Below are 56,530 nucleotides of genomic sequence, written 5' to 3'. Positions count from 1 at the left end.
CGCAACGGCGAACAACCGCCACGGCGGGAAAGCCGAAAACGTACGGCGACGCAAAGCGCAGCGGAGCCGCAACGGCGAACAACCCCCACGGCGGGAAAGCCGACAACGTGGGAAGCCCAGCCAAGCGCAGCGGACAGGCCGACAACGTGGGAGGCGGCCACGCCTCAGGCGCACAGCAGTCGGCCGCGCAGCAGGCCGTGGGCGGTGCGGGTGCCTGCCACGGCCACCGCGGTCACCAGGACCGCGTACAGGCCCACCGCCAGCCAGTCGAAGGCGGCCAGTCCGGTGTGCCGGGCCAGTCCCGCGGCGCCGGTGACGCAGGTGCCGATGGGGAAGGTGAAGCCCCACCAGGTCATCGCGAAGCCCATGCCGTTGCGGACGGCGCGGATGACCATTGCCACCGCGATCGCCAGCCACAGCAGCGCGAAGCCGAACACCGGCACGCCGTAGAGCACCGCGAACGCGCCCATGGCGTGCACGTACGAGGGGATGACGACTCCGGGGGCTGCGTCGCCGAGGTTGCTGACGGCGGTGGTGGACTGGCCCAGCGGGCCGAGGACGAGGAAGAGGGTGGGGGTGAGCGCGAGCGGCAGCGGGCCGTGGTGGAACAGCCGGCTCAGGACGAGCGGCAGCACCAGCACCGTCGCCAGCAGCGACATCCCGAACATCGCGTAGCAGGCCAGCAGCATCGCTTCCCGCCACTGCCCGGCCGGCAGATGCGGCACCAGCGCGGGGCCGAGCGCCGCCGAGACCATCGGGGCGACCAGCGGCAGCAGCCACACCGGTGAGGCGCTGCCCTCGGCGATCCGGTGCCGGACCACCATCAGGTACGGGATGCCCGCCGCGGCGGCCAGCCCGACCAGGGTGCCGGCGGTCCACAGCACCGCGTCCGCGGCCAGCGCCGCGGGCGTGCCGATGACGTCCTTGCCGACCGCGAGGGTGCCGCCGCCGACCGCCAGCAGCGCCATCGACAGGCACCCGTAGAACGGCGCGACGGCCGGATCCAGCAGCTGGCGGCGGGCCTGGTCGCCGTGCCTGGCCCAGTGGGCGGTGCGCGCGGCCAGCAGGGTGACCAGCAGCAGCGCCGACAGCGCCCAGACGGCGCGGTAGGCGAGGCGCAGGCCGGGGGCGGTGAGCGGCAGGGCCGCGCCGGCGTTGGCGACGATCGCGGTGCCCATGACGGCGGCGTACCAGTTCGGCCCGAGGTGGCGGACCGAGGGCGCCGTGCCGGGGGTGTCCGGGCAGGTGGTGGTGGGGTTGCGGGAAGGTGCGTGCGTGAGCGGTGCCATGCAAGAAGCGTCGCCGGTGCGGGCGGCCCTCACCAGGGGTGTTGTCTCTATGAGGGCATAAGCTGGGTTTATGGCTAGTGAGCGTGACGATCAGACCGCGGTGGCGGACGAGGGCGCGGCCCCGCTGTCGCACCGGGTGCCGGACCTCGGGGCGCTGGAGCTGCTGCTCGCCGTCGCCCGGCTCGGCAGCCTGGGCCGGGCGGCCCGTGCGCAGGGCATCACCCAGCCCGCGGCCAGCAGCCGGATCCGGTCCATGGAACGGCAGTTGGGGGTGGCGCTGGTCGAGCGCTCGCCGCGCGGCTCGCGGCTGACGGACGCCGGGGTGCTGGTCACGGACTGGGCGCGCCGGGTGGTGGAGGCGGCCGAGGCGTTCGACGCGGGCACCCAGGCGCTGCGCGGGCGCCGGGACTCCCGGCTGCGGGTCGCGGCCAGCATGACGATCGCCGAGTATCTGCTGCCCGGCTGGCTGATCGCCCTGCGCGGGCGGCGCCCCGGGACCGCGGTCTCGCTGCTCGCCGGGAACTCGCGTGCGGTGGCCGAGCGGCTGCTGGCCGGCGAGGCGGACCTCGGGTTCGTCGAGGGGCTGGACGTGCCCGCGGGCCTGGACGGGGCGGTGATCGGGCACGACCGGCTGATCGTGGTGGCCGCACCGTCCCACCCCTGGGCCCGGCGGCGTACGGGGCTGACCGGCGCGGAACTCGCCGCGACCCCGCTGATCCTGCGCGAACGCGGCTCCGGCACCCGCCAGGTCCTGGACGCCGCGCTGGCCGGGCTCGGCGGGCTGGCCGATCCGCTGCTGGAGCTGTCCTCGACCACCGCTGTGAAGTCCGCGGTGGTCAGCGAGGCCGCCCCGTCCGTGCTGAGCGAACTCGCCGTCGGGGAGGAGCTGACCGCCCGCCGGCTGGTGGAGATCCCGGTGCGCGATCTGCGGCTCGGCCGGGACCTGCGGGCCGTGTGGCCGGCCGGCCAGCGCCCGGCGGGCCCGGCCCGCGAGCTGCTGGGGCTGACCCGCGGGGCGCCGTAGGGGCGAGGCCGGCGCGCCGGGGTGCTCAGGCCGCGCCGGCCGCCGTCCGCCGCCCCGCCCCGAGCCGGCCGCACGCCGCCGACAGCACGGTCGCGGTCAGCGCGGCGGCCGGTACGCCGCTGCCGAGGAGGGTGTGCGCCCAGCCCGGCAGCGGTGCGTAGAGCCGCGGGGCCAGCAGGGGCAGCAGCCCCGCGAGGAGGGTGAGCGCGACGACGGCCGAGGAGGTGCGGTCGCCGAGGTCGGCGCGGTGGAGCAGGGCGATGCCCATGGCGGCGATCACCGCGTAGACCACCAGCGCGGCACCGCCGACGACCGGTGCGGGCAGCGCCGCCAGCAGCCGGGTGCCCGGGGCCAGCAGCCCGCCGAGGACCAGCAGGACGCCGGCCGCGGCGGTCACGAACCGGCTGCGGACGCCGGTGAGTTGGACGATGCCGATGTTCTCCGCACTGGTCACCATCACCGTTCCGCCGAGCAGCCCGGCGCCCAGCGAGGCCACCGCGTCCGCCCGCGCGGTCCGCGGCACATCGCGCGCCGGATCCGGAGTACGGCCCACCGCCTCGCTGTTGAGCACCGTCTGGCCGGTCGCCTCGGCCAGCGAGGCGAGGGCGAAGACCATCAGCGGCAGCGCGGCGAGCAGGTCGAAGTGCGGGACGCCGTACGGGAAGAGGCGGGGCAGGGCGAGCACCGTGCCGCCCGGTACGGTCCGGAAGGCGGTGCCGGTGAGCGCGGCGGCGGCGGTGCCCACCGCGATGCCGAGCAGCACCGACAGCTGCCGCCAGACCCCGCGCAGCAGCAGGAATCCCAGGGTGGTGGCGGCGACGGTGACCAGCGCGAGCCCGCTGCCGCCGAGTGCCATCGGGGCCGCGACCCCGACCATGTTGATGCCGATGACCAGCACCGTCGTGCCCATCACCAGTGGCGGGAAGAACCGTACGATCCGCCCGTACAGCGGCAGTACGGCCAGCAGCAGCGCCGCCGCGAGGAGCACCGCGCCGGAGGCGGTGGCCGCGCCGTGCTCCCGGGCGATCTGGAGGAAGAGCGCCGCCGCCGCGCCCCCGGGCAGCATCATGAACGGCAGCCGGGCCCCGATCCGCAGCACGCCGAAGGACTGGAGCAGCGCACCGGCCCCGCACAGGACGAGGGTGGCGCTCAGCAGTGCGGCGGTGCGGCCGGGCGGCAGCCGCAGGCCGTTCGCCAGCAGGAAGACGGTGGAGACCGGGGAGGCGATCATCGCCAGGACGTGCTGGGCGGCGAGCGGCAGCAGCCGGGGCAGCGGCAGCCGCTCGTCGGACGGGGACACGGCCGCGGTGCCGGGCGGAGCGGTGCCGGGCGGCGTGGTGTCGGAGGGCGCCATCGTCACACCCGCCGCTTCAGCCAGGGCAGTTCGGCGGCGGCGTAGCGGTAGGCGCGAAAGACCGCGTTGTTCTGGGTGGGGAAGAGGGCGCCGACCTCCGGTTCGCGGTAGCTGCCGAACTCCGGGACGACGTACTCCCAGCACAGCAGGCCCGCCGCGGTGACCTCGAAGATCCGCCCGGCGGGGGAGTCGGTGATCAGGGTGTTGCCGTTGGGCAGCCGCTGGGCGCTGCCCATGAAGGGCGCGAAGAACGCCTCCCGCGCCGGATCGTGGTACTCCCAGACCACCTTCCCGGTCGCCCGGTCCACCTCGATGACGCGGGAGTAGGGGACGTCGTGGCCGGGCCGGAAGACGCCGTTGTCGAAGATCAGGATGTTGCCGTCGGGCAGCTCGGTGGGGTGGTGCTGCTGGGAGACCAGCCCCGGCTCGGTGCGCCACAGGATCTCGCCGGTCGCCCGGCTGACGACGATCACCGCGGAGGCGCTCCGCAGGCTCGCGAGGACGTTCCCGTCGGCCAGCGGCAGAACGGAGTTGATCAGCGGCCAGTGCTCGCGGGAGTAGTCGGGGTGCAGGGCGTAGGCGTCCCGGTCGAGGTGATCGGCGGCGCGCCAGGACCACAGCGGCCGGCCGTCCGCGTCGACCTCGCGGACGGTGTCGGCGAAGACGGTGCCGCCGGCCGGCTCGGAGCCGGGGACGCCGCCGCGGACCGCCTGCGCCCGCTCGCCGGTGAGGGGTTCGAGCGCGGTGTAGAGGATCCGCCCGTCGCCGTGGTGGTGGGCGTCGTGGTGCTGGAGCGGGTCGGTGTACTCCCGCAGCACCGTGCCGTCGGGGGCGATCTCCTGCATCAGCCCGCCGCGGTACTTGTGCCACATCGGGAAGAGCGCGTCCTGGCCGGGGAGGGTGGCGTTGTAGGCGAGATTGCCGTTCGGCAGGATGCGCGCATGGCGGCCGGGGCGGTGCGGCAACTGCCAGCGGTGGGCGACGCGTCCGTGCAGATCGACGAGGAGGACCTGACCGCCGCCGGTGAGCGGGGCGTAGAGGGTGTAGCCGTCGCAGGCGGCGGATGCGTCGAGCGCGATCAGGCCGGTGCCGCGGCGGCGGCGTGTGTTTTGATCGACAGCGGTCATGCCGGGTTCCCCTCGTCGAACTGGTTCCCATCAAACTTTGTTTGATGGGATCAAGCAGCGTAGACGTTAGGGCCGGTGTGTGGCAGGGGTGTGAACGCACCGATAAGAAGGCGGAGATGACGCCGGTGAGGAGCGAGGGATGAGCGCAACCGGGGGTGCGGCGGACGCCCCGCGCGTCGGGGCGGCGGTGCGCAGACGCCGCCGCGCACGGGAGCTGACGCTGGCCGACCTCGCCCGTGCCACCGGTCTGTCCGCCCCGTTCCTCAGCCAGGTCGAGAACGACCGGGCCCGCCCGAGCATGCGCTCGCTCCAGCTGATCGCCGACGCCCTGGAGACCACCGCGGTCCGCCTGCTGGCCGCCGCCGACGGGCCGCGTACGGTCGACGTGGTGCGCGCCGGATCCGCGGCGGTGCCCGAGGACGGCGCCGGCGGCCGGGTCCGCCCGCTGGTCCGCGGCCGGCAGCAGCTGCACGCCCTGGAGTTCACCGGGCGGCACGACTGGCAGCGGGAATTCCGGCATCCGCACGATGAGTTGATGTACGTCGTCGAGGGCGCGGTGGAGGCCGAGGCGGACGGCAGCCGCTACGAACTCGGCCCCGGCGACACGCTCTACTGCTCCGGCGGGATCACCCACCGCTGGCGGTCGCTGGCACCGGAGAGCCGGGTGGTGCTGGTGGGGGTGGCGGACGACTTCCGGGGGTGAGGGGGCGAAACGGCAGCGGTGTGCGTAACCCCGCACGCCGCGCGGGCAGTTGGCGGTCCGTCATGGGTCGGCGCGGTGGCGGGCGCGGCCCCGCCGGCCGCGGCCACCAGCGCGTCCATCACCCGGGTGTCGTCCCCGGCCTCCGGGTGCCACTGCACCGCCAGCGTGAAGGCCCGGGCGTCCGGCAGCTCCACCGCCTCGACGGTGCCGTCCTCCGCATGGGCCGCGGCCAGCAGCCCGCGGCCGAGCCGGTCCACCGCCTGATGGTGGTACGTGGGGACCGCGACGGTCCCCGGCAGCGCGGAGCCCAGGACGGTGCCGGGCACCGACGTCACCTCGTGCCGGGCGAAGACCCCGGGCGGTCCGGCGTGTCCGTCCAGGTGCTGGACGAGGGTGCCGCCCAGCGCCACGTTCAGCAGCTGGAGGCCGCGGCAGATGCCCAGCAGCGGTACGCCGCCTGCCAACGCGGCCTCGATCAGGGCCAGTTCCCAGGCGTCCCGCTCCAGCGCGGGCGGGCCGGTCCGGGGGTCGGGCTCCGCGCCGTAACGGGCCGGCGCCACATCCGCGCCGCCGGCGATCACCAGCCCGTCCAGCCGCGCGACGGTCGCCGCGGCGGTCTCCGGATCGCCGGGCGGCAGCAGCGCCGGCAGCCCGCCGGAGCGCCGGACCAGGCGCGGATAGCCGGCCGGCACCAGCGCGGCGGGCAGCGTCCACACCCCCCACTGGGCCTCTTCCTGATAGGTGCTGATGCCGATGAGGGGCTGGGACACGGATCCTCCGGTGGGGTGCTGGTGCGTTCCGGCTCGGTCTTCAGAATTCCAGTTCGTGTTCGATGGCGGCCAGCTCCTCGGCCGTGCCCTGGACCTTCGGGCCGGTGAACCACTTGCGCGCCGACACCAGCCACCAGGTACCGGCGAAGCCGAGGACCAGGAGGACGGCGAGCGGGGTGTAGTTGAAGTTCTCCGCCGTGACCGGGCTGGTGGTCGGGAGCATGAAGAGGACGGAGATGACCAGCGTCCAGCCGACGGCGATGACGCCGACGGGCTTGCTCCAGCGGCCGAGGTGCCAGGGCCCGCGCTGGAAGCGGTCGCCCTGGAGCAGGCGGAGGATGACCGGCAGGACGTAGGCGATGTAGAGGCCGATCACGGCGATCGAGGTGACGGCCGCGTACGCCGTGGCGTTCCACAAGTACGGCAGGCCCAGCAGGAAGGCGCCGCCGGCGGCCAGCCACACCGCGTTGGTCGGGGTCTTGGTCCGCTTGTTGATGCGGTGCCACAGCTGCGAACCGGGCAGCGCGCCGTCCCGCGAGAAGGCGTAGATCATGCGCGAGTTGGCGGTGACCGAGGACATGCCGCAGAAGAACTGGGCACCGATGGCGATCAGGAGGAGCAGCTTGCCGCCGGTGGCGCCCAGCGCGTCGATGAAGATCTGCGCCGGGGGCACGCCGGTCTTGCTGGCCAGCTCGCCGTCGTAGTCCTGGATGGCGAAGGTGATGCCGACCAGCAGCACCCAGCCGGCGACCAGGGAGACCAGGATGGACATCACGATGCCGCGGGGGCCGGCCTTGGCCGCGTCGTGCGTCTCCTCGGTCATGTGCGCCGAGGCGTCGTAGCCGGTGAAGGTGTACTGCGCGAGCAGCAGCCCCAGCAGCCCGACGTAGAGGCCGGAGTGCCAGCCGGTGTTGTTGGTGAAGTGGGTGAGGACGAAGGAGGCGGACTGGTGCTTCGAGGGCACCACGACCAGGGCGCCCACGATGACCAGCACGCCGAGGACGTGCCACCACACGCTGACGTTGCTGAGGAGGGAGGCCAGCTTCACGCCGAAGGTGTTGAGCAGGCCGTGGGCCAGCAGCACGACGCCGAACAGCATGATCGTGTGCACCGGGGTGGCGGCGAAGCCGAACTGGAGGTCCAGCAGCGCGTTCATGAAGGACGCGGCGCCGAAGTCGACCCCCGCGGTCACCGCGACCTGGCCGAGGAAGTTGAACCAGCCGGTGAACCAGGACCACGCCGGGCCGTGCGAGGGGGCCAGCTTCGCCGCCCAGTAGTACAGGCCGCCCGCCGTCGGGTAGCTGGAACAGACCTCGGCCATCGCCATGCCCACGAACAGCGTCATGAGGCCGACCAGTGGCCAGCCCCAGGTGATCATGGCGGGTCCTCCGGTGTTCATGCCGAAGCCGTACAGCGTCAGACAGCCGGAGAGGACCGAGATGATCGTGAACGAGACGGCGAAATTCGAGAACGCCGACATCGAGCGGGCCAGCTCCTGCGCGTATCCGAGCTCGTGGAGGCGCTGTTCGTCGCTGGACAGCTGAGGGGATCGCTGTTCGTGATCTGGGTTCGTCGCGTGCTCGTTGATGGACACCACGCCTCCGAGGGACTCGATGATCCGCGGCGGGTACGGCCATCGGCGAACCGCTACCAGCCCCGCAATAAAGGTATGGGGCGATACCTTTGTCTCCGGGTCGGCTGAGCGCAAGACCCCGGCGGGAAAATCTCGTAACAGGCGGGTTTCGCGGGCCTCACGACAGGAAGCCGCGCAGCAGGGCGGCGGTCCCGCAGCAGTGCTCGCGCATCACCTCGCGCGCACTGTCCGCATCGCCCTCCAGCACCGCCTCCACCAGCACGGCGTGCTGGGTCTGGGAGTGCTCCAGGTTGCGCACCAGCAGCGGGATGCAGTCCAGGAGGTCGTTGACGCTCGCCCGTACGGCTGCGTACTGGGCGGCCAGCGACGGCGAGCCGGACAGCTCGGCGAGCGTGAGATGGAGCAGCGTGTCGCGCCGGCGGTAGTCCGCCAGCGGGGCGTCCTGGGTGGCCGCCAGGGCCTCGCGCAGCTGCTCGGCCTGGTCGTCGGACAGCCCGTGGGCGGCGCACAGCCCGGCCGCGCCGACCTCCAGCACCTCCCGGAAGCGCAGCGTGTCCTCGACGTCGACCTTGCCGATCCGGCGCCGCAGCTCCGCCTCGCCCGGGTTCTCCGTGCGCACCCGTACGAACGTGCCGCCGTAGCGCCCGCGCCGGCTCTCCACCAGGCCCTCGTCTTGGAGGACCTTCAGCACCTCGCGCAGGGTGACCCGGCTGATCTGCAACCGCTCGGCCAACTCCCGCTCGGCGGGCAGCCGTTCGCCCTGCGGAACCAGTCCGAGCCGGACGATCTGGAGTATCTGCTCCAGCGCCTCCTCGAATCCGTTGCCCGCCCGCACCGGCCGCAGCACAGGTGCCAGCCGATCAGCCGCACCGTCCATCGGAACCCCTTCCCAATCAATGGTTCGTGTGCATACCTTATGACCTCCGGATGCAGTGACAGGAGGCACCACCGTGGCAGACCGCACGCCCCCGCTCTCCGTCGAGGAGCTGAGGATCCTCGTCGACACCGGGGAGATCGACACTGTCGTCCTCGCCTTCACCGATATGCAAGGCAGACTCCAGGGCAAGCGGTTCGCCGCCCGATATTTCCTCGACACCGTCCTCGAACACGGTACGGAGGGCTGCAACTACCTCCTCGCCGTCGACGTCGACCTCAACACCGTCGACGGCTACGCCATGTCCTCCTGGGAACGCGGCTACGGCGACTTCGCGCTGCACGGCGACGCCACCACCCTGCGCCGCACCCCCTGGAACGCCGGCACCGCCCTCATCACCGCCGACCTCGCCTGGCACGACGGCTCCCCGGTCGCCGCCTCGCCCCGGCAGATCCTGCGACGCCAGCTCGACCGCCTCGCCGAGCGCGGCTGGTCCGCGCACGCCGGCACCGAGCTGGAGTTCATGCTCTTCAAGGACACCTATGAGGACGCCTGGTCGCGCGGCTACCGCCAGATGACCCCCGCCAACCAGTGGAACGGCGACTACTCCGTCCTCGGCACCGGCCGCGTCGAGCCCGTGCTGCGCCGGATCCGCAACGAGATGGGCGCGGCCGGGATGACCGTCGAGTCCGCCAAGGGCGAGTGCAATCTCGGCCAGCACGAGATCGTCTTCGTCTACGACGAGGCGCTCACCACCTGCGACCAGCACAGCATCTACAAGACCGGTGCCAAGGAGATCGCCGCCCAGGAGGGCATGGCGCTCACCTTCATGGCCAAGTACGACGAGCGCGAGGGCAACTCCTGCCACATCCACCTCTCGCTCCAGGACGAGGACGGCCGCCCCGTCCTCGCCGACGACTCCGGTCCGTACGGCATGTCGCGGACCATGCGGCACTTCCTCGCCGGCCAGCTCGCCGCACTGCGCGAGTTCACCCTCCTCTACGCCCCCAACATCAACTCCTACAAGCGCTTCCGCCCCGGCTCCTTCGCGCCCACCGCCGTCGCCTGGGGCCCGGACAACCGCACCTGCGCGCTGCGGGTGGTCGGCCACGGCCGGGCGCACCGTCTGGAGAACCGGCTGCCCGGCGGCGACGTGAACCCCTACCTCGCGGTCGCCGGCATGGTCGCCGCCGGCCTGTACGGGATAGAGCACGAGCTGGAGCTCCCCGACGCCACCACCGGCAACGCCTACGCGGGCGACGCCGCGCACGTCCCCACCACCCTCCGCGAGGCCGCCGAGCTGTGGGAGAACAGCCCGATCGCCCGCGCGGCCTTCGGCGACGAGGTCGTCGACCACTACCGCCACATGGCCCGCGTCGAGCAGGACGCCTACGACGCCGCCGTCACGGACTGGGAGCGCTTCCGCTCCTTCGAGCGCATGTAAGGAACGCCCGTGCTGCAAGAGCTGACCATCCTCAACCCGGCGACCGAGGAGGTGGTGGCCACCGTCCCCACCACCACGCCCGCCGAGGTCGACGCGGCCGTCCGCCGGGCCGCCGGCGCCCAGGAAGCCTGGGCCGCGGCGGCCCCCGGCGACCGGGCCCGCCTGCTGCGCCGGTTCGCCGACGCCGTCGACGCCGAGATCGAGCCGCTCGCCCAACTGGAGCTGCGCGAGGCCGGCCACCCGCTGGGCAACGCCCGCTGGGAGGCGGGCAACGTCCGCGATCTGCTGCACTACGCCGCCGGGGGAGCGGAGCGCCTTACGGGCACCCAGATCCCGGTGGCCGGCGGCCTGAACATCACCGTCCAGGAACCGCTCGGCGTGGTCGCCGTCATCGCGCCCTGGAACTTCCCGATGCCGATCGCCGCCTGGGGCACCGCCCCCGCGCTCGCCGCCGGCAACGCGGTCCTCCTCAAGCCCGCCGAGACCACCCCGCTCACCGCGCTCCGGCTCGCCGAACTGGCCCTGGAGGCAGGGCTCCCCGAGGGCCTCTTCCAGGTCCTGCCCGGCGAGGGGCCGGTCACCGGCACCGCGCTGGTCGACCACCCCGGCGTCGCCAAGGTCGTCTTCACCGGCTCCACCGCCACCGGCCGGCAGATCGCCACCCGCTGCGCGGCGCAGACCAAGCGGCTCACCCTCGAACTCGGCGGTAAGAGCCCCAACATCGTCTTCGCCGACGCCGACATCGAGGTCGCCGCAGCCGCCGCCCCCGGCTCCTTCCTCGACAACACCGGCCAGGACTGCTGCGCCCGCAGCCGGATCCTGGTCCAGCGCAGCGTCTACGACCGCTTCATGGAGCTGCTGGAGCCCGCCGTCAAGGCGTTCACGGCCGGCGACCCGGCCGATCCCGCCACGCAGATGGGCCCGCTGATCTCCGCCGCCCAGCGCGACCGCGTACGGTCCTACGTCCCCGAGGACGCGCCGGCCGCCATCCGCGGCGAGGCGCCCGCCGGCAAGGGCTTCTGGTACCCGGCGACCGTCCTTGAGGGCCGCCCCGAGGACCGCACCGCCGTCGAGGAGATCTTCGGCCCGGTCGCCGTCGCCCTCCCTTTCGACGACGAGGCCGACGCGATCCGGCTCGCCAACGCCACCGACTACGGCCTCTCCGGCTCCCTGTGGACCCGCGACGTCGGCCGGGCGCTGCGCGTCTCGCGGGCCGTCGCGGCGGGCAACCTCTCCGTCAACTCCCATAGCAGCGTGCGCTACTGGACCCCGTTCGGCGGGTTCAAGCAATCCGGCCTCGGCCGCGAACTGGGCCCGGACGCGCTGGCCGCCTTCACCGAGACCAAGAACATCTTCATCAGCACCGAGGCTGCTGCTTCCGGGGGCTGACCCCCGGACCCCCAGCCGTTCCCGGCCCGAGCGCCGACCGTTTGCTCAGCCACCACCAGAGAGAGGGCCCCAAGTGACCGACCAGACCGCCGTCTGCCGCCGCCTCGTCGGCCGTACCGCCGTGATCACCGGAGCCGGCAGCGGCATCGGCCTGGCCACCGCCCGCCGGCTGGCCTCCGAGGGCGCCCACGTCGTGTGCGCCGACATCGACGAGAAGGCCGGCAAGGCCGCCGCCGAGGAGGTCGGTGGCACCTTCGTCCAGGTCGACGTGACCGACTCCGAGCAGGTCGAGGCGCTCTACCGGACCGCCTTCGACACCTACGGCTCCGTCGACATCGCCTTCAACAACGCGGGCATCTCGCCGCCCGACGACGACTCGATCCTCACCACCGGCCTCGACGCCTGGAAGCGCGTCCAGGAGGTCAACCTCACCTCCGTCTACCTCTGCTGCAAGCACGCACTGCCCTACATGCAGCGCCAGTTCGAGCAGACCGGGCGCGGCGGCTCCATCATCAACACCGCGTCCTTCGTGGCGGTGATGGGCGCCGCCACCTCGCAGATCAGCTACACCGCGTCCAAGGGCGGCGTGCTGGCCATGTCCCGCGAACTGGGCGTGCAGTTCGCCCGCGAGGGCATCCGCGTCAACGCGCTGTGCCCGGGGCCGGTCAACACCCCGCTGCTGAAGGAGCTGTTCGCCAAGGACCCCGAGCGGGCCGCGCGCCGCCTGGTGCACGTCCCGGTCGGCCGGTTCGCCGAACCCGAGGAGATCGCGTCCGCGGTCGCCTTCCTCGCCAGCGACGACTCCTCGTTCGTCAACGCCGCCGAATTCCTCGTCGACGGGGGTATCGCGGGCGCCTACGTCACGCCGCTGTAGCCTCCATGATCAACATCGGGACCGGCGCCACCGGGTGCCGGTCCCGCCTGCTGCCCGCCCCTGACCACGGAGGACAGATGGCCACGCCCAAGAACCGCACCCTCGCCCTCGGCCTCGCCGGGGCCGCCGCCCTCACCGCCCTCACCGCCACCGTGCCCGCCACGGCCGCCGCCTCCGCCGCGAGCCCGGTACGCGCCCGCTGCCCCCGGCTCTCCCCGGACATCCCCTGGTACGGCGACAACCGCGCCAAGCTCCAGAAGATGATCGACGAGCGCGGTACGTGCTCGGGACGCCACGGCCCGCGCCCCGTCGCCGCCTTCGACTGGGACAACACTGTCGTCAAGAACGACATCTCGGACGCCACCCTCGCCTGGATGCTGCGGCACGACAAGGTCCTGCAGCCCAGGAGCTGGCGGAAGACCAGCCCCTGGCTCACCAAGGCCGCCGAGCACGCACTGACCAGGGCCTGCGGCACCGCCGTGCCCGCCGGCCGCCCGCTGCCCACCTCCCGCAACACCGCCTGCACCGACGAGATCATGGAGATCCGCGGCGAGGCGAGGACCATGAGCGGCGCCCCGGCCTTCGCCGGCGTCTGGAACCACCGCCGCACGGTCCCCGAATACGCCTGGGTGCCCGAGCTGTTCGCCGGTCTGAAGCCCGCCACCCTCACCGCGTACGCCAGGAAGGCCCGCGCCGAGAACCTCGCCGCGCCGATCGGTGCGGAGCAGACCGTCGGCACCCACCAACTCGCCGGCTACATCCGCTACTACGCCCAGCAGAAGGACCTGATCCGCACGCTCAAGGTGGCCGGATTCGACGTCTACATCGTCTCCGCCTCCTCCGAGACCGTCGCCGAGGCGTGGTCCGGCGGCGTCGGCGTGGACGCCCGGCACACCATCGGCATACGGAACCGCGTCCGCGACGGCCGCCTCACCGACACCCTCGCCGGCTGCGGCGACGTCAAGGACGGCCACGGCGAGGTCATTCCGTACATCGACGGCAAGCGCTGCTGGATCAACCAGGAGATCTTCGGGATCAAGGGCGCCGAAGCCTGGCGGCAGCAGGACCCGGCGCACCGCATCGCACTGGGCGGCGGCGACGCCACCACCGATGTCACCTTCGTGAACGACGCCACCGGCGCCCACCTGGCCATCAACCGCAACAAGGACGAGCTGATGTGCCGCGGCTACGACAACGCGGACGGCCGCTGGGTGGTCAACCCGATGTTCATCGACCCGCTGCCCCGCAAGTCCGGCCGCTACCCCTGCGCCACGAAGGGCTACACCAACACCGACGGCGCCCCGGGTCCGGTCCGCCGCCCCGACGGCACCGTCGTCCCCGACCAGCGGGACCGCATCCACGGCTGAGCCGGCCGGCCAAGTGCCGGGCAGGGGCCGCACCGACGCTCTGCAACGCCGTTACGGGCGGCGCGCTGTGACGCCGTTACACCCGGTGCGTCGTTGCGCTGTTACGCCGTTCCGCTGTCACGTCGTCACAGGAAGGTGTGGCCCTCGCCCCGGTACGTCGGCACCGTCCCCACCACCCGTTCCCCGTCGACCAGTTGGAGCTCCGTGAACCGCTCGCACAGCTCCCCGGCCTTGGCGTGCCGGAACCACACCTTGTCCCCGACCGAGAGCCTGTCCGCCGCCGCCCCCAGCAGCGGCGTCTGCACCTCGCCCGCCCCCTCCTGCGGGTCGTAGCGCAGTCCCGCCGGCAGATACGGCTCCGGCAGCCGGTCCGCGCCCGCCGCCCCCGACGCCGGATATCCGCCGCCCAGCACCGTGACGACACCCGGCCCCGGCCGCCGCACCACCGGCTGGGCGAACAGCGCCGCCGGACGCCCGCTGAACGAACGGAAGTTGTCGAACAGCCGCGGCACATACAGCCCCGACCCGGCCGCGATCTCGGTGATCGCCGCCTCCGCCGCGGTGTGCTGCACGCTCCCCGTCCCGCCGCCGTTGACGAACTCCAGCCGCGGCGCAACGGCCCGCACCGCCCGTACGGCCTCCCAGCGCCGCTGCGCCAGCTCCTTGCGGGCCGCCGCCTGCATCAGCCGGATCGCCCGCGAGAACACCGGTTTCCCGGCGACCTCGTCGCCCACCCCCGCCACATGCCCCTCGTACGCCATCAGCCCCACCAGCCGGAAACCGGGGCGCCGGGCCACCATCCGGGCCAGCGCGGCGAGTTGGGCCGGCTCCCGCAGCGGCGACCGCCGGGCACCGATCCGCATCCTCCCGCCCACCAGGCGGTAGGAGGTGTCCAGTTCCAGGCACACCCGCACCTCCTCGCCGCGGCCCGTGCCGGCCGGCCGCGCCGCGTCGATCAGGTCCAGTTGCGCCGGATCGTCGACCATCACCGTCACCGCCGCCGCCTGCTCGGCGTCGGAGGTCAGCTCGGCGAAGCCCGCCCGGTCCGCCGACGGATACGCCAGCAGCACGTCCCCGAACCCCGACCGCGCCAGCCACAGCGACTCGGCCAGCGTGAAGCTCATGATCCCCGCGAAGCCGTCCCGCGCCAGCACCCGCTCCAGCAGCGCCCGGCAGCGCACGGACTTGCTCGCCACCCGGATCGGCTTGCCGCGCGAACGGCGCACCAGATCCGCGGCGTTGGCGTCGAAAGCGGCCAGATCGACGACGGCCAGCGGCGCGTCGAGGTGCGCGGTCGCCCGGTCGTAACCATGGCGGACGGTGTCGGCATACGCGTCGGCGCGGTACTGGGACATGGCCGCAGCCTGCCAGAGAGCGCTACCGCTGGGTAGGGGAGCGTCCGCGCCGGAAAGGGCGGCGGTGGCGGCGACGGCGGCGGTGTCGGATCCGCGGCAGTCGTGGCAACAGAGTGGACGGGGGTTGGAGCAGCGGCGGCGCCAGCCCTTAGAGTGGCCCGACACCGCAACCAGCAGGTCAGCGGCGTGTTGTCCGGATACGAGCCACCCTGCCCCGATTGCGTATCGGGTCCGGGGCACACCGTGCGAGGGGGAGCGCTGGTGAGCGCCGACGCCGATTTCGCCGATGCACGGCACATCCCGCCCATACCCCCGCAGCCGCCGCACCGTCCCGCAGGGACTCCCGTGCTCGACGAGGACCCGCAGACCACCGTCCTGCGCCCGGTCCCCGCCGACCCGACCGTCCCCCCGCCGGCCGCCCCGCCCGGCCCTGCCGCCCCGCCCACCCGGCGGCCGATGCCCGCCGCCGCCCCGCCGCGTCCGGCGACCCCGCCGGGCACCCCGCCACGCCCCCGTACGGAGCCGCCCGCCGCGCCGCCGCCCCCCACCGGCCGCCCCGCGTCCTTCCGCGACACCGCCGCCTTCCACCTGGCCCACAGCGAGGCCCTGTGGAGCGACCCCCGCGACCGCGCCCCGGGCACCCCGCCGTCCCCGGACCGGGGGAGCCCGCAGCAGTCCTCCTGGCCGTCAACGCCCGCTGCCTCCAGGGCAGTCGGCCCCGCCCCGGCCGCCGCCCGGCGCCGCCCGCTCGCCGGCCTCGCCGGCCGCCTCCCCACCCCCCGGGTCCTCGCCGCCGCGGCCTGCCTCGTCCTCGGTGTCGGCCTCCTCGGCGGCGCCGCGGCCGGCAGCTGGCTCACCGACGACACCGACCACGGCACCCCGAACCCCGACACCGCCTTCGCCAAGGGCCAGGACGCCTGGCACAGCGCCCCCGTCGACAGCCTCTTCCCGCGCGTCGTCGACGGCCTGGGCGTCGGACCAGGCGGCGCCGACCGCCAGTGGACCCGGATCGCCGTCGCCCCCGACACCGACTGCTCCGCCGCCTACGAGGGCCCGCTCGCCAAGGAACTCGCCACGGCCGGCTGCGCCCGGCTGCTGCGCGCCACCTACGTCGACGCGACCCGTACCAGCGTCATCACGGTCGGTGCCCAGACCACCCGCGCCGACCGGCCCGGGATGATGGACCTCAACGCCCGCTTCAGCACCCACAACCTGGCCACCCGCGCCGACCTGATGCCGCTGCCGCTGGCCGCCAAGGGCACGCCCGCCGCGGACTTCGGCCCCGCCCAGCGCGCCAGCTGGACGATCCGGGTCCTCACCGACATCCCCGTCGTCGTCTACGCCGTCTCCGGCTTCGCCGACGGCCGCGAGATCCCCGAACCGCAGCCCGCCGAGGCCGCCGTCCAGCCCGGCACCGCCACCACCCCCGGCGAGTCCGGCCTGGGCCACGACGCCAAGGACCTCGCCGACAAGGTCGAGACGACCTTCCGCACGGCATCCGGAATCCCCGCCCAGCCCACGGAGGAAGCGCCGTGACCCAGGCCGTCCGGCGCGCCGCCGCCGTCGCGCTGACCTCCGCCGCACTGGCCGTACTGCCGTCCCTGCCCGCGCGCGCCGACGCCATCCGGGCCCAGGAATGGGGCCTGGCGTCCATCCACGCCCAGGAAGCCTGGCAGACCACCAAGGGCGAGGGCGTCACCGTCGCCGTCCTGGACACCGGCGTCGACGGCAACCACCCCGACCTCGCCGGCCAGGTGCTGCCCACCAAGGACCTGATCGGCTTCGGCGCCGGCCCCGGCGACGCCGCCTGGGCCGAGCACGGCACCGGTATGGCCAGCGTCATCGCCGGCCACGGCCACGGAGACGGCCACGGGGACGGCGTCCTCGGCGTCGCGCCGGGCGCCAAGATCCTCCCGGTCCGGGTGATCCTCGAAGACAGCGACCCGCAGCGACGGCGCGCCCGCGACCAGAAGGCCGGCGCCCTCGCCGACGGCATCCGCTGGGCCGCCGACCACGGCGCCGACGTGATCAACATGTCCCTCGGCGACGACAGCGAGTCCGCCCACCCCGACCCCCGCGAGGACGCCGCCATCCAGTACGCCCTGAGCAAGGGCATCCCCGTCGTCGCCTCCGCCGGCAACGGCGGCGAGAAGGACAACCACGTCTCGTACCCCGCCGCCTACCCCGGCGTCATCGCGGCCACCGCCGTCACCCACCTCGGCTCCCGCGCCTCCTTCTCCACCCGCCACTGGTACGCCACCGTCAGCGCCCCCGGCTACGACATCTTCATGGCCGACCACGGCACCGGCTACGTCTCCGGCTGGGGCACCAGCCCCGCCGCCGCCTTCGTCTCCGGCGCCATCGCCCTGATCCGCTCCGCCCACCGCGACCTGAGCCCCGCCCAGATCCGCCAACTGCTCACCTCCACCGCCCAGCAGCCCCCCAAGGGCGGCCGGAACGACGACTTCGGCGCCGGCCTCGTCGACCCCGCCGCCGCCCTGAAGGCCGCCGAGAACCTCAAGCCCACCCCCCAGAAGCCCGCGCCCGCCGGCTACGCCCACCGCTACTTCGGCCCCGGCCCCACCACCGACACCGCCGACGCCACCCCCACCAACTGGCTCCCGTGGACCGCCGGCGGCATCGGCCTGGCCCTGGTGGCCGCCGCCTTCGCCATCTGGCGCGCCCGCACCTGACACCGCATCCGGCGCCCCGGCCCCGGCCGGCGGCGCCCCGCACCCCGGCCGATACGCTCGGCGACGTGCAGAAAAACATCCCCGACCCCGGTTTCGCCGACGACGACGGCTCCGCCGACCCGGCCCTGGCGGCGGCACTCGCGGCGTACGGCGCGGACCGCGGCGCCGAGCCCCGCGTACTGAGCGCACTGGCCGGCGCCCGCGTCCTCGTCCCCGTCGTGGCGATCCTCGGCGAGGTCGAGACCGGCGCGGACGGCCTCCGCCGCGAGAAGTCCAGCGACATGGCCGTCCCCACCCTCACCGCCCCCGACGGCCGCCGCGCCCTCCCCGCCTTCACCTCCATGGAGACCCTCCGGCGCTGGCGCCCCGACGCCCGCCCGGTCGCCGTCCCGCTCCAGCAGGCGCTGCTGGCCGCCGCCCACGAGAAGGCCGATACCCTCGTCGTCGACCTGGCCGGCCCGGTCACCTACCAGCTCACCGGCCCCGCCCTGCGCGCCCTCGCCGAGGGCCGGACGACCGCCGACCCGCTCGCCGACCCCGCCGTCACCGGCGCGCTGCGCACCCTCCTCGCCGCCGAGCCCGCCGTCCGCCGCGCCCGCCTGGACCCGTCCGACGAGACCGACGGCACCCTCTCCCTCGGCCTTGCCCCGGACACCGCCCCCGCCGAGGTCGCCCAGCGCCTCGCCCAAGCGCTCGCCGCCGACGAAACCCTCCGCGCCCGCCTCGTACGGGGCCTGGACCTGGCCTTGCTGCCGCCCGGTACGGAGGCCGCCGACCCGGCCGGAGAACTGCTCTACCAGCGCTGATCCGCACGCCGCCGCCGCGCCGCCGGCCTGTGCCCAACGGGCGCGGACGTCTCCCGCACCGCACAATGCGAGAAGAGCTCAAGATCCACGCGAGGAGAGCCCATGGAGATCACGGAGACCCGCCCGGTCGTATCCGAATTCCTCGGCACGCTGCTCCTGGTGTTCTTCGCCGTCGGCTCGGCAGTGCTGGCGGGCGAGTACATCGGCACCTTCGGCATCGCCCTGGCCTTCGGCTTCGTCATGCTGGCGCTTGCGTACGCCCTCGGCCCGATCTCGGGCTGCCACATCAACCCCGCGGTGACGCTGGGCGTCCTGCTGGCCAAGCGCATCACCATGCGCACGGCCGTCGAATACTGGATCGCCCAGGTCCTGGGCGGCATCGTCGGCGCCGCCCTGCTCTTCCTGGTCGCCAAGCAGGTACCGGGGCTGCAAACCCACGCGGCCTTCGGGACGAACGGCTGGGGCGACCGGTCGGCTGTCCACATCAACCTCGGCGGCGCGTTCGTCGCCGAGATCGTGATGACCTTCCTGTTCGTCTTCGTCGTGCTGGGGGTCACCCACAGCACGGCGGTGACGGGCTTCGCCGGCCTGGCGATCGGCCTCGCCCTGGCCACCGTCCACCTCATCGGCATCCCGCTGGACGGCACGTCGGTGAACCCGGCGCGCAGCATCGGCCCGGCGCTCTTCGCAGGCGGCGCGGCCCTCACGCAGCTGTGGCTGTTCATCATCGCGCCCCTGATCGGCGGCGCCCTGGCGGCCGTGGTGCACCAGGTCACCCACCCGCCCCAGGAGGCCGTCGCCGCCGAGCAGGCCGCCCCCGGCGAGTCGGCCCCCGACGAACCGGCCCCCGGCGACCGCGTCTGAGGCGCGGGCACGGCCCCGTACGACGACGAGCCCCGGCCGGTGCGGCCGGGGCTCGTCGTCGGTGTGCGGGTGCGCCCGCCCGGCTCAGCCGTAAACCGGACCGGTGAACTTCTCGCCGGGACCCTGACCGGGCTCGTCCGGCACCACCGACGCCTCGCGGAACGCCAGCTGGAGCGACTTCAGCCCGTCCCGCAGCGGCGCCGCGTGGTACGAGCCGATCTCGGTGGCGCTGGCGGTGACCAGCCCGGCCAGCGCGTGGATGAGCTTGCGGGCCTCGTCCAGGTCCTTGTGCGCCGCGCCGTCCTCGGCGAGCCCGAGGTTGACCGCCGCCGAGCTCATCAGGTGCACCGCGACCGTCGTGATCACCTCGACCGCCGGCACCTCCGCGATGTCGCGGGTCATGGTGTCGAAGTCGGGCTGGGCGGTGTCGGCTGCGGTGTGCCGCTGCTGGGGGGTCTGCTCGCTCATGTCGGCGCTTCACTTCCTGCTGAGGGGATCCCCTCCAGCCTATGGCCCCGGCTTCCGTCCCCCGCGCCCGGGAGCGCCTCCGGCCGCGGCGGCGCTCCTCCCGGGCGCGGCGGGCGCGGAGTGCGTCAGCACGAGAGTGGGGGTCACCCCTTGACTCGTGTATTCTGGTAGCTGCGACCGGCCGGACACCTATGTGACCGGCCCACAAGTGGAGGCTCCGATCTCCCACCCGAACCGACCTCACGGTTGGCGGGTCTTCGGTCCGGCTGCGCCCCGCGGAGATTTCGCGGCGGTGCTCCTGATCTATGTGGAGCCCCGCCTGTGTCCCGTCGGGGCATTTTTCATGTACCGGCGCGGTTGGTCACACCGAACAGACGTTACGCGGCAGTCCGCCAGGCCGTCGCGTGGTGCTACCGAGGAGGATCCATCAGCGCCGAGCCCCGCATCAACGACCGGATTCGCGTCCCCGAGGTGCGACTCGTCGGTCCCAGTGGCGAGCAGGTCGGCATTGTGCCGCTTGCCAAGGCCCTGGAGCTTGCGCAGGAGTACGACCTCGACCTCGTCGAGGTGGCGGCGAACGCCCGTCCGCCGGTCTGCAAGCTCATGGACTACGGAAAGTTCAAGTACGAGTCGGCCATGAAGGCCCGTGAGGCGCGCAAGAACCAGGCGCACACGGTCATCAAGGAGATGAAGCTCCGGCCGAAGATCGACCCGCACGACTACGACACCAAGAAGGGTCACGTCGTCCGGTTCCTCAAGCAGGGTGACAAGGTCAAGATCACGATCATGTTCCGTGGTCGCGAGCAGTCCCGGCCGGAGCTCGGTTTCCGACTGTTGCAGCGGCTCGCGGAGGACGTCCAGGAGCTCGGCTTCATCGAGTCGAACCCGAAGCAGGACGGCCGGAACATGATCATGGTCCTCGGTCCGCACAAGAAGAAGACCGAGGCGATGGCCGAGGCCCGCGAGGCGCAGGCCGCCCGCAAGGCGGAGCGCCAGGGTGCGGCTCCTGCGGAGCCCGCCGAGGAGCACGCCGAGGCGTGATCTCTGGGCGAGCGGCCCCGGATTCAGGCCGGGGCACCCGCCCCGGACACAACCGATACATCTGACGCTCCCGCGTACCGGCCCGTGCCGGTGGGAGCGCCACTGACGAGGAGAGTACGGCGCATGCCGAAGAACAAGACGCACAGCGGTGCCAGCAAGCGCTTCAAGGTCACTGGCTCCGGCAAGGTGCTGCGCGAGCGCGCAGGCAAGCGCCACCTGCTCGAGCACAAGTCGTCCCGCGTGACGCGTCGCCTCACCGGCAACGCCGAGATGGCCCCGGGCGACGCCGCGAAGATCAAGAAGCTTCTCGGCAAGTGAGCCGGGGCACCCCGCCGCGCGGGCGGGGTGCGCCGACCGAACCGGGACCTAACGTCGATTCGGGCTGTGTGACGAACAACCACGGCCCCGCTACAAGGAGTTAACAAGTGGCACGCGTCAAGCGGGCAGTCAACGCCCACAAGAAGCGTCGGGCGATCCTCGAGCAGGCCAGCGGCTACCGCGGCCAGCGCTCCCGCCTCTACCGCAAGGCCAAGGAGCAGGTCACCCACTCCTTCGTCTACAACTACAACGACCGCAAGAAGCGCAAGGGCGACTTCCGTCAGCTGTGGATCCAGCGCATCAACGCCGCTGCCCGCGCCAACGGCATGACCTACAACCGCTTCATCCAGGGTCTGAAGGCCGCCAACATCGAGGTGGACCGCAAGATCCTCGCGGACCTGGCCGTCAACGACGAGGGTGCGTTCGCCGCGCTCGTCGAGGTCGCCCAGAAGGCGCTGCCGAGCGACGTCAACGCCCCGAAGGCTGCCTGAATTTCAGCCTGACAGCGTTCACGGCGTTGACGGCGATGTGCTGTCGCGATCCGCGGCGTGTGACGACGTTGTGAGAGCGGACCCGCAGGCCCCGGCCTGCGGGTCCGCCGCTTTTCCGGCCCCGCCGCCCCGGAGCGGGGCCCACGCACCGAACGAAAGAAGCGAGCCGCCGCCCATGGGCACCCCCGAGCTGATCTCCCCGCGTTCCCCGCGTGTCGCCGCCGCCCGGCGGCTGGCCCGCCGCCATTTCCGCGGCAAGGAGCGCCGGTTCATCGCCGAGGGCCCGCAGGCCGTACGGGAGGCCATCGCGCACCGCAGGGACGGTTCGCCCACGCTCATCGAGCTGTTCGCCACCGTCGAGGCCGCCGAGCGGCACGCGGAGATCATCGCGGCGGCCCACGCGGCCGGGGTGCGGGTGCACTTCGCCGACGACCGGACCGTCGCGGACATCTCGCAGACGGTCACCCCGCAGGGCCTGCTGGGCGTCTGCCGGTTCCTGGACTCGCCGTTCGAGGAGATCCTGGCCGCCCGCCCGCAGCTGGTCGCGGTGCTGGCCAACGTCCGCGACCCCGGGAACGCCGGGACGGTGCTGCGCTGCGCGGACGCCGCGGGCGCCGACGCGGTGGTGCTCACCGATGCCTCCGTGGACCTCTACAACCCCAAGTCCGTGCGGGCGTCGGTCGGTTCGCTCTTCCATCTGCCGGTCGCGGTCGGCGTGCCCGTGGAACAGGTGGTCGGCGGACTCAAGGGCGCCGGGGTGCGGATCGTGGCCGCCGACGGCGCGGGCGAGTGCGACCTGGACGCCGAGCTGGACGCGGGGTCCATGGGCGGGCCGACCGCCTGGGTCTTCGGCAACGAGGCGTGGGGACTGCCGGAGGAGACCCGGGCGCTGGCGGACGCCGTGGTACGGGTGCCGATCCACGGCAGGGCCGAGAGCCTCAACCTGGCGACGGCCGCCGCGGTGTGCCTCTACGCCTCCGCGCGCGCCCAGCGCGGTACGGGGGGCTGCCGCTCCGTGTCACCCGCCTGAGGGGCGTACCCGCGATCTCGCCGGTACATCCGAGCCGAGCTAGTAGTCTTGCCAGCTCCGGCCCGGAAGGGGGTAAATCGGGGATGACGGTGCGGACTTCGGCCACCACAGCCGCCGCTGACGGGTGCCCGTCCGACGAACCCGGGGACGAACCGGCCACCGCCGGGCAGCCGTTCGGCAGCGGCCTCGGGCTCGACCCCGACGACCTTCCGGACGGCCTGGTCGTCGCCGACGAGCGGGGCCGGGTGATCTGCTTCAACGCCGCCGCCGCGCGGATCACCGGTATCGACCCCCCGGACGCCCTCGGCCACCCTGTCGACCGTGCCCTGCCGCTCCAGGACATCGAGGGCCGCCGCTGGTGGCAGCTCACCGATCCGTACGGCGGGCTCGCCATCCGCCGCGGCCAGCCCGAGCGCAATCTGCTGCTCGGGGGCCGCGAGGTGCTGGTCTCCGCCCGCTACGTCCGCAGCGCGCCCACCGGCCCCGTACGGCGGCTGGTGATCGCGCTGCGCGGCACCGAGGCGCGGCGCCGTACGGAGCTGAGCCATGCCGAGCTGATCGCCACCGTCGCCCATGAGCTGCGCTCGCCGCTGACCTCCGTCAAGGGGTTCACCGCCACCCTCCTCCAGAAGTGGGAACGCTTCACCGACGACCAGAAGCGGCTGATGCTGGAGACGGTGGACGCCGATGCCAACCGCGTCACCCGGCTGATCGCCGAGCTGCTGGACATCTCCCGGATCGACTCCGGGCGCCTGGAGGTCCGCCGGCAGCGGGTCGACATGATCGCCGCGGTCCGCCGGCACGTGCAGGCGCAGACCACCGCGGGCCAGGCGCCGGACCGCTTCCTGATCCGGATGATGGAGCCGCTGCCCGATCTGTGGGCAGACCCGGACAAGGTGGACCAGGTGCTGGGCAACCTGCTGGAAAATGCGGTGCGGCACGGCGAGGGAACCGTCACCATCGAGGTCGGACCGGCATCGGACGAGACCAGCGAGGCGTCCAAAATGGAGGGAACGAGCGTCACCGTGAGCGACGAGGGCCCCGGCATCCCGGAGGAGTCGATGAGCCGCGTCTTCACCCGCTTCTGGCGGGGCAGCAAGCGCGGCGGCACCGGCCTGGGCCTCTACATCGTCAAGGGCATCGTCGAAGCGCACGGCGGGACGATCACGGTCGGCCGGGCGCCGACCGGCGGCGCGCAGTTCCGATTTAGCCTGCCCGTCGCGGCCCCGGCCTTTCTGAAATAGTGCTGTCGCGAAGCGTCATCCACGGGTGGCGGTGGGCGACGGGCGGGCCTGAGGGGAAGCGGCGGGCGCCCCGCACCCAGGGGCGGACAGGCCGCAGGCGGCCCGCCCCTTAGACTTGACCTTTGGCACCTTTGGCGCACAGGCATCGCGGGCACTCGCGGGCAGCCACGCCAAGCCAGTCCACCGGAAGCACGGGAAGAGATGTCCGCACCCAATAAGTCGTACGACCCTGTCGAGGTCGAAGCCCTGAAACCGGAAGAGATCGCCCGACGGGTGGACGAGGCGCTGGCCGCCATCGCCGCCGCCGCCGATCTGGAGGCGCTGCGCGAGGTGAAGGTCGCGCACACCGGCGACCGCTCGCCGCTCGCCCTCGCCAACCGCGAGATCGGCGCCCTGCCCCCGCACGCCAAGGCGGACGCGGGCAAGCGCGTCGGCCAGGCCCGCGGCCGGGTCAACCAGGCGCTCAAGGCCCGCCAGGAAGAGCTGGAGGCGGAGCGCGACGCGCGGGTGCTCGTCGAGGAGGCGGTGGACGTCACGCTGCCCTACGAGCGGATCGCGTCCGGCGCCCGGCACCCGCTGACCGCCTTCATGGAGCGGGTCGCGGACGTCTTCGTGGCGATGGGCTACGAGGTCGCCGAGGGCCCCGAGGTCGAGGCCGAGTGGTTCAACTTCGACGCGCTGAACTTCGTGCCGGACCACCCGGCGCGCCAGATGCAGGACACCTTCTTCGTGCAGGGCAACGGCACCCAGGGCGATGAGTCGGGCGTCGTGCTGCGGACCCACACCTCGCCGGTGCAGGCCCGTACGCTCGTCGACCGCGAGCCGCCGGTGTACGTCGTCTGCCCCGGGCGGGTCTACCGCACCGACGAGCTGGACGCCACGCACTCCCCGGTCTTCCACCAGATCGAGCTGCTCGCCGTCGACGAGGGCCTGACCATGGCGGACCTCAAGGGCACCCTGGACCACATGGTCCAGGCGCTGTTCGGCCCGGACATGAAGACCCGGCTGCGGCCCAACTACTTCCCGTTCACCGAGCCGTCCGCCGAGATGGACATGGTCTGCTACGTGTGCCGTGGCGAGTCCGTGGGCAACCCCGACCGGCCGTGCCGTACCTGCTCCAGCGAAGGCTGGATCGAGCTGGGCGGCTGCGGCATGGTCAACCCCAAGGTGCTCGTCGCCTGCGGTGTCGACCCCGAGAAGTACAGCGGCTTCGCCTTCGGGTTCGGAATCGACCGGATGCTGATGTTCCGGCACAACGTGGAAGACATGCGCGACATGTTCGAGGGCGACGTCCGGTTCACCCGGCCGTTCGGGATGGAGATCTGATGCGGGTCCCGCTTTCTTGGCTGCGGGAGTACGTCGACCTGCCGGCGACGACGACCGGGCGCGACGTACAGGAGAAGCTCATCGCGGTCGGCCTGGAGGTCGAGACCGTCGAGCGGCTGGGCGACGGCCTCAAGGGCCCGCTCGTGGTAGGCCAGGTGCTGACCATCGAGGAGCTGGAGGGCTTCAAGAAGCCGATCCGCTTCTGCACGGTGGACGTCGGCCGGGCCAACCGCACCGGTGAGCCGCAGGAGATCGTCTGCGGTGCGCGGAACTTCTCCGTCGGCGACAAGGTCGTGGTCGTCCTCCCGGGCGCCGTGCTGCCCGGCGACTTCAAGATCGCGGCGCGCAAGACGTACGGCCGGACGTCGCACGGCATGATCTGCTCCGGCGACGAGCTGGGCATGGGCGACGACGGCAGCGGCGGCATCATCGTGCTGCCGCCGGTGACCGAGGTGGGCACCGACGCGATCGAGCTGCTGGAGCTCGTCGACGAGGTGCTGGACATCGCCGTCACGCCGGACCGCGGCTACTGCCTGTCGATGCGCGGTGTGGCCCGGGAGACGGCCACCGCCTTCGGGCTGCCGCTGCGCGACCCGGCGCTGCTGGACGTGCCGCCGCCGAACGCGGGCGGCTACCCGGTCAAGGTCGCCGACCCGATCGGTTGCAGCCGCTTCACCGCCCGTACGGTGACCGGTCTGGAGCCCGAGGCGCGCACCCCGATCTGGATGCAGCGGCGGCTCCAGAAGGCCGGGATGCGCCCGCTCTCGCTGGCCGTCGACGTCACCAACTACGTGATGCTGGAGCTGGGCCAGCCGCTGCACGCCTACGACCGGCAGACCGTGGACGGCCCGATCGGTGTCCGCCGCGCCACCCCCGGCGAGCAGCTGACCACGCTGGACGGCACCAAGCGGGTGCTGGGCGCCGAGGACCTGGTCATCACCGACAACCGCGGGCCGATCGGCCTGGCGGGCGTCATGGGCGGCGCCAACACCGAGATCGCGGCGCCGGTCGCCGATCCGGAGAGCGGGCGGCTGCGCGGGACCACCGATGTCGTGATCGAGGCCGCGCACTTCGACGCGATCACCATCGCCCGGGCGGCGCGGCGGCACAAGCTGTCCTCCGAGGCGGCCAAGCGCTTCGAGCGCGGGGTGGACCCGGAGGCGGCGTCCGCGGCGGCGCAGCGGACCGTGGACCTGCTGGTGCTGCTCGCCGGCGGTACCGCCGAGGAGGGCGTGACGGAGATCGTCTCGCCCCGCGGGCCGCGGACGATCACGATCCCGGCCGACCACCCTGACAAGGTCGCCGGTGTCGTCTATGGCCGAGAGACCGTCGTACGCCGCCTCCAGCAGGTCGGCTGCGATGTCTACGGGCAGGACGAGCTGGTCGTGAGCGTGCCGTCCTGGCGGCCGGACCTGAGCGATCCGAACGACCTGGCGGAAGAGGTCATCCGGCTGGAGGGCTACGAGAACCTGCCCTCCACGCTGCCGCTGCCGCCGGCCGGCCGTGGGCTGACGGAGCGTCAGCGGCTGCACCGGCGGGTCGGGCGGGCGCTGGCCGGCGCCGGGTACGTGGAGACGCTGAACTACCCGTTCATCGGCTCCGCGGTCCTCGACCAGCTGGGCATCGAGGCGGACGACCCGCGGCGGGACGCGGTGACGCTGGTGAACCCGCTGTCCGACGAGGAGCCCGACCTCCGTACGACCCTGATCCCGGGGCTGCTGGGCGCGCTGCGGCGCAACTACGGCCGCGGTACGCACGATCTGGCGCTCTTCGAGACCGGGCCGGTGTTCCGGGCGACCGGCGAGGAGAAGCCGGCTCGTCGGCTGGTCGTCGACCGGCGGCCGACCGACGACGAGATCGCCTCGCTGGACGCGTCGCTGCCGCAGCAGCCGCGGCGGGCCGCCGTGGTGCTCGCCGGGGCGCGGGAGCAGGCCGGCTGGTGGGGCGCCGGGTACCCGACGGGCTGGGCGGACGCCATCGAGGCCGGGCGGGCCGTCGCCCGCGAGGCCGGTGTCGAGCTGATCGTCCGCCAGGACCAGCACGCCCCGTGGCACCCGGGCCGGTGTGCGGCGCTCCTCGCGGTCGCCGACGGCGAGGAGATCCTCGTCGGCAACGCGGGTGAGCTGCACCCGCGGGTCATCAAGTCGCTGGGCCTGCCGGAGCGGACCAGCGCGATGGAGATCGACCTGGACCGGCTGGAGCGGGCGGCCTCGGGCGTCCTGAAGGCGCCGCGGATCTCCACGTTCCCGGTGGCCACGCAGGATGTCGCGCTGGTGGTCGAGGCCGCGGTGCCGGCGGCGGAGGTCGAGACCGCGCTGCGGGACGGCGCCGGTGAGCTGCTGGAGTCGCTGCGGCTGTTCGACGTCTTCACCGGTGAGCAGGTCGGCGCCGGGAAGAAGTCGCTGGCGTATGCGCTGCGATTCCGGGCGGAGGACCGGACGCTGACGGCGGAGGAGGCTTCGGCGGCTCGCGATGCGGCTGTTGCGGCTGCGGTCGAGCGGGTGGGGGCGGTGCTGCGGGGCTGACGCCCTTGGCCTTCGGCTGTGTCGGCCCCCGTCCACGGTTCGTGGGCGGGGGCCTGGTCGTTGTGGCCGGCGCCGCGCGCCTTCGACCGGTGGGTGTGGGGCCGGAGGGGACACACCGGAACCCGTCCTCGGCGCGGGCGCATCTGGTCAGTCAGATGACGAATACCCCGGCGTTCGCTCCAGGTCCTGCGGGCGGGCTCCGGTGTATCCCCTCCGGCCTACGCTCGTGGGCGGCTTCCCCGCCGCGGGGGGCCGTGATCCGCCTGGTGAGGGGGCGGCCCGGCGCGCTGGGCGGCAATCCCGCCGTACCGATGCACGTGCCGGCGGTTCTCCGTTGCGGTGTCCGGTTCACACGGGGTGTGAACTCGCCCTGATTACGCTGGACTTACGGAGTCGTTACGTCCTTGGGGGCACGGTATGGAGCCCAATACGCTGCTCGACGCGATCCTGGACGAGGCCGGTGTCTCGCATGCCGGGCTCGCGGCGCGGATCAATCAGCTGGGGCGGCGGCGAGGACTGGCGCTGCGGTACGAACACACCGCGGTGGCGCGGTGGCTCAAGGGGCAGCGCCCGCGGGGGCAGGTGCCCGATCTGATCTGCGAGATTCTGAGCGAGCGGCTGCGCCGGCCGGTGGGGCTGGACGACATCGGGCTGAGCAGGCCGGGGGCGCGGCGGGCTTCGGAGACGCCGCTCTCGGGGTTCGTGGAGCGGGCCACCGCGTTGTGGCGGTCCGACGAGCAGCAGCGGCCCCATGTGCTGGCGGCTCCGGCGCTGACGGGGACCTCGGCGGTCATACCCGTATGGGAGTGGGAGAACCCGCCGGAGGACTTCGACGTGTCGCGCGACGGGCTGACCCGGGTCGGGATGGCCGACATCGAGATGCTGCGGGCGGCGCGGAGCCATTACGAGCAGATGTACCGGAAGGCGGGTGGTATCGCTACCAGAGCACGCATCGTGGGATTCCTCAACACCGAGGCGGCGCCGCTGCTGCGGGGCAGCTACAGCGATGCGACGGGGCGGCAGCTGCACCGGGCGACCGGTGGGCTGGTGGCCGTCGCGGGAATCTGCGCGTACGACTCGGATGCTCTCGGGCTGGCCCAGCGCTACTTCCATCAGGCGTTGCGGCTGGCCAAGGCCAGCGGGGACCGCGGACTCGGCGCGTATGTGATCGCGCTGCTGGTCAATCAGTCCCTCTTCGTACGGGAGTACCGCCAGGCGGTCGCCTTCGCGGAGGCGGCGCTGCGGGCCGCGGGTCCGCAGATCACTCCGGCGCTCTCCGCGGATCTCTACGCGATGCAGGCCAAGTCGTATGCCCGGCTGGGGGACGGGGCCAGTGCGCTGGCCTGCATCCGGCGGGCCGAGGCGGCTGCGGAGCGGATCCGGCCGGGGCTCGAACCGGACGAGACGGGCTATGTCCAGCCCGGCCTGGTGAACGTACAAGTGGCGGAGGCGCTGCTCAGTCTCGGTGACCTGCGGGCCGCACGGGAGCAGGCGGACGCCGCCGTGGACACCCCCGCACATGACCGCGGCCGGGTTCACCGGCTGGCCATGCTCACCCATATCGAGCTGCGCCAAGGGGATGCGGACCGGGCCGTGGCCAATGCCGCGCAGATGACCGAGCGGGCTCGGGGCATGGAGTCGCAACGGCTGCGGGACCGGCTGCGGGCGGTGCGCGAGCATCTGGCGGCGACCGGGAGCTCCGCGACGGACGAGGCTGCCGATCTCATCGACGAGGTGCTGCGCGTTCCGCTGTGACCGGGCTCGTGTCACCTTGCCGGCCCAACAGCGGAAGGTGGCAGTTACGTGCGTTGGAACAACCTCAGCGAAAAGCCCGTCTACGCGAATCCCTGGTTCCGGGTCAATCTGGCCGATGTGGAGCTACCCGACGGCCGTCATCTGGATCACTTCCTGATCCGGATGCGGCCGGTCGCGGTGGCAACCGTGGTCAACGAGGCCAATGAGGTGCTGCTGCTGTGGCGGCACCGGTTCATCACCGACAGCTGGGGCTGGGAGCTGGCCGCCGGCGTCGTGGAGGACGGGGAGGACGTGGCGGCGGCAGCCGCGCGGGAGATGGAGGAGGAGACCGGGTGGCGACCCGGGCCCCTCCAGCACCTCCTCTCGGTGGAGCCGTCCAACGGCCTCACCGACGCGCGGCACCACATCTACTGGTCCGACGAGGCCGAGTACGTCGGCGCGCCGCAGGACGACTTCGAGTCGGACCGGCGGGAGTGGGTGTCCCTCAAGCTGGTGCCCGACATGGTGGGGAGGGGGGAGGTGCCGGCCGCGAACATGGCCGCGGCTCTGCTGATGCTCCATCATATCCGGCTGGGCTGAGGGCGGTTGATCTCACGAACCGCATCCTCCTCAGTGTCCGGTCGCCTGCCACAGGGTGACCACCAGTGCCGCGAGCCCCGTGAGCGCGGCGATCGAGGGTAGTGGCCAGCGGCCACTCTCCAACCGCGTGACGCGGGCATGCAGTTCGTTCGCGTCACGCGTGTTCTGTTCGGATCGCTGTGCCTGGAGCGCGAGTTGGCCGTCGACCTTGGCGGTGCGTACGTCGAGTAGACGCCGCAGCTCCGCTAAGTCGGCAGCGATCAGGTCGGGTTGGCGGTGGGCGGTCACAGTCCGCTCCTCTTTCCTTCTTCCGGTGACGGTCGGTGGCGTTACGCCCAACAGTCAACTGCGCAGCGGCGGAAGGCGGGAGCGTGTGCGGCGGGGATCTGCGGGTCAGCGCTTCACACCCCGTGTGAGATGACGCAGCGTGACCGGTTCGCACGGGGTGTGAAGCGCGCGCACCGAGATGGCGCGTTCACACTCTGTTGCGGGCGGCAGCAAAGGAGTTGACTCGTCATCACGGGGGCCGAAGCCGGCGGTCGGGCGCCCGCCGGCCGGATCCGCCCGCCGAACTTTCCCCCGAGCGGCGGGCGGACGGCCCCTCCTGATGGCCCGGCACGGGCCGATGGACCCCGTGGTGGAGGGGTAACCCTCCCGCCGCGGGGTCCATGTGGTGCGGTGCCGCTACGTGCCGTGCACCAGGTGCCGGGCAGCCTGCGCCCGTGCGCGTACCACCAGCGGGTCGATGTTCACCCGGCTACTCGGGCCGGCGGGTGGTCGAAGCCTGTCCCGGACGGTGTTCGCGCAGCGCCGCCAAGGTCGCGCGAATTGCGGGCCTGTGGTCGGTCCGGGAGCGCCAAACGGCCGAGAGCCGACGGGACGGTGGGGGCTGCATCGGGACGACGCGGACGGTGGGCGGCAGGGCGCCGCGGCCGAGCCGGGGCAGCATCGTGACGCCCGACCCCGCCGCCAGCAGCGCCACTTGGGATTCGTACTCCTCGATCCGGTAGGCGATGTCCGGTTCGATGCCGAGGCCGGAGAAGCAACGCACCAGCCACTCATGGCACATGGCCCCGGACCCCTGCCCGATCCACCGTTCGTCCCGCAGGTCGTACGGGGTCACCACGTCCCGGTCGGCGAGCGGATGCCCGGCGGGCAGGGCGACGTCGGCGATGTCCTCGCCCAGCTCGGCGACGGAGAGCGAGGCGGGCAGCGTCAGCGGGGTGTTGTGCCAGTCGTGCACGACCGCGAGATCCGCCTCTCCCCGTACGACCAGGCTGATGGCGCGGCTGGGGTCGGACTCCACCAGCCGGCAGTCCAGGGCGGTGTGGCGCCCGGCGAGGCCGGCGAGCGCGGCGGCGACGAAGCCGCGGCAGGCCGTGGGGAACGCGGCCAGCACCAGCCGCCCGGTGGGCCGGCCGCGCTGTTCCTCCAGGCGTGAGCGGGTCCGCTCCAGCACCGCCACGACCTCGTCCGCCGCCTCCGCGAGAAGCCAGGCCGCGGGCGTGAGCTCCACCTTGCCGCCCTGCCGGTCGAGCAGTTCGGCGCCGGTCTCGCGCTCCAGCTTGGCGATCTGTCGGGAGATCGCGGACGGCGTGTAGCCCAGGGCCGATGCCGCACCCGTCAGCGTGCCGTGGGTGGCCACGGCACGCAGGGCGCGCAGGCGATTGAGGTCGAACATGAAGTGATGCTCATACCCCACCCTCAGAAACCTTCGCTGGCCCTTACCGGCGGCGGCTGTTGTGATGGAGCATCCCGAAAGAACGCGTCACCAGGAGCCATTGGCATGAAGCCCGTACACATCGCCTTGGCGGTGGTCGTCGCCGCCGTATGGGGCGCGAACTTCGTCGTCATCGACGTGGGGCTGCATGATTTCCCGCCACTGCTCTTCTCCGCCCTGCGATTCCTTCTGGCCGCCGTGCCGGCGGTCTTTTTCGTCGGGGCACCCGGAGTCCCCTGGCGCTGGGTAATTACGGTCGGCATCACGCTCGGCATCATGAAATTCGGGATGCTGTTCATCGGAATGCACGAGGGACTGCCCCCGGGGCCGGCCTCCCTGGTTCTCCAGGGCCAGGCGGTGTTCACCGTGTTCTTCGCCGCGGTGCTGCTGAAGGAGCGCGCCCGGCGGGTGCAGATCGCCGGCACGGCCATCGCCTCGGCGGGCATCGTGCTGGCCGGGCTGGACTCGACGGCCGGCACGACGGGCGGATTCCTGCTGGTCGTGGGCGCGGCGGCGTGCTGGGGCCTGTCGAACATCGCGATGCGGAAGGCGGGCCCGCCGGATGCCTTCCGGTTCATGGTCTGGGTGAGCGTCGTGCCACCCGTCCCGCTCGCGCTCATCTCCGTGGTCTTCGAAGGCCGGGACGCCGACCTGCGGGCGCTTCAGCATCTGAACCTCGGCGGAGTGGGCGCCGCGCTCCATGTGGCGTGGGGGGCAACGCTGTTCGGATTCGCCGCGTGGGGGTATCTCCTGCGCACCTATGACGCGCCGGCCGTGGCCCCGTTCTCGTTGCTCGTCCCGGTATTCGGTCTGGCATCCGCCTGGATTTTCCAGGGCGAGCGCATGACCACACTGACGTTCTGCGCCACGGCTCTGGTCATCGCCGGCATTGCGGTCGGAATGCTGCGCCGTCCGAAGAAGCCGACGCCGATGGAAACCGAGCCAACGGCCGTAACGGGCATGGCGTCTTGAGCGTCGGAATCGACGGACTGCCAAATGACAGACCGTCAAATAGCCGGAGGACCACCCGTTCCGCCGGGCGGTCCTCCTGGTGTTTGCGTCCGCCCCGTTCACCCTTGGGAATGCGGCGGGCATGGCCGTCATCTGCCGACTCGTCAGGCGTTGTTGCGGCGCATACGATCGGGTGGCAGTGCGCCGCCTGGCGCTGTCCCAGGTCAACTCGCCCCTGAACAGCGCCACTCGGCGGCACCGCGCACGTGTCTAGTACGAGTAGAACCCCGACCCGCTCTTCCGCCCCAGACGCCCCGCGTCCACCATCCTCTGGAGCAGCGGGGGAGCGGCGTAGAGGGGCTCCTTGTACTCCTCGTACATGGAGGCGGCGACCGAGGCCACCGTGTCCAGGCCGATCAGGTCGGAGAGCTTGAGCGGGCCCATCGGGTGGGCGCAGCCCAGCTCCATGCCGTTGTCGATGTCCTCGCGGCTTGCCATGCCGGACTCGAACATCCGGATGGCGGAGAGCAGATACGGGATGAGCAGTGCGTTCACCACGAAGCCGGAGCGGTCCTGGGCGCGGATGGCGTGCTTGCCCAGGACGTCCTCGACCAGCGACTCGGCGCGCTTGAGGGTCTCCTCGGCGGTGGTCAGGGCCGGGATCAGCTCGACGAGCTTCTGGACCGGCGCCGGGTTGAAGAAGTGGATGCCGATGACCTGGTCGGGGCGGGAGGTCGCCACGGCCAGCTTCACCAGGGGGATGGACGAGGTGTTGGAGGCCAGGATCGCGTCCGGGCGGGTCACCACCTGGTCGAGGACCTGGAAGATCTCCGTCTTGACCTGCTCGTTCTCCACCACGGCCTCGATGACCAGATCGCGGTCGGCGAACTCGCCGAGGTCGGTGGTGAAGCCGAGCCGGCCGAGCGTCGCGTCGTGCTCCGCCGTGGTGATCTTGCCGCGTTCGGCGGCCTTGCCGAGGGAGTGGGTCAGGCGGGTGCGACCCAGCTCCAGCGCTTCACCGGTGGTCTCCGCGACCATGACGTCCAGCCCGGCGCGGGCGCACACCTCGGCGATGCCTGCGCCCATCTGGCCGCAGCCGACCACTCCGACGCGTGCAATGTCGGCGAATGAGTCCGTCACCTCGTGCCTTTCGCTGATCTTCAGGACCTGCGGTACGCCGTAAGGGTCCGACGCCCGCCTCGGCCCCGACGTTACTCCGCGAGGTGCTGGGACAAGGGCGCCGGGGCAGGCATTCTGAGCCTTCGGAACGGGATGAAATAGAAGAATTGGGGGCTTTTGGTGGCAGGGATGACACGGCGCGGGTTCGGAGCGGCGGCGGTGGGAGCCACGTCGTGGCTGCTGGCGCCGGGCACGAAGGCGGGCGCGGACGGGGTGATCCGGCGCGAGATGCGGGGGATGTGGCTGGCGACGGTCGCCAATCTCGACTGGCCCTCGAAACCGGGGCTGGGGCGCGCCGAGCAGCAGCGGGAGCTGGCGGCGCTGCTGGACGTGGCGGTCGAACGGCGGTTCAGTGCGGTGTTCTTCCAGGCGCGGCCCACGGCCGATGCGCTGTGGCCGTCGCCGTACGAGCCCTGGGCGCAGTGTCTGACCGGTACGCAGGGCCGCGACCCGGGCTGGGACCCGCTCGGCTTCGCGGTCCGCGAGGCGCACCGGCGCGATCTGGAACTGCACGCGTGGTTCAACCCGTACCGGGTGGCCAACCACACCGACCCCGGCCGGCTGGCGCCCGGCCACCCCGCGCGCCGCCACCCGGGGTGGGTGGTCCCGTACGGCGACAAGCTCTACTACAACCCGGGGCTGCCGGAGGTCCGCCGGTTCGTGCAGGACGCGATGCTGGACGCGGTGCGGCACTACCCCGTCGACGGGGTGCACTTCGACGACTACTTCTATCCGTATCCGGTCGCCGGCGAGTCCTTCGGCGACGACGCGGCGTACGAGGAGTACGGCGAGGACTTCGCACACCGCGGCGACTGGCGGCGGTGGAACATCGACCGGCTGGTGCGGGAGATGAGCGAAGCGCTGAACGGGCTGGGGCGGCGGGTGCGGTTCGGGGTGAGCCCGTTCGCGGTGTGGCGCAACCGCACCACGGACCCGCTGGGCTCGCGCACCGAGGCCGGGGTGCAGACCTACGACGATCTCTACGCCGACACCCGTCGGTGGGTCCGGCACAACTGGATCGACTACATCGTGCCGCAGGTGTACTGGCCCCTCGGCTTCCCGGCCGCCGACTACGCGGAGCTGGTGTCCTGGTGGGCCCGGACGGCGACCGGAACCGGCGTCGACGTGTATATCGGCGAGGCGCTGTACAAGGCGGGCCGGAAGGGCGACCCCGCCGCCTGGCGGAACCCCGCCGAACTCTCCCGGCACGTCGCCTTCGCCCGCCGCTACCCGCAGATCGGCGGGCATGTCTACTTCTCGGCCAAGGACGTGGTCAAGGACCCGCTGGGCGCGCTGGCGCGGGTCGTCCGGGACCACTACGGCGGCGCTTCCCGGTAGGGGAGCGCGCGCCGTGCGGTCTCAGGGCCGGCGGTAGCGGGCGGTCCCGCTACGCCGTGGTGTGGGTGCGGACGGTCCTGGTGTGCTGGACGACGCAGTCCGGGCCGGGCCACATGATCGTTTCGTGGCCGTCCTCGGCGCGGACGCGGAAGGGCGGTTCGCCGTTCGACCCCAGCACTTCGATGATCTCCACGACATGGTCGCCGTGCCCGACGGTCCTGCCGTGCACCAGCAGCCAGTCGCCCGTTTTCGCATGCATCCGGTGTCCTCCCGCGTCGGGTGGCCGTGCGACCACACGGCCGACTGCGCGACGGCCGGGCGGTGGGCGGCCAGCGGATGACGGACCTGGGACGGCCCGGACGGCGTAACCCGCCATCGCCGCAAGTTTACGTCCGGGGGCGCCGCTCGCACCCCGGGGAGCGGCGCGGCGCCCGGTCCCGGGCAGCGGGGCCGACCGGGTCCCGGTCCCGGTCAGCCCCGTGCGCGCTGGGTGACCGCGATGCACGCCAGGACCGCCAGCGCCGCCGCGGGTGCGGCCGGCGGCAGCCGCTCGCCGAGCAGCACCACGGACCAGACCAGCGTCAACAGCGGCTGCGCCAGCTGGAGTTGGCTCGCCTTGGAGACGCCGATGGCGGCCATCCCGCGGTACCACACGACCATGCCCAGGATCGTCGAGCCGGCCGCCAGCCACAGCAGCCCGGCGACCGCATGCGCCGTGAGGTGCAGCGGCTCGGCGGACAGCGCCACGACCGCGCCCGGCGCGGTCAGCGGGAGCGCCAGCACCAGCGCCCAGCCGATCACCTGCCACCCGGGCATGTGGCGGGCCAGCCGCCCTCCCTCGGTGTAGCCCGCCGCGCACACCAGCAGCGCCGCGAAGAGGTACAGGTCGCCGGTGCTCGGCGCGCCGCCGCTCTGCTGCACCGCGAAGCCGACGACCACCGCGGCGCCGGCGAGCGAGGCGATCCAGAACGTACGGGAGGGCCGGGCGCCGGTCCGCAGCGCCGAGCAGGCGGCGGTGGTCAGCGGCAGCAGGCCGACCACGACGGCGGCGTGCGAGGTGGTGGAGGTCTGTAGCGCGAGGGTGGTCAGCAGCGGGAAGCCGAGGACGACACCGCCCGCGACGACGGCGATGCCCGCCCAGTGGCGCCGCTCCGGGATGCGGACCCGGCCGGCGGCCAGGCAGCCGCCCGCCAGCACCGCGGCCAGCACGCTGCGCAGCATCACCGCGGTCCACGGGCCCATGCCCTCCAGCGCCCAGGCGGTCGCCGGGAAGGTGAGCGAGAAGGCGGCGACGCCGAGGGACGCGAGCAGGGCGCCGGAGCGGGGTGCGCGGGCCGCCGCGGGCTGCGGGGTGCGCGGCGGCTCCGGGGCGGTGACCGCTATCGCGTCGAGGGTGGTAGCGCTATTGTTGGCTCTCATGCAAGAGCGTAGCAGTGGTGCCGAACTGGCCGCGATCCTCCGTGCAGAGTTGAAGCGCTACTCTCCAGGTGAGAAGCTGCCATCGAGTCGGGTGCTCGTCGAGCGGCATCGGGTCAGCCCGGTGACCGTCTCCCGGGCGCTCGCCGCACTGGTCGCCGAGGGCCTGGTCGTCACCCGCCCCGGCGCCGGGGCCTTCCGCGCCGAACCCCGCGGCGAAACCGCGAAGCCGCTCGACACCTCCTGGCAGGAGATCGCGCTGAGCGCCGAACCGGCCGGCGACCAGGTCCCGCGCAGCGTCGACGCGTCCGGCGTGCTGGCCACCCTCGCCGCCCCCGCGCCCGGCGTCATCGAGCTCAACGGCGGCTATCTGCACCCCGCCCTCCAGCCCGAACGCGCCCTCGCGGCGGCCCTGGCACGGGCCGGGCGGCGGCCGGGCGCCTGGAGCCGGCCGCCGCTGGACGGGGTCCCGGAGCTGCGGGCCTGGTTCGCGCGGGAGATCGGCGGCCCCGGGGGCGGCCCGGCCGCCAGTGACGTACTGATCACCGCCGGCGGCCAGAGCGCGCTGACCGCCGCGCTGCGCGCGCTCGCCGCGCCCGGCGCCCCGGTGCTCGTCGAGTCCCCTACCTACCCCGGCATGCTGGCCGTCGCCCGCGCCTCCGGGCTGCGCCCGGTACCGGTACCGATGGACGCCGACGGGGTGCGGACCGATCTGCTCGCCGACGCCTTCCGGGTCAGCGGCGCCCGGCTGTTCGTCTGCCAGCCGCTGTTCCAGAACCCGTCCGGCGCGGTGCTGGCGGGGGAGCGGCGGCGCGAGGTGCTGCGGGTGGCGCGCGCGGCCGGCGCGTTCGTGATCGAGGACGACTTCGCCCGGCTGCTGGTCCACGACGACGCGCCCGCGCTGCCGCCGACGCTGTTCGCGGACGACACGGACGGCACCGTCGTCCATGTCCGCTCGCTCACCAAGGCCACCTCGCCAAGCCTGCGGGTGGGGGCGCTGGCGGCCCGCGGCCCGGTCCTGGACCGGCTGCGCGCCATCCAGGTCGTCGACAGCTTCTTCGTGTCGGGGCCCCTCCAGGAGGCCGCGCTGGAACTCGTCGGATCGCCCGCCTGGACTCGCCATCTGCGGCAGATCGCACAGGAGTTGACGGCTCGTCGGAAGACCGTGCTGGCCGCGCTGCACCGGGAGCTGCCCGCCCTCGCGGCACGCGGGCTCGGGCACCCCGCGGCGCCCGGCGGCTACCACCTCTGGCTGCGGCTGCCGGACGGTACCGACGAGGCGGCGCTGACCGGTGCGGCGCTGCGCGCAGGCGTCGCGGTCGCGGCCGGTCGCCCGTACTTCGCCGCCGAACCGCCCGCCGCCCATCTGCGGCTGAGCTTCGCGTCGGCGGGCGGCAGCGGCGAACTGTCGGAGGGCATCCGCCGGCTCCGGGTGGCGTGCCAGGAGCTGGGGGTGCCGGTGGAATAAGCGCCGGCCCGCGGGGGTGGTCGGGGTGCTTCGCTCGCCGGTTCGACTCCGGGGCCGCCCTTCTGCCAACCTCCCGGCATGACCGACCACGCCCTCGACGGCTACGAGATCTCCACCGACCCGGCCCGCCTGGACGCCGACCTGGTCCACCACTGGCTGTCCGCCGACACCTACTGGGCCCTCGGCCGCACCCGCGCGATGCAGGACCGCGCCGTCGGAAACTCGCTGAACTTCGGCCTGTACGAGGAGAGTTCGGGCCGCCAGGCGGCGTACGCCCGGATCGTCACCGACTATGCGACGTTCGCCTGGCTCTGCGACGTCTACGTCTGCCGCGACGCCCGCGGCAAGGGCCTGGGTACCGGCCTGGTCGAGGCGATCGCCGCGCACATGACCCCCTTCGGGCTGTCCCGTCTCACGCTCGCCACCAAGGACGCCCACGGCGTCTACGAGAAGGTCGGCTTCCGGACGCTGACGACACCGGAGCAGTGGATGACCATGGGGCTGATCGACCCGGGGCCGATCGGGATCTGACGGGGCGGGCTTGCACAGGCCATGCGCCTCGGAGACGCACCGGCCGCCCGGCAGGGCGTCGAGGCCGCGGTGCCGGAGCGCCGGGCGCCGGGTCCGCACCGGCCCGATACTCGCCACCGCCAACCGCCAACCGCCAACCGCCAACCGCCAACCGCCAACCGCCAACCGCCAACCGCCAACCGCCAACCGCCAACCGCCGGCCCGCGGACCGCAGTCGGTCCGGTCGGGCGCGCACCCGCGCTTCGGCGCACAGGAGTTGCGGACAGCGGTACCGGTCGTGGCAGTGGCAGTGGCAGTGGCAGTGGCAGTGGCAGTGGCGGTCGGCGGCTCGCGGAGTGCGAGGCGGATCCGTACGGCGGGGAAGAAGGCGTCCCGGGGGCGTATCCCGTCCTGGTCCGTTCGGCGAGCCGAGTCGGCGACAACTCACGGTCCAGCGCGCGGAGTTCGAGGCGTTCCCCGGCCCAGGAGCGGAACGCGGCGGTCGGTCGGCGAGGGTGTCGTCCGGGTCGAAGAGGGCCGTGGCGGCATGCAGTGGCGTTGGTCGGGCCGCCGGTGAACCGCGTTGCGGACATGGCCCAGAGTCCGGCCCATGGCCGTGGACCCGTCACCGACTCCCCGTCCCTGGGTGGCACAGGCGCTGCGCCGTCTCGCCGCGAAGGGGCTGGATCCGGTGCCGTACGAGGCCGTACTGGACGCGTTCGCGGAGCGCGGGGAGTGGCCGGAGCGGCGGCGGGCCACCGCGTGACGCGGGCGGGCCGCAGCGCGTGCGCCCGCCCGGAGGGCCTGCCTCAGGACGGCGGACGGCTGCCGGGGGCCGCGGCCTCCGTGCCCCACACCGCGTCGAGGCCGCGGACCGGGTCGGTGCCGCGCATCAGCCAGGCGTTCGCCGCCGCCACCCGGCCGCCGACGCGGAGCTTCGCGTAGGCGTGCTCCAGGTGCTTGTCGACGGTGCGCGGGCTGATCGCCAGGCGGTGCGCGATCTGCTGGTTCGTCAGACCGTGTGCGAGCAGCCCGAGTACGGCGGACTCCCGGCGGGTGACCAGGTCGGGGGCGGGGGCCGGGGACGGCGGGGCGAGCCGGTTGAGGACCCGGCTGAGGCGGGTGCGCAGCAGTCCGGCGGCGGTCACGTCGGCCGCGCTGAAGTCGCTGCCGTGGCCGCCGCGGCTGACCACCACGCAGACCCGCCGCGGTACGCCGGCGGCGTAGCCCGCGGGGAAGGACATGGCGAGCTGCCGCTCGGCGTCGAACGGCCGGTAGACGTCGGCGTAGGCGGGCAGCGCGTGGAACTCGGCGCGGGTCTGGAGGGTCGAGCGGAGCATCGGGGTGCCGCTGCCGAGGCGGGTGTGCCGCACGAACGAGTCGGTCCACCACTGCCGGTCGAACGCGTCCAGGACGTCCTGGCTCAGCAGGTCGTCCGGGAGGGTGCGCAGCGGGTGGAGCGGGTCGGGCCGGGGCGACCAGATGAGGCTGTCGCCGGGCAGCGCGCCGAGCAGCAGCGGGAGCAGCGCCGGCACAAGGGACTCCTCGTCCACGGCGTCGATCAGCAGGTCCACGACGGACAGGATGCGCCGCAGGCCGACCTCCGCGGCAGCGCTCATACGTCCAGCGTGCCGAGCACGGCAGCTGGGGTCAAGGCCCGTCCGGGACCGCCCCGGACGGGCAGCCCGGAGGTCGAGGCCGCCCGGCCGGCCGGGGGAAGACCGGCCGGGGGCGTCGGGCGCGCTAACGCCCGACGGCATAGACGCGGTTGACCGGGCTCTCTGCGGCGAGCTTCCAGTGGTGCAGCCCGGCTGCGTCGGCGATGTCCCGCATCGCCTCCTCACCCGCGTGGTTTCCCAGTGCCTGCGGACCGTGCTGGGCCAGCGCGGACGGCAGGCAGACGGCGACCGAGGCGGCGGTCAGCACCCGGCCGATGGGGTTGGCGTTCTCCTCGGCGTGCGACGAGACGTTCGGCTCCACGATCATGCACAGGCCGTCCTCGGCCAGCGCGTGCTCGGCGTGCCGGAGCGCGCCGCCCGGGTCGCCGGTGTCGTGCAGGCAGTCGAAGAAGGTGATCAGGTCGAAGTCCTCACCGGGGAAGTCCTGGGCGGTGGCGACCTCGAAGCGGACCCGGTCGCCGATGCCCTGCTCGGCCGCGACACCGCGGGCCGCCTCGACGGACGGACGGTGGAAGTCGTAGCCGACGAACCGCGACCGCGGGAACGCCCGCGCCATCAGCGCGGTGGAGTAGCCGTAGCCGCACCCGATGTCCGCGACCTTCGCGCCGCGCTCCAGCTTGTCCACCACGCCGCCGAGCGAAGCCAGCCACTCCGGCACCAGTGCGGCCGTGTAGCCCGGCCGGAAGAACTTCGCGGTGCCCGCGAACAGCGCCGGCCCGTGCTCCTCCCAGCCGACGCCCTCGCCGGTGCGGAAGGCGTCCATGAGGGCGTCCTCGGTGGCGTACAGGGCCTGGAGCGCGGTGAAGAACCCGGCCGCGTAGCTGGGGAGTTCCGGATCCGCCAGGACGGCGGCGTGCGCGTCGGGCAGCAGGTAGGTGTCGGTGTCGGGCGCGTATGTCACGTACTCGCCGGCGACCTGCGCGGCCAGCCATTCGCGGACGTAGCGCTCGACCAGCCCGGTGCGCACGGCGAGCTCCGCGGAGGTGAGGGGACCGGCGCCGGCCATCGCCTCGTACAGCCCGAGCCGGTCGCCGAGGGCGGTGCACAGGCCGGCGACCGCGGCCCCGCCGTCGGTGATCACCCGCTCCAGGAAGTCCCGCACCTGTGCGTCCCCGGCAGCGTCGCCGCCCCGGGCCCCGCCGGTCGCGACATGGGCGGACGTCGCCATGGCCGTCACCTCCTCGCCTGCCTCCACTGCACCAGCTCCGGCGGCCCGACCGCCATACGCGATTCCCCGTATGCGGAGGGCGGCGCGCCGCGGCCGGGCCGACACTGGGAGGCGAGGAGGTGGATCGTGCGCAAGAAGATCGACTGCCGGGACCACCCGAGCGAGACGCACTGCACCCTCGTCATCGCCGGCGAGGAGGAGGAAGTGGTCCGTGCCGCCTGCGAGCACGCGGTATCGGTCCACGGCCACACGGACGGTCCCGAACTGCGGGAGCAGATCCGGTCGTCCCTCAAGAACGAGATGCCGCAGCACGCCTGAGCTGCTCGTGGCGGCAGTGCCGTGCCCGGCCGTCCTCATGGGCGGCCGGGCACGGCCGTGCGGACCGGCCGGGGCCGCCGTCCGCGCATTCGGGCCCTCCGGGGTCGTCCGGCGGCGCGCCGCGGCGCAGCATCGTCCTGAGGGGGCAGCGGGTCCGGCGACGGCGACCCGTGAGGACACCGGGGCCGGACCGCCGGCGCCGCGCACCGGCGACCCGACGGGAGCGATCCGATGAACGACCGTACGGGCGGCGGCCTGGACCGCCGGCACTTCCTCGGCGCCGCGGCGGCCGGTGCCGCCGGTCTCGCCACGGGCCTCACCGGCTGCGACGCCTCCGACGGCGACCGGCCCGCCCCCGCCACCGGCGACCAGCCGTCCCTCACCGCCGAGCGAAACCGCCCCGGCAGCCCCGACTGGCGGCTGGGCTCCGCCGGCCCGCCCGACGCGGTCTCGGGCTATACCGACCGGGTGAGCGTCCTGCCCGGCGAGGAGTTCGGGCTCCATGTCTCCACCACCGCGCCCGGCTACCGGGTCTCGGCCTACCGGGTCGGCTGGTACGGCGGTGCCCAGGCACGGCTGGTGTGGCGCTCCGACCGGCTGGCGGGGCAGCGGCAGCGGGACCCCCGGCTGCTGCCGGAGACCCGTACCGTCCGGGCCGACTGGCCGCGCAGCACCGCCGTCCGCACCGACGGCTGGCCTCCCGGCGCGTATCTGCTCCGCCTCGACGCCGAGCACGGCCACCAGCGCTACGTCCCGCTGATCGTCCGCTCGGCCGCCACCGCGGGCCGCACCGTCCTGATGCACGCGGTGACGACCTGGCAGGCGTACAACACCTGGGGCGGCTACAGCCTCTACCAGGGCGAGGACGGCGCCTACGCCACCCGCTCGCTGGCCGTCGCCTTCGACCGCCCCTACGACGCCACCGGCGCCGAGAAGTTCCTGGTCTACGAGCGCGCCCTGGTCGTCCTCGCGGAACGGCTCGGCCTCCCGCTCGCCTACACCACGTCCGTGGACGTCCACCGCGACCCGTCCGCTCTCCACGGGGCGAGCGCCGCCCTCTCCCTCGGCCACGACGAGTACTGGACCCCGCAGCAGCGCGACCATGTCACCCGGGCCCGCGACTCCGGCACCAACCTCGCCTTCCTCGGCGCCAACGCCTGCTTCCGCAGGGTCCGCCTGGAGTCCGGCCCGACCGGACCGCTGCGCACGGTCGCCTGCTACAAGACCGCCTACCGCGACGACCCCGGCTTCGCGGCCCACCGCGAGCCGCCCACCCACGACTTCCGCGAACCGCCGGCCGCCGACCCGGAGTCCGCGCTGACCGGCGTCTTCTACGAGGGCTACCCGACGGACGCCCCGTACGTCGTGCACGCCGCGGACCACTGGCTCTTCACCGGCACCGGCGTACGGCCCGGCGACTCCTTCCCCCACCTCGTCGGCGTCGAGTACGACCGGGTCACCCCGGAGTCCCCCACCCCCGCCGAACTGGAGATCATCGCCCACTCCCCGCTCGTCTGCCGGGGCCGCGCCAGCCACGCCGACTCCGCCTACTACACGGTCCCCAGCGGTGCCGGCGTCTTCGCCACCGGCACCATGCGCTGGGTCGAGGCGCTCATGGCGGGCACCGCCGACGACGGCCGCGACCACGGCATCGACACCCGCGCCGGGGCCTTCGTCACCCGCACCACGGAGAACCTGCTGCACGCCTTCGCCGCGGGCCCGGCGGCCAAGCACCGCCCGGCGCCGCGGCGCAACACCGGCAGCGTCTACGGGACGTGAGGGACCGGGCCGTTCACCTGCGAGCGCCTGCCCGCCGGTCCGTCACTCACCCCGCCAGATGTTCTCGAACGCGGCCTCTTCGATGGCGCGCCGCTGCCGTACGGCCGCCAACTCCTGGAGCGCGTCGTTGACGACGGCCAGCACGGTCGTCACCGCCTCGTCGACCACGCCGGGCGCGTCCTCGGCCGGCTCCGCGCCGTACCCGAGCGCCGTCGCGAGCGCGGTGAGCACCGGCTCCTGTGCCGCCCAGCGGTCCGCGGCCTGCCACCGCGCGGGCGAATCCGCCGGTACCGGCGCGCCCTTCCGGAACGGCAGCCCCCGATGGCGCTGCCGGATGAGCTGTCCCTCGTCCTCCAGGAGGGCCGTGTACGCATCGGCCAGCCCGCGGCCCCTGCGCCACAGCCAGTCGTCGACGGTCTCGTAGGGCGCGTCCCGGACCAGCGACTCCGCGGCCTGCGCCAGCAGGCGGTCGGGCAGTCCCGGCAGGTAGCCCGGCACGATGCGTTCGCCGTCCAGGCGGACGGCCTCGGCGCCGAGGAGGTCGATCACCTCGGCTCCGGCGAGCGCGAGCGACAGATCGCCCCGCTCCACCGGATGCCGGGGTGTCCGCTCCAGGCTGACGAGCAACAGATCTCGCGGTGTGGTCATGACAGCTCCCGATGAGAGGCGACCTCCGCCCGCTGCACACCCCTGCCTTCGACCTTACGGAGCACGGGCGGCGGTTGCATCCCGCACCGCTCCCGTCCGTGCCGGGAGGCGGTCCGGAGCCACCTGGTGCAAGCTGCCGCCATGGGGCCCACGGGTACGAACGCCGAGAGCGCGAGGACCGCCAGGACCGCCAGGACCGCCGGAAACGCAGAGAAACCCGAGAGACCCGAGAAGCCCGAGATGACCGCGAACGCCGGGGCCGTGGGTCCGGGCGCACCGCTGGCGGGCTGTGTGGCGCTGGTGACCGGTGCGTCGAGCGGCATCGGGGCGGCCACCGCCCTGGCGCTGGCCCGGGAGGGCGCGGCGCTCGCGCTGGTGGCCCGGCGCACCGAGCGGCTGGCGGAGCTGACCGACACGATCCGGGCGCAGGGCGGCTCGTGCGCCGCCATCACCGCCGATCTGCGGGACAGCGCCCGCGCCCGGCGCAGCGTCGCGGAGGCCGTCGAGCGCTTCGGGCGGCTGGACGTGCTGGTGAACAACGCCGGTTACGTCGCGATGGGGGCACTGGAGGAGGTCGGCCCGGAGGACCTCGACCGGACGGTCGACCTCAATCTGACGGCCGTTCTGCACCTGTCGCGGGCGGCACTGCCGCATCTGCTGGGCGCAGCGGCGGACGGCCCGCGCGGGGTCGCAGACCTGGTCGCCGTCAGCTCGGTCGCGGGCCGCGTGGCGCGCCGCGGCAACAGTGTCTACTCGGCGACCAAGCACGCGGTGTGCGCGTTCAGCGAGGCGCTGCGCCAGGAGGTGACCGGACGCGGTGTGCGGGTGGGGGTGGTCGAGCCGGGGCTGACCTCGACGGAGATGGCGACCGGCGCCGGGATCGCCGCGGCCCGCGGTATGCCGCAGGACTCCTGGCTGCGGGCCGAGGACATCGCCCGTGCCCTCGTCTTCATGGTCACCCAGCCCCCGCACGTCGCGATCAACGAGATCATGGTGCGCCCCACGGCCCAGGAGCACTGACCCCGTACCGGCCCCGGCGGCAGCCGGCCGGGCGGCGTCCGCCGCCGTGCGATGCTGGAGCGCGTGACACTTGAGGACCTGGTCAGGCTCCGCCGCGCGCGGGACGCGATGGACCGCGACTATGCGCAGCCGCTGGACGTCCCGGCGCTGGCGAGCATTGCCCTGATGTCCCCCGGGCACTTCTCCCGCAGCTTCCGCGCCGCCTTCGGCGAGACGCCCTACAGCTACCTGATGACCCGCCGTGTCGAGCGGGCCAAGGCGCTGCTGCGGCGGGGCGACCTGAGTGTGACGGAGGTCTGCTTCGCGGTCGGCTGTACCTCCCTGGGGTCGTTCAGCTCGCGCTTCACCGAGCTGGTCGGCGAGAGCCCGAGTGCGTACCGGGCCCGCCGCCACGAGGCGGGCGCCGCGATCCCGGCGTGCGTCGCCAAGATCCTCACCCGACCGGTCAGGAACGGCGCACCGGCCGCGGCCGGCCAACCGGTCAGGATCGGAGAAGCGGACTCCGCCGCCGCCTCGTAGCGTCGGAGGCATGGACATCAAGCTCTCGCAGTGCTTCATCGCCGTCGACGACCATGACAAAGCGCTCGCCTTCTACCGCGACGTCCTCGGCCTGGAGGTGCGCAACGACGTCGCCTTCGAGGGGATGCGCTGGGTGACCGTCGGATCGCCCGCCCAGCCGGACGTGGAGATCGTCCTCGAACCGCCGCTCGCCAACCCCAACGCCTCGCCGGCCGACCGCCAGGCGATGGCGGAACTGCTGGCCAAGGGGAACCTGCGCGGCGTGATCTTCTCCACCGACGACTGCGACGCCACCTTCGAACGGATCCGGGCCGCCGGCGGCGAAGTCCTCCAGGAGCCGATCGACCAGCCCTACGGTGTCCGCGACTGCGCGTTCCGCGACCCGGCCGGCAACATGCTCCGCTTCACCCAGCCCCGCACCCGCTGACCCCTTTCCGTACGCCCTTCCACACATCGTTCGTCCCGTCCGTCCGTACGTCGCGGTGCCCCCGGCCGCAGCCGCAGCCCGGGTGGCTCCGCGACGTCGGCGTGTCGCCCCCCGCCGGCCTCGACCCGAACTCGTTGCATAAAACTGCTGCGCTCCGTATAGTCATGCCATCGAGGAGGAGGGTCCATGACGGTACGAGCAGCAGTCGCCGGTGCGAGCGGATACGCGGGAGGTGAGGTCCTGCGCCTGCTCCTGGGGCACCCGGAGGTCGAGATCGGGGCGCTGACCGGGCACTCCAACGCGGGTCAGCGCCTGGGCGCACTGCAACCGCACCTGGTGCCGCTGGCCGACCGGGAACTGGCCCCCACCTCCGCCGAGGTGCTGGCCGGCCACGACGTCGTCTTCCTCGCGCTGCCGCACGGGCAGTCCGCGGCGGTCGCCGAGCAGCTCGGGCCGGATGTGCTGATCGTGGACTGCGGCGCGGACTTCCGGCTGAAGGACGCCGCCGACTGGGCGGCGTTCTACGGCTCGGCCCACGCGGGCACCTGGCCGTACGGCCTTCCCGAACTGCCCGGCGGCCGTGCTGCGTTGCAGGGGTCCAAGCGCATCGCGGTCCCGGGCTGCTACCCGACCGCCGTCTCGCTCGCGCTCTTCCCCGCCTACGCCGCCGCTCTCGCCGAGCCGGAGGCCGTGGTCGTCGCGGCCACCGGCACCTCGGGCGCGGGCAAGGCCCTCAAGCCGCATCTGCTGGGCTCCGAGGTCATGGGCTCGATGAGCCCGTACGGCGTCGGGGGCGGGCACCGGCACACCCCCGAGATGATCCAGAACCTCAGCGCGGTGGCCGGCGAGCGGGTCACGGTGTCCTTCACCCCGACCCTCGCGCCCATGGCGCGCGGCATCCTCGCCACCTGCTCGGCGAAGGCCGTGCCCGGCGTGGACGCCGGGACCGTGCGGGCCGCGTACGAGAAGGCGCTGGCGGACGAGCCGTTCGTCCGGCTGCTGCCCGAGGGCCAGTGGCCGGCGACCGCCTCCGTCTACGGCTCCAACGCCGCGCAGATCCAGGTGGCGTACGACCCGGCGGCCGGCCGGATCATCGCGATCAGCGCCATCGACAACCTCACCAAGGGGACCGCGGGCGGCGCCGTCCAGTCCATGAACATCGCCCTCGGCCTCGACGAGACCGCCGGACTTTCGACGATCGGGGTTGCACCATGAGCTGGGGGTACCTCCCAGCGGTAGCTGGGGGAGCACGCGCAGCCGCCGGGCCGCAGATGACCATGAAGGCCGCGCTGCTGCGCTGCGCGGGCGGAGAAGCGAACAAGGAGGCGCCGTGAGCGTCACGGCAGCAAAGGGATTCTCCGCGGCGGGTATCGCCGCCGGGATCAAGGAGAACGGGAACCCGGACCTCGCCCTGGTGGTGAACAACGGGCCGCGCCTGGCCGCCGCCGGTGTGTTCACCTCGAACCGGGTCAAGGCGGCGCCGGTCGTCTGGTCCGAGCAGGTCCTCAAGGGCGGCCGGGTCTCCGCGGTGATCCTCAACTCCGGTGGTGCCAACGCCTGTACGGGGCCGCTCGGGTTCCAGGACACCCACGCGACCGCCGAGAAGGTCGCCGAGGTGCTGGACGGGCACAGCGCCGGGGAGGTGGCGGTCGCGTCCACCGGGCTGATCGGGCTGCGGCTCCCGATGGACAAGCTGCTGCCGGGAGTTGAGCGGGCCGCCGCCGAACTGACCGAGCACGGCGGCGAGAAGGCCGCCATCGCCATCAAGACCACCGACAGCATCCACAAGACCGCCCAGGTCGGCCAGGAAGGCTGGACCGTCGGCGGGATGGCCAAGGGCGCCGGCATGCTCGCTCCCGGCCTCGCCACCATGCTCGTGGTGCTGACCACCGACGCCGATCTGCCCGCCGCCGACCTGGACACGGCACTGCGCGCGGCCACCCGCACCACCTTCGACCGGGTCGACTCCGACGGCTGCATGTCCACGAACGACACGGTGCTGCTGCTGGCCTCCGGCGCCTCCGGCGTCGTACCGGACCGGGGCGCCTTCGCCGAGGCGGTCCGCACGGTCTGCGACGACCTCGCCCGGCAGCTGATCGGCGACGCCGAGGGCGCCAGCAAGGACATCCGGATCGAGGTCGTCAACGCGGCCAGCGAGGACGACGCGGTCGAGGTCGGCCGGTCCATCGCGCGCAACAACCTGCTCAAGTGCGCCATCCACGGCGAGGACCCCAACTGGGGCCGGGTGCTCTCCGCCATCGGCACCACCTCCGCCGCCTTCGAGCCGGACCAGCTGAACGTCGCGATCAACGACGTCTGGGTCTGCAAGAACGGCTCGGTGGGGGAGGACCGCGACCTCGTCGACATGCGCTTCCGGGAGGTGCGGATCACCGCCGACCTCGCCGCCGGCACCGAGTCCGCGGTCATCTGGTCCAACGACCTCACGGCCGACTACGTCCACGAGAACAGCGCCTACTCCTCATGAGCACCCGCAAGCACAACGCGCTCCCCAAGGCCCGCACGCTCATCGAGGCGCTGCCCTGGCTGACCCGGCATCACGGCAAGACCGTCGTCATCAAGTTCGGCGGCAACGCGATGATCGACGACGAGCTGAAGCGCGCCTTCGCGCAGGACGTGGTGTTCCTGCGGCACGCCGGGCTGCGGCCCGTCGTCGTGCACGGCGGCGGGCCGCAGATCAGCGCGCAGCTGGAACTGCTCGGCCTGGAATCGGAGTTCAAGGGCGGGCTCCGGGTCACCTCGCCCGAGGCGATGAACGTCGTACGGATGGTGCTGGCCGGCCAGGTGCAGCGCGAACTGGTCGGGCTGCTCAACGAGCACGGCCCGCTGGCCGTCGGCATGACCGGCGAGGACGCCCATCTGATGACCGCGACCAAGCACTACGCGGACATCGACGGGCAGCAGGTCGACATCGGCCGGGTCGGCGAGATCACCGCCATCGACCCCGGCGCGGTGCAGGCCCTGCTGGACGACGGCCGGATCCCGGTGATCTCGTCCATCGCGCGCAGCAGCGACGAGGGCGATGCCTCCGGCATCTTCAACGTCAACGCCGACACCGCCGCCGCCGCGCTGGCGGCGGCGCTGGGCGCGGAGACCCTGATGGTGCTCACCGACGTCGAGGGGCTGTACGAGGACTGGCCGCACAGCGACGAGGTGATCTCCCGGCTCACCGCGAGCCAACTGGAGAAGCTGCTGCCCGATCTGGCCAGCGGCATGGTCCCGAAGATGCAGGGCTGCCTGCACGCCGTTCGCAACGGTGTGCACACCGCCCGCGTCATCGACGGGCGGGTCCAGCACTCGATCCTGCTGGAGATCTTCACGGACGAGGGCATCGGCACGATGGTGGTGCCGGACCCCGAGCCGGAAACGGGCACGAGCGGCACCCAGGAGGGGACGGAATGAGCGGGTCGGCAGCAACCCGGACCAACGGAGGCCCGGTGACGAACGAAGGGCTCACCCAGCGCTGGCAGGGCGCCATGATGCACAACTTCGGCATCCCGCGCGTCCCGCTCGTCCGCGGCGAGGGCGTCACGGTGTGGGACGCCGACGGCAGGGAGTACCTCGACTTCCTCGGCGGCATCGCGGTCAACGCGCTCGGCCACGCCCACCCCGCGGTGGTCCGCGCCGTCTCCGACCAGATCGCCACCCTCGGCCATGTCTCGAACTTCTTCGTCAGCGAGCCCACCGTGGCCCTCGCCGAGCGGCTGCTCGGGCTCGCCGGGCGCCCGGGCCGGGTCTACTTCGCCAACTCCGGCGCCGAGGCCAACGAGGCCGCATTCAAGATCGGCCGGCTGACCGGCAGGACCCACATGGTCTCCACGGTCGGCGGCTTCCACGGCCGGACCATGGGCGCCCTCGCACTCACCGGACAGCCCGCCAAGCAGGGCCCGTTCGCCCCGCTGCCCGGCGAGGTCGACTATGTGCCGTACGGGGACGCCGAGGCGCTGCGCGCCGCCGTCACCACCGACACCGCCCTCGTCATCCTGGAGCCCGTCCAGGGCGAGAACGGCGTGGTCGTCCCGCCGCCCGGCTATCTCCAGGCGGCCCGTGAGATCACCGCGGCCACCGGGACCCTGCTCGTCCTCGACGAGATCCAGACCGGCATCGGCCGGACCGGGCACTGGCTGGAATCCCAGGCGCAGGGCGTCGAGGCGGACGTCATCACCCTCGCCAAGGGCCTGGGCGGCGGACTGCCCATCGGTGCCACGCTGGCCTTCGGCCCCGCCGCCGACCTCCTCACCCCGGGCCTGCACGGCTCGACCTTCAGCGGCAACCCGGTCGTCTGCGCCGGAGCCCTCGCCGTCCTGGACACCATCGAGGCGGAGGGCGTCCTCGATCAGGTCAAGCGGGTCGGCGAGCGGCTGCGCGCCGGGACCGAGGCGCTGGGCCACCCATTGGTCAGCCAGGTCCGCGGAGCCGGTCTGCTCCTGGGTATCGTCTTGACGGAGCCCCTCGCACCGCGGGTGCAACAGGCGGCTCAGGACGCGGGCCTCCTGGTGAACGCGGTCGCGCCGGACGTCATCCGGCTCGCCCCGCCGCTGATCGTCTCGGACGAGGAAGCGGACACGTTCCTCCGGAAGCTTCCCGACGTCCTCAACGCGGCCCGCCAAGCGGCCGACGGGGACCAATGATCCGGAGACTGACGCAACGATGACCGTGCCGCAGGACAACGAGTACAACGGTGGCCAGGCCGTACCGCAGACGCGCACCGCCCGCCACCGCCGGATCGTGGACATCCTCAACCGGCAGCCGGTCCGCTCCCAGAGCCAGCTCGCGAAGCTGCTCGCCGACGACGGGCTCTCCGTCACCCAGGCGACGCTCTCCCGCGACCTGGACGAACTGGGCGCGGTCAAGATCCGCAACACCGGCGGCGAGCTGATCTACGCGGTGCCCAGCGAGGGCGGCGACCGCAAACCCCGCGCGCCGCTGGGCGAGTCCGCCAAGGAGGAGCGGATGCGCCGCCTCTCCGGCGAACTCCTGATCTCCGCCGAGGCGTCCGCCAACCTCGTTGTCCTGCGCACCCCGCCCGGCGCCGCCCAGTTCCTGGCGTCCGCCATCGACCAGGCCGAACTCCACGACATCCTCGGCACCATCGCCGGCGACGACACCCTGATGCTCATCAGCCGCGACCCGGCGGGCGGCCAGCAGCTGGCGGACCATCTGCTGCGCCTGGCGCAGAAGGCCCACTGACGCACCGGTTCCGCCGGGAATTACCGATAGTTCCGAATCATCTGCATATAGTGACGGAGGTCTACTACCCCCTGCCGCGTCGGCCGAGCCCGGTCCGCGGGAAGGAGCACCAGCGCGTGAAACTCCAGCGGAAGGGCCGGCCGTACACCAAGGCGGCCGGGGTGGCGGTCATCTCCGGCGCCCTGGCGCTGACCGCCTGCGGCTCGAACGGCGGTTCCCACTCCTCCGGCTCGTCGCCCAGCGCCTCCAAGTCGGCCACCGCCGCCGCCGGCGCGAGCGGGATCGCCTGCGGCAAGGCGGCCGGGCTGCAAGCCTCCGGCTCGACGGCGCAGCAGTACGCCATGAAGTTCTGGATCAAGAGCTACACGCACGCCTGCCCCGACATCAGGATCGACTACACCGGCAACGGCTCCGGCGCCGGCCAGAACGAGTTCCTGGCCGGCAGGACCGCGTTTGCGGGGTCGGACTCCCCGCTGACCGCCGACCAGGTCGACCGGTCCAGGAAAGTCTGCTCCGACGGCGGCCAGGCGATCCACCTGCCGATGGTCGGCGGACCGATCGCGGTCGGCTTCAACGTCCCCGGGGTCGACCGGCTGGTGCTGGACGCCCCCACCCTCGCGAAGATCTTCAACGGGCAGATCGCCACGTGGAACGATCCGGCGATCGCCCAGCGGAACAGGGCCGCCAAGCTGCCCTCGACGCCGATCCAGCCGTTCCACCGCTCCGACTCCTCCGGAACGACGGACAACTTCACCGCGTATCTGCACGCCGCAGCGCCGGACGCCTGGCCGAACGCCCACAGCAAGGACTGGACGGGCAAGGGCGGCAAGTCCGCCAAGGGGTCCGCGGACCTCGCCTCCCAAGTGCAGCGGACCGACGGCGCGATCGGCTACGTCGAGCTGCCGTATGCCGTCGACCGCATGATCCACACGGTCTCGGTCGACACCGGAGCACCGACCCCCGCCGACGCCAACGTGATCGCGGCCTCCCAGGCGATCGCCGGCGCCCGGACCGCCGAGAGCGGCGGTGACCTGCTCCTCGACCTCGACTACGCGACCAAGGCCTCCGGTGCCTACCCCATCGACGTGGTCACCTACGAGATCGTCTGCGACAAGGGCAACAAGCCGGCGACCTGGCCCGCCACCAAGGCGTTCCTGGCGTACGTCGCCAGCCAGAAGGGCCAGGAGAACCTGACCTTCCAGGGCTACGCGACCCTCCCGGCCAAGGTCATGGACCGGGTCCGCGCCGAGATCGGCAAACTGTCGTGACGTCCGGGCCCCCGCGCTGAAGCGCTCCGGCGGAAGCCGGCCACCACATGGGAAAAGGCCGTTTCCGATTCTCGGAAACGGCCTTCGACCTGCAATAACACCGTCGGGACGACAGGATTTGAACCTGCGACCCCTTGACCCCCAGTCAAGTGCGCTACCAAGCTGCGCCACGTCCCGGTGCTCGAACCGGCCGGATTGCTCCCGGCCGGGCGTGCAGGAGAAAAACTACCCTGTCCCGGCCCATGAATCCAAAGCGGGTCTCCATTGGGGAGGGCGAGGGGTGCCCGCCGGCGTTCCTGCGGAGCGCGCGTGGCCGTGTTTCGATGAGGTTATGTCTGCTAAGTCCCGTAAGGGTGATGTGTCAACCGTCGGCGACCTCCGGGTGCGCCGGGTGTACGAGTCGCCGGAGCCGGCGGACGGGGCCCGGGTGCTGGTCGACCGGCTGTGGCCCAGGGGGCTGGCCAAGGAGGATGCCCGGCTGACCGAGTGGTGCAAGGACGCGGCGCCCTCGTCCGAGCTGCGGCGGTGGTACGGGCACGAGGAGGGGCGGTTCGAGGAGTTCGCCGCGCGGTACCGGGGCGAGCTGGCGGAGGACCGTCCGCGGGCGGCGCTGCGGCATCTGCGGGAGCTGGCGGCGGACGGGCCGCTGACGCTGCTGACCGCGACCAAGGAGCTGTCCGTCAGTCATGTGACGGTCCTGCTGGAGGTGCTCCGGGAAGGCGACTGATGCGCGCGGAGCGGTTCTCCGCCGCCCGCGCGATATCGAGGGTGCACCGCTGACCTGCACGTTTCCCGGACCGTTGACGAAACATACGGTGGAGTGCATACTTATGCCTATCAGCACGTGCACTGTAAGGAGAACCCCGTGACCGAGCGCGTCGTACTCGCCTACTCGGGCGGCCTGGACACCTCCGTCTGCATCGGCTGGATCGCCGAGGAGACGGGCGCCGAGGTCATCGCCGTTGCCGTGGACGTCGGCCAGGGCGGCGAGGACCTGGACGTCATCCGCAAGCGGGCGCTCGCCTGCGGTGCCGTGGAAGCCGAGGTCGCGGACGCCAAGGACGAGTTCGCCGATGAGTACTGCCTCCCGGCGATCAAGGCCAACGCCCTCTACATGGACCGCTATCCGCTGGTCTCCGCGCTCTCGCGGCCGGCCATCGTCAAGCACCTGGTCGCCGCCGCCGAGAAGCACGGCGCGACGACCGTCGCCCACGGCTGCACCGGCAAGGGGAACGACCAGGTGCGCTTCGAGGCGGGCATCTCGTCCCTCGCCCCGGACCTGAAGTGCATCGCGCCGGTCCGTGACTACGCGATGACCCGGGACCGGGCGATCGCGTTCTGCGAGGAGAAGAACCTGCCGATCGCGACCACCAAGAAGTCGCCGTACTCGATCGACCAGAACGTCTTCGGGCGTGCCGTGGAGACCGGCTTCCTGGAGGACATCTGGAACGCGCCGATCGAGGACGTGTACGAGTACACGCAGAACCCGGCCACCCCGCGCGAGGCCGACGAGGTCATCATCACCTTCAAGGCCGGTGTGCCGGTCGCCGTCGACGGCAAGCCGGTCACCGTCCTCCAGGCGATCCAGCAGCTCAACGAGCGGGCCGGCGTCCAGGGCATCGGCCGGATCGACATGGTCGAGGACCGGCTGGTCGGCATCAAGTCCCGCGAGGTGTACGAGGCGCCGGGCGCGATCGCGCTGATCACCGCGCACCAGGAGCTGGAGAACGTCACCGTCGAGCGCGAACTGGCCCGCTACAAGCGGCAGGTGGAGCAGCGCTGGGGCGAGCTGGTCTACGACGGCCTGTGGTTCTCGCCGCTCAAGCGGGCCCTGGACGGCTTCATCAACGAGGCCAACCAGGCCGTGTCCGGCGACATCCGGATGACCCTGCACGGTGGCCGCGCGGTCGTCACCGGCCGGAAGTCCGACCAGTCGCTCTACGACTTCAACCTGGCGACGTACGACACCGGCGACACCTTCGACCAGTCGCTCTCCAAGGGCTTCATCGAGCTCTTCGGTATGTCGAGCAAGATCGCGGCCAAGCGGGACCACGCAGGCTGAGCCCGACCGGACCCGGCGTAGCCGCGTCCGCGCCCGGCTCGTTACCCACCTACGACGGCCGCCTCCCTGCCTGCCCGGGGAGGCGGCGGCACATCCACGGCTTTGAGGAGCAGCAGTGAGCAGCAACAGCGGTGACGTCCGGCTCTGGGGCGGCCGGTTCGCCGATGGTCCCGCGGAGGCCCTGGCCCAGCTCTCCGCATCCGTCCACTTCGACTGGCGGCTCGCGCCGTACGACATCGCCGGCTCGCGCGCACACGCCCGTGTGCTCCACAAGGCGGGACTGCTCACCGAGGACGAGCTGACCCGGATGCTCGCCGGCCTCGACCAGCTCGAACGCGACGTCGCCGACGGCTCGTTCACCGGCACCGTCGCCGACGAGGACGTGCACACCGCCCTGGAGCGCGGGCTGCTGGAGCAGCTCGGTCCGGACCTCGGCGGCAAGCTGCGGGCCGGCCGGTCCCGCAACGACCAGGTCGCCACGCTCTTCCGGATGTACCTGCGCGACCACGCCCGGATCATCGGCGCGCTGATCGCCGACCTCCAGGAGGCGCTGGTCGGCCTCGCCGAGGCGCACCCGGACGTCGCCATGCCGGGCCGGACGCACCTCCAGCACGCCCAGCCGGTGCTCTTCGCCCACCATGTGCTGGCGCATGTGCAGTCGCTGTCCCGGGACGCCGAGCGGCTGCGGCAGTGGGACGAGCGCACCGCCGTCTCGCCGTACGGATCGGGCGCGCTGGCCGGTTCCTCGCTCGGCCTGGACCCGGAGGCGGTCGCCGCGGACCTCGGCTTCGAGCACGGCTCGGTCGGCAACTCCATCGACGGCACCGCCTCGCGGGACTTCGTCGCCGAGTTCGCCTTCATCACGGCGATGATCGGGGTCAACCTGTCGCGGATCGCCGAGGAGGTCATCATCTGGAACACGAAGGAGTTCTCCTTCGTGACCCTGCACGACGCCTTCTCCACCGGCTCGTCGATCATGCCGCAGAAGAAGAACCCGGACATCGCCGAGCTGGCACGCGGCAAGTCCGGCCGGCTGATCGGCAATCTGACCGGGCTGCTGGCGACCCTCAAGGCGCTGCCGCTCGCGTACAACCGGGACCTCCAGGAGGACAAGGAGCCGGTTTTCGACTCCTGCGACCAACTGGAGGTGCTGCTCCCGGCGTTCACCGGGATGATGGCCACCCTCACGGTCCACCGCGAGCGGATGGCGGAGCTGGCGCCGGCCGGCTTCTCGCTCGCCACCGACATCGCGGAGTGGCTGGTCAAGCAGGGCGTGCCGTTCCGGGTGGCGCACGAGGTCGCCGGCGAGTGCGTCAAGGAGTGCGAGGCGCACGGCATCGAGCTGGACCAGCTCACCGACGAGCAGTTCGCCAAGATCTCGCCGCATCTGACGCCCGAGGTCCGCGGTGTGCTGAACGTTCCCGGTGCGCTCGCCTCGCGCAGCGGCCGGGGCGGTACGGCGCCGTCGGCGGTGGCGGTGCAGCTCGCCGAGGTACGCGCCGACCTGGTGCGGCAGCAGGAGTGGGCCGCGGCCAAGAAGCGGCCGTG

General features: G+C 72.8%; 54 protein-coding genes, 1 tRNA gene and 1 pseudogene. 39 read left to right on the top strand and 17 right to left on the bottom strand.

The features are described from left to right. Positions 1-164: 164 nt before the first annotated feature. Complete coding sequence (locus IEZ17_RS24685) at positions 165-1,289, bottom strand: TDT family transporter (RefSeq protein WP_189303625.1); 1,125 nt, start codon at positions 1,287-1,289, stop codon at positions 165-167. A gap of 70 nt (positions 1,290-1,359) precedes the next feature. Between IEZ17_RS24685 and IEZ17_RS24680 the strand changes: the two genes are divergently transcribed. Beyond that, on the top strand, positions 1,360-2,313 hold the full coding sequence (locus IEZ17_RS24680; protein ID WP_189303623.1) for a LysR family transcriptional regulator: 954 nt from the start codon (positions 1,360-1,362) through the stop codon (positions 2,311-2,313). 25 nt (positions 2,314-2,338) lie between these two features. Here IEZ17_RS24680 and IEZ17_RS24675 read toward each other — a convergent pair whose 3' ends face one another. Together IEZ17_RS24675 and IEZ17_RS24670 are read right to left on the bottom strand one after the other, a co-directional pair. Continuing rightward, complete coding sequence (locus tag IEZ17_RS24675; RefSeq protein ID WP_189303621.1) at positions 2,339-3,667, bottom strand: uracil-xanthine permease family protein; 1,329 nt, start codon at positions 3,665-3,667, stop codon at positions 2,339-2,341. Positions 3,668-3,669: 2 nt separating this feature from the next. Beyond that, positions 3,670-4,794: an aryl-sulfate sulfotransferase gene (locus tag IEZ17_RS24670; protein WP_189303619.1), complete on the bottom strand. Its 1,125-nt coding sequence runs from the start codon at positions 4,792-4,794 to the stop codon at positions 3,670-3,672. A 139-nt stretch (positions 4,795-4,933) separates the two neighbouring features. Between IEZ17_RS24670 and IEZ17_RS24665 the strand changes: the two genes are divergently transcribed. Further along, a complete protein-coding gene (locus tag IEZ17_RS24665; protein WP_189303617.1) occupies positions 4,934-5,497 on the top strand; it encodes a helix-turn-helix domain-containing protein in 564 nt (187 codons plus the stop codon). A gap of 77 nt (positions 5,498-5,574) precedes the next feature. On the opposite strand, the pseudogene IEZ17_RS24660 reads toward IEZ17_RS24665, so the two are convergent. From IEZ17_RS24660 to IEZ17_RS24650, 3 genes and pseudogenes are all read right to left on the bottom strand, one after another. Continuing rightward, a pseudogene (locus tag IEZ17_RS24660) lies at positions 5,575-6,267 on the bottom strand (gamma-glutamyl-gamma-aminobutyrate hydrolase family protein); the annotation flags it as partial. A 40-nt stretch (positions 6,268-6,307) separates the two neighbouring features. Beyond that, positions 6,308-7,861, bottom strand: coding sequence for an amino acid permease (locus tag IEZ17_RS24655; RefSeq protein ID WP_229852603.1), 1,554 nt, complete (start codon positions 7,859-7,861; stop codon positions 6,308-6,310). Between the two features lie 157 nt (positions 7,862-8,018). Continuing rightward, on the bottom strand, positions 8,019-8,738 hold the full coding sequence (locus IEZ17_RS24650; protein WP_189303615.1) for a FadR/GntR family transcriptional regulator: 720 nt from the start codon (positions 8,736-8,738) through the stop codon (positions 8,019-8,021). A 73-nt stretch (positions 8,739-8,811) separates the two neighbouring features. Here IEZ17_RS24650 and IEZ17_RS24645 point away from each other — a divergent pair, with 73 nt between their 5' ends. From IEZ17_RS24645 to IEZ17_RS24630, 4 genes are all read left to right on the top strand, one after another. Continuing rightward, the gene (locus tag IEZ17_RS24645) at positions 8,812-10,179 is read left to right on the top strand and encodes a glutamine synthetase family protein (protein WP_189303613.1); all 1,368 of its coding nucleotides are present in this window, start codon (positions 8,812-8,814) and stop codon (positions 10,177-10,179) included. A gap of 9 nt (positions 10,180-10,188) precedes the next feature. Next, a complete protein-coding gene (locus IEZ17_RS24640; RefSeq protein WP_189303611.1) occupies positions 10,189-11,568 on the top strand; it encodes an aldehyde dehydrogenase family protein in 1,380 nt (459 codons plus the stop codon). 73 nt (positions 11,569-11,641) lie between these two features. Continuing rightward, positions 11,642-12,442 carry a 3-oxoacyl-ACP reductase gene (locus tag IEZ17_RS24635; protein WP_189303610.1) on the top strand — a complete coding sequence of 267 codons (801 nt, stop codon included), beginning with the start codon at positions 11,642-11,644 and terminating at the stop codon, positions 12,440-12,442. 77 nt (positions 12,443-12,519) lie between these two features. Continuing rightward, positions 12,520-13,809, top strand: coding sequence for an HAD family hydrolase (locus IEZ17_RS24630; RefSeq protein WP_189303608.1), 1,290 nt, complete (start codon positions 12,520-12,522; stop codon positions 13,807-13,809). A 125-nt stretch (positions 13,810-13,934) separates the two neighbouring features. On the opposite strand, the gene IEZ17_RS24625 is transcribed toward IEZ17_RS24630, so the two are convergent. Continuing rightward, positions 13,935-15,164 carry an amino acid deaminase/aldolase gene (locus IEZ17_RS24625; protein WP_189303605.1) on the bottom strand — a complete coding sequence of 410 codons (1,230 nt, stop codon included), beginning with the start codon at positions 15,162-15,164 and terminating at the stop codon, positions 13,935-13,937. A gap of 261 nt (positions 15,165-15,425) precedes the next feature. Between IEZ17_RS24625 and IEZ17_RS43915 the strand changes: the two genes are divergently transcribed. The 4 genes from IEZ17_RS43915 to IEZ17_RS24605 all read left to right on the top strand — a co-directional run bounded on the left by IEZ17_RS43915 (position 15,426) and on the right by IEZ17_RS24605 (position 19,527). Continuing rightward, on the top strand, positions 15,426-16,700 hold the full coding sequence (locus tag IEZ17_RS43915) for a hypothetical protein (protein WP_268249843.1): 1,275 nt from the start codon (positions 15,426-15,428) through the stop codon (positions 16,698-16,700). After that, entirely contained in the window at positions 16,697-17,857 is a 1,161-nt protein-coding gene (gene mycP / locus IEZ17_RS24615) for a type VII secretion-associated serine protease mycosin (protein ID WP_189303603.1), read from the top strand. Before IEZ17_RS43915 ends, mycP begins: the two co-directional genes overlap by 4 nt. Positions 17,858-17,922: 65 nt before the next feature. Beyond that, positions 17,923-18,663 (top strand): SseB family protein, encoded by a 741-nt coding sequence (locus IEZ17_RS24610; RefSeq protein ID WP_189303601.1) that lies wholly within the window; start codon positions 17,923-17,925, stop codon positions 18,661-18,663. A 102-nt stretch (positions 18,664-18,765) separates the two neighbouring features. Next, positions 18,766-19,527 (top strand): MIP family channel protein, encoded by a 762-nt coding sequence (locus IEZ17_RS24605; protein ID WP_189303599.1) that lies wholly within the window; start codon positions 18,766-18,768, stop codon positions 19,525-19,527. A gap of 84 nt (positions 19,528-19,611) precedes the next feature. Here the strand turns inward: IEZ17_RS24605 and IEZ17_RS24600 are convergent, their stop codons facing one another. Beyond that, on the bottom strand, positions 19,612-19,995 hold the full coding sequence (locus tag IEZ17_RS24600; RefSeq protein ID WP_189303597.1) for a DUF1844 domain-containing protein: 384 nt from the start codon (positions 19,993-19,995) through the stop codon (positions 19,612-19,614). A gap of 357 nt (positions 19,996-20,352) precedes the next feature. Here IEZ17_RS24600 and infC point away from each other — a divergent pair, with 357 nt between their 5' ends. The 9 genes from infC to IEZ17_RS24555 all read left to right on the top strand — a co-directional run bounded on the left by infC (position 20,353) and on the right by IEZ17_RS24555 (position 30,304). After that, positions 20,353-21,036 (top strand): translation initiation factor IF-3, encoded by a 684-nt coding sequence (gene infC / locus IEZ17_RS24595; RefSeq protein WP_159504726.1) that lies wholly within the window; start codon positions 20,353-20,355, stop codon positions 21,034-21,036. Between the two features lie 123 nt (positions 21,037-21,159). Further along, positions 21,160-21,354 (top strand): 50S ribosomal protein L35, encoded by a 195-nt coding sequence (gene rpmI / locus IEZ17_RS24590; protein ID WP_016576627.1) that lies wholly within the window; start codon positions 21,160-21,162, stop codon positions 21,352-21,354. A gap of 107 nt (positions 21,355-21,461) precedes the next feature. Then, positions 21,462-21,845, top strand: coding sequence for a 50S ribosomal protein L20 (gene rplT, locus IEZ17_RS24585; protein ID WP_189303595.1), 384 nt, complete (start codon positions 21,462-21,464; stop codon positions 21,843-21,845). Positions 21,846-22,020: 175 nt separating this feature from the next. Continuing rightward, positions 22,021-22,875, top strand: coding sequence for a TrmH family RNA methyltransferase (locus IEZ17_RS24580; protein WP_189303593.1), 855 nt, complete (start codon positions 22,021-22,023; stop codon positions 22,873-22,875). An 83-nt stretch (positions 22,876-22,958) separates the two neighbouring features. Beyond that, positions 22,959-24,119, top strand: coding sequence for a sensor histidine kinase (locus IEZ17_RS24575; protein WP_189303591.1), 1,161 nt, complete (start codon positions 22,959-22,961; stop codon positions 24,117-24,119). A gap of 201 nt (positions 24,120-24,320) precedes the next feature. After that, on the top strand, positions 24,321-25,445 hold the full coding sequence (gene pheS / locus IEZ17_RS24570; RefSeq protein WP_189303589.1) for a phenylalanine--tRNA ligase subunit alpha: 1,125 nt from the start codon (positions 24,321-24,323) through the stop codon (positions 25,443-25,445). Next, a complete protein-coding gene (pheT, locus tag IEZ17_RS24565; RefSeq protein WP_189303587.1) occupies positions 25,445-27,970 on the top strand; it encodes a phenylalanine--tRNA ligase subunit beta in 2,526 nt (841 codons plus the stop codon). Before pheS ends, pheT begins: the two co-directional genes overlap by 1 nt. 417 nt (positions 27,971-28,387) lie before the next feature. After that, entirely contained in the window at positions 28,388-29,725 is a 1,338-nt protein-coding gene (locus IEZ17_RS24560) for an NsdA family TPR-like regulatory protein (RefSeq protein WP_189303585.1), read from the top strand. A gap of 48 nt (positions 29,726-29,773) precedes the next feature. Beyond that, on the top strand, positions 29,774-30,304 hold the full coding sequence (locus IEZ17_RS24555; RefSeq protein WP_189303584.1) for an NUDIX domain-containing protein: 531 nt from the start codon (positions 29,774-29,776) through the stop codon (positions 30,302-30,304). 30 nt (positions 30,305-30,334) lie between these two features. Here the strand turns inward: IEZ17_RS24555 and IEZ17_RS24550 are convergent, their stop codons facing one another. Then, positions 30,335-30,592 carry a hypothetical protein gene (locus IEZ17_RS24550; RefSeq protein ID WP_189303582.1) on the bottom strand — a complete coding sequence of 86 codons (258 nt, stop codon included), beginning with the start codon at positions 30,590-30,592 and terminating at the stop codon, positions 30,335-30,337. A gap of 469 nt (positions 30,593-31,061) precedes the next feature. After that, entirely contained in the window at positions 31,062-31,985 is a 924-nt protein-coding gene (locus tag IEZ17_RS24545) for a LysR family transcriptional regulator (RefSeq protein ID WP_189303580.1), read from the bottom strand. 105 nt (positions 31,986-32,090) lie between these two features. On the opposite strand from IEZ17_RS24545, the gene IEZ17_RS24540 reads away from it, so the two are divergent. Further along, positions 32,091-32,996 (top strand): EamA family transporter, encoded by a 906-nt coding sequence (locus IEZ17_RS24540; RefSeq protein ID WP_189303788.1) that lies wholly within the window; start codon positions 32,091-32,093, stop codon positions 32,994-32,996. 249 nt (positions 32,997-33,245) lie between these two features. On the opposite strand, the gene IEZ17_RS24535 is transcribed toward IEZ17_RS24540, so the two are convergent. Then, the gene (locus IEZ17_RS24535) at positions 33,246-34,139 is read right to left on the bottom strand and encodes a 3-hydroxybutyryl-CoA dehydrogenase (RefSeq protein ID WP_189303786.1); all 894 of its coding nucleotides are present in this window, start codon (positions 34,137-34,139) and stop codon (positions 33,246-33,248) included. 135 nt (positions 34,140-34,274) lie between these two features. Between IEZ17_RS24535 and IEZ17_RS24530 the strand changes: the two genes are divergently transcribed. Next, complete coding sequence (locus IEZ17_RS24530; RefSeq protein ID WP_444544826.1) at positions 34,275-35,492, top strand: glycoside hydrolase family 10-like protein; 1,218 nt, start codon at positions 34,275-34,277, stop codon at positions 35,490-35,492. Positions 35,493-35,541: 49 nt separating this feature from the next. Here IEZ17_RS24530 and IEZ17_RS24525 read toward each other — a convergent pair whose 3' ends face one another. After that, entirely contained in the window at positions 35,542-35,751 is a 210-nt protein-coding gene (locus IEZ17_RS24525) for a DUF1918 domain-containing protein (RefSeq protein WP_189303576.1), read from the bottom strand. Between the two features lie 212 nt (positions 35,752-35,963). Further along, entirely contained in the window at positions 35,964-36,911 is a 948-nt protein-coding gene (locus IEZ17_RS24520; RefSeq protein ID WP_189303574.1) for a DMT family transporter, read from the bottom strand. Between IEZ17_RS24520 and IEZ17_RS24515 the strand changes: the two genes are divergently transcribed. The 3 genes from IEZ17_RS24515 to IEZ17_RS24505 all read left to right on the top strand — a co-directional run bounded on the left by IEZ17_RS24515 (position 36,910) and on the right by IEZ17_RS24505 (position 39,652). Then, positions 36,910-38,376: an aminotransferase-like domain-containing protein gene (locus IEZ17_RS24515; protein WP_189303572.1), complete on the top strand. Its 1,467-nt coding sequence runs from the start codon at positions 36,910-36,912 to the stop codon at positions 38,374-38,376. The two genes, IEZ17_RS24520 and IEZ17_RS24515, sit on opposite strands and share 2 nt — an antisense overlap. A gap of 78 nt (positions 38,377-38,454) precedes the next feature. Continuing rightward, positions 38,455-38,907 carry a GNAT family N-acetyltransferase gene (locus tag IEZ17_RS24510; protein WP_189303570.1) on the top strand — a complete coding sequence of 151 codons (453 nt, stop codon included), beginning with the start codon at positions 38,455-38,457 and terminating at the stop codon, positions 38,905-38,907. 589 nt (positions 38,908-39,496) lie between these two features. Next, positions 39,497-39,652: a hypothetical protein gene (locus IEZ17_RS24505; RefSeq protein ID WP_189303569.1), complete on the top strand. Its 156-nt coding sequence runs from the start codon at positions 39,497-39,499 to the stop codon at positions 39,650-39,652. A gap of 43 nt (positions 39,653-39,695) precedes the next feature. Here IEZ17_RS24505 and IEZ17_RS24500 read toward each other — a convergent pair whose 3' ends face one another. After that, positions 39,696-40,505, bottom strand: a complete 810-nt coding sequence (locus tag IEZ17_RS24500; RefSeq protein ID WP_189303568.1) for a helix-turn-helix transcriptional regulator — start codon at positions 40,503-40,505, stop codon at positions 39,696-39,698. Positions 40,506-40,629: 124 nt separating this feature from the next. Beyond that, on the bottom strand, positions 40,630-41,733 hold the full coding sequence (locus tag IEZ17_RS24495; RefSeq protein ID WP_189303567.1) for a class I SAM-dependent methyltransferase: 1,104 nt from the start codon (positions 41,731-41,733) through the stop codon (positions 40,630-40,632). 126 nt (positions 41,734-41,859) lie between these two features. On the opposite strand from IEZ17_RS24495, the gene IEZ17_RS24490 reads away from it, so the two are divergent. Next, positions 41,860-42,051, top strand: coding sequence for a DUF1059 domain-containing protein (locus tag IEZ17_RS24490; protein ID WP_189303566.1), 192 nt, complete (start codon positions 41,860-41,862; stop codon positions 42,049-42,051). Positions 42,052-42,282: 231 nt separating this feature from the next. Next, complete coding sequence (locus tag IEZ17_RS24485; protein ID WP_189303565.1) at positions 42,283-43,830, top strand: N,N-dimethylformamidase beta subunit family domain-containing protein; 1,548 nt, start codon at positions 42,283-42,285, stop codon at positions 43,828-43,830. Positions 43,831-43,872: 42 nt separating this feature from the next. On the opposite strand, the gene IEZ17_RS24480 is transcribed toward IEZ17_RS24485, so the two are convergent. Beyond that, on the bottom strand, positions 43,873-44,478 hold the full coding sequence (locus tag IEZ17_RS24480) for a GPP34 family phosphoprotein (protein WP_189303564.1): 606 nt from the start codon (positions 44,476-44,478) through the stop codon (positions 43,873-43,875). Between the two features lie 240 nt (positions 44,479-44,718). Between IEZ17_RS24480 and IEZ17_RS24475 the strand changes: the two genes are divergently transcribed. The 10 genes from IEZ17_RS24475 (at position 44,719) to pstS (ending at position 52,920) form a co-directional block, all read left to right on the top strand. Continuing rightward, positions 44,719-45,498 (top strand): SDR family oxidoreductase, encoded by a 780-nt coding sequence (locus IEZ17_RS24475; protein WP_189303563.1) that lies wholly within the window; start codon positions 44,719-44,721, stop codon positions 45,496-45,498. A gap of 63 nt (positions 45,499-45,561) precedes the next feature. Next, entirely contained in the window at positions 45,562-46,017 is a 456-nt protein-coding gene (locus tag IEZ17_RS24470) for a helix-turn-helix domain-containing protein (RefSeq protein WP_229852602.1), read from the top strand. 10 nt (positions 46,018-46,027) lie between these two features. Next, positions 46,028-46,444, top strand: a complete 417-nt coding sequence (locus tag IEZ17_RS24465; protein WP_043263571.1) for a VOC family protein — start codon at positions 46,028-46,030, stop codon at positions 46,442-46,444. Positions 46,445-46,630: 186 nt separating this feature from the next. Further along, positions 46,631-47,659, top strand: a complete 1,029-nt coding sequence (gene argC / locus IEZ17_RS24460; RefSeq protein WP_189303559.1) for an N-acetyl-gamma-glutamyl-phosphate reductase — start codon at positions 46,631-46,633, stop codon at positions 47,657-47,659. Next, positions 47,656-47,778, top strand: coding sequence for a hypothetical protein (locus tag IEZ17_RS43910; RefSeq protein ID WP_268249841.1), 123 nt, complete (start codon positions 47,656-47,658; stop codon positions 47,776-47,778). The genes argC and IEZ17_RS43910 overlap by 4 nt, the downstream gene beginning before the upstream one ends. Next, complete coding sequence (argJ, locus tag IEZ17_RS24455) at positions 47,775-48,929, top strand: bifunctional glutamate N-acetyltransferase/amino-acid acetyltransferase ArgJ (protein ID WP_189303557.1); 1,155 nt, start codon at positions 47,775-47,777, stop codon at positions 48,927-48,929. The genes IEZ17_RS43910 and argJ overlap by 4 nt, the downstream gene beginning before the upstream one ends. Beyond that, positions 48,926-49,864, top strand: coding sequence for an acetylglutamate kinase (argB, locus tag IEZ17_RS24450; RefSeq protein ID WP_189303555.1), 939 nt, complete (start codon positions 48,926-48,928; stop codon positions 49,862-49,864). The genes argJ and argB overlap by 4 nt, the downstream gene beginning before the upstream one ends. Then, complete coding sequence (locus tag IEZ17_RS24445) at positions 49,861-51,093, top strand: acetylornithine transaminase (protein ID WP_189303553.1); 1,233 nt, start codon at positions 49,861-49,863, stop codon at positions 51,091-51,093. Before argB ends, IEZ17_RS24445 begins: the two co-directional genes overlap by 4 nt. A gap of 19 nt (positions 51,094-51,112) precedes the next feature. Further along, the gene (locus tag IEZ17_RS24440) at positions 51,113-51,652 is read left to right on the top strand and encodes an arginine repressor (RefSeq protein ID WP_189303551.1); all 540 of its coding nucleotides are present in this window, start codon (positions 51,113-51,115) and stop codon (positions 51,650-51,652) included. Between the two features lie 116 nt (positions 51,653-51,768). Further along, positions 51,769-52,920 (top strand): phosphate ABC transporter substrate-binding protein PstS, encoded by a 1,152-nt coding sequence (gene pstS, locus IEZ17_RS24435; RefSeq protein WP_189303549.1) that lies wholly within the window; start codon positions 51,769-51,771, stop codon positions 52,918-52,920. A 103-nt stretch (positions 52,921-53,023) separates the two neighbouring features. Here the strand turns inward: pstS and IEZ17_RS24430 are convergent. Continuing rightward, a tRNA-Pro gene (locus IEZ17_RS24430) sits at positions 53,024-53,097 on the bottom strand. A 154-nt stretch (positions 53,098-53,251) separates the two neighbouring features. Between IEZ17_RS24430 and IEZ17_RS24425 the strand changes: the two genes are divergently transcribed. From IEZ17_RS24425 to argH, 3 genes are all read left to right on the top strand, one after another. Then, positions 53,252-53,647 carry a DUF488 domain-containing protein gene (locus IEZ17_RS24425; protein ID WP_189303547.1) on the top strand — a complete coding sequence of 132 codons (396 nt, stop codon included), beginning with the start codon at positions 53,252-53,254 and terminating at the stop codon, positions 53,645-53,647. A 138-nt stretch (positions 53,648-53,785) separates the two neighbouring features. Continuing rightward, positions 53,786-54,982, top strand: coding sequence for an argininosuccinate synthase (locus IEZ17_RS24420; RefSeq protein ID WP_189303545.1), 1,197 nt, complete (start codon positions 53,786-53,788; stop codon positions 54,980-54,982). A gap of 115 nt (positions 54,983-55,097) precedes the next feature. Then, on the top strand, positions 55,098-56,530 hold a 1,433-nt coding region (gene argH, locus IEZ17_RS24415; protein ID WP_189303543.1), incomplete at its 3' end, for an argininosuccinate lyase.

Origin of the sequence: Streptomyces albospinus, assembly GCF_014648695.1 — a bacterium.
Classification (GTDB): Bacteria; Actinomycetota; Actinomycetes; order Streptomycetales; family Streptomycetaceae; genus Streptomyces; species Streptomyces albospinus.
Note: the sequence above shows the minus strand (reverse complement) of the source record. Positions and strands in the feature narration are given on the sequence as shown.

Coding starts and splice junctions, on each gene's coding strand:
- IEZ17_RS24540 (WP_189303788.1), top strand. CDS start 32,091: ATGAAGCCCGTACACATCGCCTTGGCGGTGGTCGTCGCCGCCGTATGG.
- IEZ17_RS24500 (WP_189303568.1), bottom strand. CDS start 40,505: ATGAGCGCTGCCGCGGAGGTCGGCCTGCGGCGCATCCTGTCCGTCGTG.
- IEZ17_RS24440 (WP_189303551.1), top strand. CDS start 51,113: ATGACCGTGCCGCAGGACAACGAGTACAACGGTGGCCAGGCCGTACCG.
- argC (WP_189303559.1), top strand. CDS start 46,631: ATGACGGTACGAGCAGCAGTCGCCGGTGCGAGCGGATACGCGGGAGGT.
- IEZ17_RS24670 (WP_189303619.1), bottom strand. CDS start 4,794: ATGACCGCTGTCGATCAAAACACACGCCGCCGCCGCGGCACCGGCCTG.
- IEZ17_RS24600 (WP_189303597.1), bottom strand. CDS start 19,995: ATGAGCGAGCAGACCCCCCAGCAGCGGCACACCGCAGCCGACACCGCC.
- IEZ17_RS24580 (WP_189303593.1), top strand. CDS start 22,021: ATGGGCACCCCCGAGCTGATCTCCCCGCGTTCCCCGCGTGTCGCCGCC.
- pheS (WP_189303589.1), top strand. CDS start 24,321: ATGTCCGCACCCAATAAGTCGTACGACCCTGTCGAGGTCGAAGCCCTG.
- IEZ17_RS24485 (WP_189303565.1), top strand. CDS start 42,283: ATGAACGACCGTACGGGCGGCGGCCTGGACCGCCGGCACTTCCTCGGC.
- IEZ17_RS24445 (WP_189303553.1), top strand. CDS start 49,861: ATGAGCGGGTCGGCAGCAACCCGGACCAACGGAGGCCCGGTGACGAAC.
- IEZ17_RS24605 (WP_189303599.1), top strand. CDS start 18,766: ATGGAGATCACGGAGACCCGCCCGGTCGTATCCGAATTCCTCGGCACG.
- IEZ17_RS24575 (WP_189303591.1), top strand. CDS start 22,959: ATGACGGTGCGGACTTCGGCCACCACAGCCGCCGCTGACGGGTGCCCG.
- IEZ17_RS24510 (WP_189303570.1), top strand. CDS start 38,455: ATGACCGACCACGCCCTCGACGGCTACGAGATCTCCACCGACCCGGCC.
- rpmI (WP_016576627.1), top strand. CDS start 21,160: ATGCCGAAGAACAAGACGCACAGCGGTGCCAGCAAGCGCTTCAAGGTC.
- pheT (WP_189303587.1), top strand. CDS start 25,445: ATGCGGGTCCCGCTTTCTTGGCTGCGGGAGTACGTCGACCTGCCGGCG.
- IEZ17_RS24520 (WP_189303574.1), bottom strand. CDS start 36,911: ATGAGAGCCAACAATAGCGCTACCACCCTCGACGCGATAGCGGTCACC.
- IEZ17_RS24560 (WP_189303585.1), top strand. CDS start 28,388: ATGGAGCCCAATACGCTGCTCGACGCGATCCTGGACGAGGCCGGTGTC.
- IEZ17_RS24495 (WP_189303567.1), bottom strand. CDS start 41,733: ATGGCGACGTCCGCCCATGTCGCGACCGGCGGGGCCCGGGGCGGCGAC.
- IEZ17_RS24425 (WP_189303547.1), top strand. CDS start 53,252: ATGTCTGCTAAGTCCCGTAAGGGTGATGTGTCAACCGTCGGCGACCTC.
- IEZ17_RS24625 (WP_189303605.1), bottom strand. CDS start 15,164: ATGTCCCAGTACCGCGCCGACGCGTATGCCGACACCGTCCGCCATGGT.
- IEZ17_RS24680 (WP_189303623.1), top strand. CDS start 1,360: ATGGCTAGTGAGCGTGACGATCAGACCGCGGTGGCGGACGAGGGCGCG.
- IEZ17_RS24515 (WP_189303572.1), top strand. CDS start 36,910: ATGCAAGAGCGTAGCAGTGGTGCCGAACTGGCCGCGATCCTCCGTGCA.
- argB (WP_189303555.1), top strand. CDS start 48,926: ATGAGCACCCGCAAGCACAACGCGCTCCCCAAGGCCCGCACGCTCATC.
- IEZ17_RS24630 (WP_189303608.1), top strand. CDS start 12,520: ATGGCCACGCCCAAGAACCGCACCCTCGCCCTCGGCCTCGCCGGGGCC.
- IEZ17_RS24525 (WP_189303576.1), bottom strand. CDS start 35,751: ATGCATGCGAAAACGGGCGACTGGCTGCTGGTGCACGGCAGGACCGTC.
- IEZ17_RS24675 (WP_189303621.1), bottom strand. CDS start 3,667: ATGGCGCCCTCCGACACCACGCCGCCCGGCACCGCTCCGCCCGGCACC.
- IEZ17_RS24545 (WP_189303580.1), bottom strand. CDS start 31,985: ATGTTCGACCTCAATCGCCTGCGCGCCCTGCGTGCCGTGGCCACCCAC.
- IEZ17_RS24505 (WP_189303569.1), top strand. CDS start 39,497: ATGGCCGTGGACCCGTCACCGACTCCCCGTCCCTGGGTGGCACAGGCG.
- IEZ17_RS43910 (WP_268249841.1), top strand. CDS start 47,656: ATGAGCTGGGGGTACCTCCCAGCGGTAGCTGGGGGAGCACGCGCAGCC.
- IEZ17_RS24650 (WP_189303615.1), bottom strand. CDS start 8,738: ATGGACGGTGCGGCTGATCGGCTGGCACCTGTGCTGCGGCCGGTGCGG.
- IEZ17_RS24480 (WP_189303564.1), bottom strand. CDS start 44,478: ATGACCACACCGCGAGATCTGTTGCTCGTCAGCCTGGAGCGGACACCC.
- IEZ17_RS24465 (WP_043263571.1), top strand. CDS start 46,028: ATGGACATCAAGCTCTCGCAGTGCTTCATCGCCGTCGACGACCATGAC.
- IEZ17_RS24665 (WP_189303617.1), top strand. CDS start 4,934: ATGAGCGCAACCGGGGGTGCGGCGGACGCCCCGCGCGTCGGGGCGGCG.
- IEZ17_RS24685 (WP_189303625.1), bottom strand. CDS start 1,289: ATGGCACCGCTCACGCACGCACCTTCCCGCAACCCCACCACCACCTGC.
- IEZ17_RS24475 (WP_189303563.1), top strand. CDS start 44,719: ATGACCGCGAACGCCGGGGCCGTGGGTCCGGGCGCACCGCTGGCGGGC.